Here is a 56232-nt window from a genome sequence, read left to right as displayed (position 1 = left end):
CCCGTTCGAGGCAACGTGGGCACGCGCGATCCCCACGGCCGGTACCGGATCCATCGATTGGCCCGTGCGGCTGGCACCTTGCCGAGAAGCGATAGCGTCCGTACGACGGAGGGCGGGAGGCAGGCACGTTGAGCCCAACGACGCGCCCCGGCGTAGTCAGCGCCCGCGGCGCGCCACTAGCGGCCGGGCCGTTCCGCCGATGTCATGAAGTCGCCTCGCTCCAGGGCGCGTTCGACGATGCGCGTGTCGCCGATCCAGCCGTAGAAGCCCTGCCCGAAGCGTTCGTCGAACTGCGTCGCCCCGATCGTGAACGGCTTGCCCAGCGTCGCGATGCCCGTCGACGCCTGCGTGGGGTTGCGGGCGATCTTCGAGCCCTCCACGTAAACGACCGTGCGGCGGCCGTCGTTGACCACCGCGATATGCGTCCAGCGGCCGACCTCGAGCGCGTGGCTCCACGACGTCGGGTCCGCGTCCTGCCGGTGCGGGTACACGACGAACTGGAGGAAGCGCTCGCCCGAGAGGTTCAGGCTGCACGTCGGCTCGTCAGGGGACCAGCCGGTCGTCTTGCCCGCCTCGCTGTTGCGGCCCTGCCAGCTGAGGATGCCCATCCACGCGTGCTCGCCCTCGAACGGCTCGGGCAGCTTGATGAACGTCTCGATGGTGTAGCCCCGCGTGAACTTCAGGCTGTTCAGCGGCGCCCGCGCCCCCGTGGTGAGGATCGCGCCCCGGTCGGGTGACTGCCCGCCGTCGAAACGCAGGCTCGCGTGGGCGGGTTGGCCGCCATGGTGCTCGTCGGAGACGACCAACGCGGCAGGGCCGCTGTCGTGGAGGCGGCTGACGGTCAGGTGGTTGCCGTTGCCCGAAAGGTCGCGCACCACCGTGCCGTTGGGCACGGGCGCGCCGGGCGCGGGAAGGGCCGAGCCGTCGAACCGCCAGTACGCGACCGTGCCACGCGGCATGACGGCCGCGGGCGGGCGCGGCGCGGGCGGCGGCGTGGGCGCGAAGCCGCCGAAACGCTCGGCGAAGTCGATCGCGAGGCTGAACCGGTCGGTGTCACCGGTCAGTTCGATATTCTCGGCCTCCAACGGGGCGCGCCGCTCGGGGTCTCGGGCCAGGAACCACGGCGCGAACGTCTCGACGTCGACGGCCCCGCGCGCCAGGTCGAACGCGTACAGCCGGATCATTCCGGCGCCACCGTAGTAACGGTCCTGGTAGTTGGTGATGTGGACGTGCACGTCGTGGCCCGCGTCGTTGGTCAGGACGCTACGCCCTGGCGGCCAGTAGTGGCCGCCGAGGGCGAGGAAGATCTGGTCGTTGCGGCGGATGAGCCCTTCCCACAACCGCGTGCCGTTGCTGGAGAGTTGGGCGCGGCCTTCGCCGTCGGCGTGGGCGAGGTCGTGGGTGGTGAGGATGGCGGGGAGGCTCGGGTGCTCGTCCAACACGCCCTGGGTCCAGGCGAGTCCAGCGTCCGAGACCCGCCAGTCGAGGGCCAGGACGAGCCAGTCGCGCCCGGCGGCGCGCAGCACGTGGTAGCTGTTGTAGCCGTCGGGCGACGCGCCGCCGAAGCTGTCCATGGACGCGTAACGCCGGGGGCCGAACGCGTCGAGGTAGGCCGAGTCGCCGCGCTGGTCGTCGGTGGAGCCGTCGATGTCGTGGTTGCCCGCGAGGACGCTGTAGGGAACGGAGCCGTGGATCGTGCCGAACGTGTCGGCGGCGAGCCGGAGTTCCTGCTCGGTGCCGTGTTCGGTGACATCGCCGAGGTGCGTCAGGAAGGCGATGTTCGCCTCCGCGCGCTCGGCGACGAGGTAGCGGAATGTCTCCCGCAACGGCGCCGGGTCGGAGCTGTCGGCGTCGAAGAGGTACTGGGTGTCCGGCAGCACGGCGAGGGCGAAACGAGGGCTGTCGCCGTCGAACCGCCCACCGCGGCCCGGCCGTTGGGCCGGGGTGGCCGCGGAAGCGGTGGAGGTGGCCGCCGCGGTGACCGCGGCACCGGCCGCGGGCACGGTGACGGCGGCCTGGAGCAGCCTGCGTCTGTGCACCCCGTCGCCGTCGTGGGTAAGCGCCATCGAAAGGCTCCTTGCACTGGTCGCGCATGTCAGCGGCAGTGTGCGGAGCCGCCATGTCCACCCGATGGCAACGGCCTGAACCCCCGGCCACGACCGATCGCCTGGCGGGGAACGGTGAGATCGTGGCCAGGGTGCGGGCCGTGGTGATCGGGTCGGGGGTGGTGGCCAGGCCGTAGAGGACGGTGGCGCCCTCGTCGAGCAGGACCAGCTCGTCGCCCAGGCGGCGGGCCGCGTCGGTGGGGAGGCCAGCGGCGCGGCACTGTTCGGTGAAGCGGGCGCGCGGCCACCGTTTCTGGTCGGCGATGACGGCGCGGCCCGACGGGACAACGGGGAACGGGGCGGCCGGGGACGGGACAACGGAGGACGGGACAACGGGAACGGGGCGTAGGGTGAAGAGGGGACCGGTCGCGGCCCGGATGGGGTAGTCGTTGGATCATGCGGTTGTTCAGGCGCGGAGCGAGCGCGAAGGCGCGGCGGGCGGTCCCGTACAAGTGCGACTTCTGCGAGAAGGCGGGCGATCCCGCGTCGTTCACCGAGCGGAACGACGCCCTCGGCCGCCCCGGTGGATACGCGTGCCCGGTGTGCGTGGAGCGTTATGACGCGTTCGCGGCGAACCTCCGCTGGGAGCGCGTCCCCGGGCAGCGCCCCTGGCTGCGCCCGGACGCGGGGACGGAGCACCTGCTGATGGCGGGGCGCGCGCCGTTCAACGCAGTGCACGCGGTGATCGACGGCCTCAGGTACCGCATCAAGGACGTGCCGCGGGCCACCGCGCGGGTCGCCGTGGTGGGCCTCGACCTGCACGGCGGCGGGCGGGTGGCGCGCTGCGAGTCGCGCGACGACACGGTGCGGACGCTGAGCCGCATGATCGCCATGGAGCTCGCGCGCCACCACGAGTCGGTGACGACGCTCGGCGGCGGGCACGAGTGGGTGCGCTACACCGTGGGGCTGTTCGGCGACGGGCACGGGGTGCTGCTGTCGCGCACCACGACCGAGGGCGAGTGGCTGGCGCAGTACTGCTTCCTGGTCGAGTTCGACGACTCGGTGCACCCCTGCGTCGCCTGGCACTCCTGAGGTTGTTCGAGGGGCCCCACGCGCCCGGCCGCCGCGCGCGGTGTCGCGCTCCGCGCGCGATGTCGCGCTCAGTGACGCAGCAGGCCGTCGACCGGGACGGGCGGAACGTGCCCCGCGGGGGGCCGTTCACGGTCGAGGCGGAGGCCGATGTCGACGAGCACGGCCCTCGGCAGGGCGGGCACGTCGGCGAGCGGGTGCCAGGCGGCCAGGTCGGACGAGCCGCCGACCTCGGGGCGCAGCGTGCCGCCGGTGACGCGGGCGCGGTAGAAGACGCCGATGCTGTGCAGGTCGTCGCGCGTGCGGGAGTCCACGCCGAGGAGCTGGTCGACCTCGGCGGTGTGCCCGGTCTCCTCGGCGATCTCGCGGACCACCGCGTCGAGCGGGTCCTCGCCGTGCTCGACGCCGCCGCCGGGCAGGGACCAGTGCCGCTGGCCGCGGTCCCGTGAGACACAGCGGGTGAGCAGGACCCGGTCCCGGTCACGGCACACGGCGTAGGCGGCAACGCGCAGGCGTAGAGCGGTCATTCGGGCATCCTCGCCCGGGCGCGGCGTTCGCCGCAACGGCGTTTGCCCCGGTGGGCGGCCCGCGGGCCGGTCGGTTCGGCCGGGCCAGCCGGTTCAGCCCGTGCGGTCGGTGCGCTGGGCCCGCCACTCGGGGGCGAGCACGGACCACATCTCCATGTCGTGGCGTGTGCCCCGGTAGGGGTAACTCTCGCGCAGCACGCCCTCCTTGGTCATTCCGAGCCGCCGAGCCACGGCGATGCTCGCGGTGTTGGCCGCGGAGACCACCCACTCGACGCGGTGGATGCCGCGTTCGTCGACGGCCCAGTCGATCAGGACGCGTGCCGCGCGGGTCACCAGGCCCCGGCCCACCGCGGACCGCTCGAGCCAGCAGCCCGCCTCTGCGGTGCCGCGCGGCACGTCCATCGTGCGCAGAAGAACGCCGCCGACCAGCGTGCCGCCGCTCCAGATGCCGTCGATCCGCCCGGTGTCGGTCGCGAGGCGCTGCGCGTACGCCTGGAGGAACGCCCGGCTCGACGCCAGGTCGGTGACCGCGTCGGGCAGCGAGACATGCCGCCCGACGAACTCACGCCCCCGGTCCATGTGCGCAAGGAACTCCTCGGCCCGCCACGGCTCCAGAGGCCGCAGCTCCGCGCCGTCGTCCCCCAGGGACGTCGCATACATCGTCACCCCCCGATTCTGCCGACCGGCCGATCCACGCACGCGGGCGGGGGGACGCACGCCGCGCGTGCGGCACGCGCGTGACCGGCCGCGGGGTGGTCAACGGGCCCGCGCGGCCCGCCGGTTACGGATCTCGGTCACCGCGCCGAGCGCGACGCCCGCCCCCATGAGCGGCAGCCCCCTGGCCCACACCTCGCCCTCGATCTGGGTGGCGAGCACCACGCAGGACGCCACGCCGAGCACCGGGACGACGCGCGCGACGCGGAAGTGGTCGGCCGCGTCGCCGGGTTCGCGGCGCAGCACCAGCACCGCCGCGTTGACGCCCGCGAAGACCACGAGCAGCAGCAGGACGAGCGTGGCCGCCAGGGTGGCGACGTCGCCGGTGAGCGCGAGCCCCGTCGACAGCACGGTGGTGACGGCGATCGCGGCCCACGGGGTGCGGCGCACGGGCAGCACGCGGGCCAGGAACGACGGCAGCAGCCCGTCGCGGGCCATGCCGTAGGCCAGGCGCGAGGACATGATGCCGGTCAGCAGCGCGCCGTTGGCGACGGCGACCAGCGCCATGGCGCTGAACACCTTCTGCGGCATCCCGCCCGCCACCTCGACCACCTCGAGCAGCGGGCCGCTCGACTGAACGAGCCGCTCGGTCGGCACGGCAGCGGTGGCGGCGAACCCCACCAGCAGATAGACGAGCCCGGCCGTGCCCAGCGCCGCGAACAGCGCGCGGGGGTAGGAACGGCGGGGATCGTGCGTCTCCTCGGCGAGGTTGACGGACGCCTCGAACCCGACGAACGCGTAGTACGCGAGCACCGCGCCGCTCAACACGGCCGCGGCGGCGCCCTTCTCCGCCGTGCCCACCTCGGTGAGCGCGCCGAGGTCGCCGTCGCCGCGCACGATGACCCAGGCGCCGAGGCCCACGATGATCAACAGGCCGCTGACCTCGATCAGCGTGGCCACGGCGTTGGCCCGCACCGACTCCCTGATGCCGCGCAGGTTGAGCAGGGCGAGCGCGCCGAGGAAGGCCACCGTCACCACGACGACGGGCAGCGTCACGAACTCCGTGAGGTATTCGCCGCCGAACGCCCTGGTCAGCCCGGCGACGGAGACGATGCCCGCGGCGAGCATGCAGAAGCCGATGACAAAGCCGGGGAACGAGCCGAACGCCCGCTTCGCGTAGTGCGCGGCGCCCCCGGCGCGCGGGTACTTGGTGGCGAGCTCGGCATAGGAGGCGGCGGTCAGCAGCGCGAGCACCAGGGCGACCAGCATCGGCACCCACACGGCGCCGCCCGCCGCCCCCGCGACCTGGCCGACCAGCACATAGACCCCCGCGCCAAGGACGTCGCCCAGGATGAACAGGTACAGCAGCGGCGTCGTCAACGCCTTCCGCAACGGCCCCGGCGCGCCGGTCGTGTCGCCCGCGCCCTTGGCCCTCTCCGCAGTGGTCATTGCCCGCTTCTCCCCATGGGGGGCGAGGGGTAGGCGTGCCCCATGCGACGGTTGGGGGCGCATGGTGCGCGACCGGCGCCCGGTGGCGCGGCAGGGCGCGCAGGAGCCCTGCGGACAACCACGACGGCGGCTAGCGAGGGTCCGGTGGTGCGTGCCGTCTGCCGCGGTGGCTTGTTTCGTGGTGGGTGCGGGTCACCACGAAAGCAGCACCCGGCAGACGGCGAGCGGGAGGACGTCAAGACCGTAGCCGCGCCGCCAAGCCGCCCGCAGGGCAGCCCGGCTCAGTCCCGCGAGCGGGACTTGAACGCGGCCTTGCGCGCCTGCTTGGCCAGCGCCTTGTCGGGGTGCAGGCGGCCCACCGCCTCGAGGACGTCCGCCGTCGCGGGGTGATCGGTGCGCCAGGCGCGTTCGAAGAACGACCCGTGCTGGCCCGCGAGATCGGACACCAGCTCGCGCAACTCCTCCGACTCGTCCGCGTCGCCGAGCGCCAGCTGCGCCGCCAGCGTGTCGATCGCCAGCCAGAAGACCATGTCCTCGCTCGGCGGCGGCACATCGCCCGCGCCGCGTTCGACCAGCCACACGCGGGCGAGGCCGCCCAGCTCGGAGTCGTCGAGCACCTCGCGCAGCGCTGGCTCCGCGCGGCCGTCGAGCAGGGAGAGCACCAGCTGGCAGCCAAGGCGGCGCCCCGGCGCCGCCGGATCCGTGCCCCGCGCGGCCGCAAGCAGCTCGCGCGCCGCGGCAAGTGGCTCGCGACCCGGGAGCCACAGCTCGGCCTCCTCGCGCGCCGCCGCCTCCGGGCGGAACGGCAGGGCGGCGAGCAGCGCCGCCGCGTCGCCCGTCGCCAACTCGCCGATGACCGGCGCCTCGATGCCCGCCTCCAGCATGCGCCGCCGCACCCCGTAGAGCCCGAGCGGGGTCAGCCTGGCGAGGCCGTACCGGGTGATGTCGTCGTCCTCGTCACCCTCCCCGAACACATCCCCCGCCCCGGAACCCGACCCGGCCCCGGGCACCGACCCGGAACCCGGCGCGCCCCCGTGTTCGCCCTCGTCGTCCGCGAGCAGCGACTCGTCCACCGGCTGATAGTCCAGCATCCCGGTCCCGGCCAGCGCCCTGAACTGCTCGTCGAGCGTGAGCACCGCGGCCGACAGCTCGTCGAGCGCTTCGGCCGACAGCTCGTCCATGTCCTCGGGAACGATCGACGCCGCGGCCACCATCGGCAGCGGCACCATGGAGGCGCCCTGCCCCGCCTCGTCCGTGACCGCGAACAGGTAGAGGCTGCCCAGGGCCGCGTCCAGGTGGCTCGACGCTTCCTCCTGGTCCCACGCCAGCGCGTCCATGTCGATCGCGTCGGGATCGATCTCGCCGTCCGGGCTCACCGCCCCCGCGAGGCCGCTCAGATCGCCGAGCAGTTCCTCGAACGTGGGCGTCGCCGCGTCCTCGAGCACCGCGTCCACGCCCGCGACCCAGATGTCCAGCACGTCGACCGGGTCCCCCGCGGCCAGCAGCCCCAGCTCGGGCCCCGGCTCGGCGGTGCCGAGCGCGGCCTCCGCCCCCTCCACGCCCTCCAAGTCCTCGGCGTCCTCGGCATCCTCGGCGTCCTCGGCATCCTCGCCCTCCGCGGTCTCGCGCAGCTCGCTCAGCTCGACGAGCCCGGTGTCCACGGCGAAGTTCCAGGCGTCGGCGGTGAGCGCGACGGCGTCCTCGGCGCCTTCGAGGCCCAGATGGGAGACGGCGGCCTTCACCTCGTTGGCCAGCAGCTCGCCGCCCGCGCCCACCGGGGTGCCGGGAGTGGTCCAGCGGGCCAGGGCGACGGCGCGCGAGAACAGCGGCCCCGCCAGCGCGTCACGCGCCAGCTCCGCCTCGGAGGGGAGCCGCACGGGCGGCATGGCGGGACGGTCGTCACCGGGGTTCACGAACGCTCCTCAACGCGGCGAGCTGGGCAGGTCACCACCCTAGATCAGCACGCTCCGCCGCGCGCGGTCAGGCGGGCCCGCCGTACCGCATCCGCACACGCGCCGAACATCCGGCGCACGCCGAGCCCCTGACGGGCCGCCGACACGGCGCCCGCGGCGCGGCGCCCGGGCGCGAAGGCGCACGCGGGAGCGCGTGAACGGGGCACGGCGGGGCGCGAGGGCGGGTCAACGCGGCGGGCGCGGGCCGTCGTTCACCGGAACGTTGCATGGCGGCCGGGCGGAAGGCGTTGACAATTCCCCCACGACTACGGAACTTTTACGCGCGTAGAGCCTCTTTCCCGCCCCCGGAGGGTCCCTTGAGCACAGCACACCACCGCTCCCGCCCGCATCGCGGCGCCGCAGCCCTGGGCGCCCTCGTGGTCGCCGGGCTCTGCGGCACCCTGCTCGGCCAGCCGTCCGCCGCCGCCGCGGACGGCGTGCGCATCCGCGACATCCAGGGGAACACCCGGATCTCGCCGCTCGCGGGCGAGCGCGTCACCGACGTGCCCGGCATCGTCACCGGCGTGCGGACCTATGGCTCGCGCGGCTTCTGGATCCAGGACCCGCGCCCCGACGGCTCGGCCGCCACGAGCGAGGGCGTCTTCGTCTACACGGGCGGCACGCCCACCGTCGCGGTGGGCGACGACGTGCGCGTCTCTGGCCTGGTGGGCGAGTACTACCCGGGCGGCGAGGAGGACGGCGGCCAGTCGGTCACGCAGATATCGAGCCCGGCCGTCACCGTGGTCTCGTCGGGGAACCCCCTGCCCTCCGCGATCACCCTCGACGCGTGGGAGCTGCCCCGCGCCTACGCTCCCGAGGGCGACCCCGAGGACGGCGGCTCGATCGAGAACCTTCGCCTGCGGCCCTCCCGTTACGCCCTCGACCGGTATGAATCGCTCGAAGGCATGCTCGTGGAGATCGCCGACGCGCCCGTGATCGGGCCGAGCACGCCGTACTACGAGCTGTGGGTGACGGTGCGCCCGCGCGAGGCGGACACCGACCGCGGGGGCGCGCGCTACGACTCCTACGACGCGCAGAACCCAGGGCGCCTGAAGATCGAGTCGCTGGTGCCCGTGGCGCAGGAGCCGTTCCCCGAGGCCAACGTCGGGGACACGCTGACGGGCACCACGAGCGGCCCGCTGGACTACGACGAGTTCGGCGGCTACACGCTGGTCGCGAACGAGCTCGGCGAGGTCGCCCCCGGGGGCCTGGCCCCCGAGTCCACCCGCCCGCAGCGCGCCGGCGAGCTCGCGGTGGCTTCGTACAACGTCGAGAACCTGTACGCGGGCGACGACCAGGAGAAGTTCGACCGGCTCGCCGCCGCCGTGGTGGAGCACCTGGCCTCGCCCGACATCCTGGCCCTTGAGGAGATCCAGGACGACAACGGCACCCAGGACGACGGCACGGTCGCGGCGGTCGAGACGCTGGGACGCTTCACCGACGCCATCGCGGCGGCGGGCGGCCCCCGTTACGAGTGGCGCGGCATCGACCCCGAGGACGGGCGGGACGGCGGGGCGCCGGGCGGAAACATCCGCAATGTCTTCCTGTTCAACCCCGACCGCGTCTCGTTCACCGACCGCCCAGGCGGCGACGCGACCACGGCGACGGAGGTGACCCGCGAGCGCGGGCGCGCGGCCCTGACGCTCTCGCCAGGGCGGGTCGACCCGGCGAACGAGGCGTGGGAGGACAGCCGCAAGCCGCTCGCGGGCGAGTTCACCTTCCGCGGCGAGACGGTGTTCGTGGTGGCCAACCACTTCGCGTCCAAGGGCGGCGACCAGCCGCTGTACAGCAGGTTCCAGCCGCCCGCGCGCTCGTCCGAGACGCAGCGCCTAGCGCAGGCGGAGGCGGTCAACGCCTTTGTGCGGGAGCTGCGTTCGGCGCAGCGGGACGCCCAGGTGGTGGTGCTCGGGGACATCAACGACTTCGAGTTCTCGGCGACCACGCGGGCGCTGACGGCCGGGGGCGCGCTGGAGAGCGCGGTCCGCTCGCTGCCGCGCGGCGACCGTTACACCTATGTCTTCCAGGGGAACTCGCAGGTCCTCGACCAGACGCTGGTCTCCCCCGCGATCCGGCGCTACGAGTACGACATCGTGCACATCAACGCCGAGTTCGCCGACCAGGCGAGCGACCACGACCCGCAGGTGATCCGCTTCCGCCCCTGACCCGGGGTGGGGTCAACGGCCGGGACGGCGGAACCGGGTGGACCGCCGTCCCGGCCTTCGCGCAGACTGCGGCCATGTCCGAGACACCCGCCACGCCCGCACCGCCCGCCCCCTGGGCCACGCCCGCGCCGTTCGGGCGCTGCGCCGCCGCCATGATCACGCCGTTCGCCGACGACGGCTCCCTCGACCTGCCGGGCGCCCGGCGCCTGGCCACGCACCTCGTGGACCGCGGCGGCTGCGACGCGCTGGTGCTCAGCGGCACCACGGGCGAGTCGCCCACCACGACCGACGAGGAGAAGGCGGCGCTGGTGCGCGCCGTGGTCGAGGCGGTCGGGGACCGGGCGTCGGTCGTCGCGGGGGTCGGCACGGCCGATACGCGGCACTCGGTCGCGCTGGCGCGCGCGGCGCGCGAGGCGGGCGCGCATGGGCTGCTCGTGGTGACGCCGTACTACTCGCGCCCCCCGCAGGAGGCGATCGTCCACCATCTGCGGACGGTCGCGGACGCCACCGAGCTGCCGGTGATGCTCTACGACATCCCCGCCCGCACGGGCGAGGGCACCGGGCTGACGCCCGACTCGCTGCGGCGGCTCGCGGAGCACGAGCGGATCGTGGCGGTCAAGGACTGCTCGGACGACCTGAAGAAGGCCGGTCTCGTGCTGGGCTCGACCGACCTGGCCTACTACGGAGGCAGCGACGAGGTGGCCCTGCCGCTGCTGGCCATCGGCGGCAGCGGCGTGGTGAGCACGGTGGCCAACGTCGCGGGGCCGCGGGTGCGGGGCGTGCTTGACGCGTTCGCCGCGGGCGACATGGCGCGGGCGGCGGCGCGGCACCTGGCGCTGCTGCCGCTGGTGACGGCGGTGATGGACGAGGTGCCTGGCACGGTGGCGGTCAAGGCGCTGTTCCGGGTGGCCGGGCTGCCGGGCGGCCCGGTGCGGCCGCCGCTGCTTGACGCGGGCGAGGAGCTGACCGGCCGCCTGGCGACCGCGCTCACCGCCGCGCTGCGGGCCGCGCAGTGACGGGCCGCGCCGTGACGGGCCATGACGGGACGCGCCGTGGCGGGTGCGGCGCGGGAGCCCGTTCGTGCCGGGTCCCGCGCCGCCGGTGTCCTGAGGGGTCAACGGCCGCCCGAGGCCGCGGAGTAGGAGTGCGCGCCGGTGCCCGCGAGGCCGCCCTGGTCGACGATCAGATACTCGTCGCGGATGGGGGTGCCATCAAGCCAGGACTCCATGGGCCCCCGGCGAGCACCCCTGGCTGCGCCACCGCGGCGACCACCAGGGCGGCGGTCAACACCCGCCGTCTGCCCGGGGCCGTCCAGACGGGCCGCACGGCAAACGGGGGGCGGGAAGGGGGAGTTCAGTCCTGGGGCCGCGGCAGGGGCTGGTGCGCCGAGAGGTCGCGGGCCAGCAGCGTCCCACCCGCGACCGCGCCCGGCATCAGGAAAACGGCGGCCAGCGGGATCAGGAACAGGAGCACCAGCGGAACGCCGAAGCCGAGCGCCAGCGCGAGGCGGCCGCGCAGCAGCCGCACCCGCTCCCTGACCGGCACGCCGCGCCGGTCCATGGCGACCGAGGTCAGCTCCACGGTCAGGAAGAAGCCCGACACGGCGAACCCGATCACCGGCACGACCGTCTGCCCCAGCCCCGGCACAAAGCCGCACAGGAAGAGGGGCACCGCGCAGCACACCGCGTACAGCAGCACCCTGACGCTGCCGCGCAGCGACGCCCAGAACGAAAGACCCTCGCCGTCCGGCACCCCGCCCTCGCTCGTCTCGACCTGCCCGGAAAGCGCCTCGTAGAACGGGTCGCCCACCGCGAGCGTCACCGCCGTGAACGTCAGCACCGCGAGCAGCAGCCCGAACGCGAACAGCAGCGCGGCGAACGTGACGCGCAGCACCGACTGCCAGGTGTCGGACCAGTCGTCCGCGAACGGCGTGGCCCAGGCGGCGAAGTCCCCCGCGTACAGGGCCAGCGCGACCAGCGCCGCCGCGTAGACGACCAGGGTGATCAGCGCGGGAACCAGCCCGAGCGCCAGCCACCGCCCATGCCCGAGGGCCCACCGCTGCCCGCGCGCCACATACCGTATCCCCACCGCGAATTCCGTCACGGCGGCCAGGCTATCCGGTCGCGTGGGGCCGGAGGACCGGGGCAGCGGCGGGGTCAATTGTGCCGGTGCAGCACCTCGTTGAGGCTGCCCCAGGCGCCGGTGCGGGGCAGCGCCTCGACCGCGCCGCTCGTGGAGTTGCGGCGGAAGAGCAGGTTGTGGGCGCCCGAGAGCGCGAGCGCCTTGACGATCTCGCCGTCCGGCAGCGTGACCCGCGTCCCCGCCGTGACATACAGGCCCGCCTCGACGACGCAGTCGTCGCCAAGCGAGATCCCGATGCCCGCCTGCGCGCCGAGCAGGCAGCGCTCGCCGATGGAGATGGTCTGCTTGCCGCCGCCCGACAGCGTGCCCATGATCGACGAGCCGCCGCCCACGTCCGAGCCGTCGCCGACCACGACGCCCGCGCTGATCCGGCCCTCGACCATCGAGACGCCCAGCGTCCCCGCGTTGAAGTTGACGAAGCCCTCGTGCATCACCGTCGTCCCCGACGCCAGGTGCGCGCCCAGGCGCACGCGGTCCGCGTCGCCGATGCGCACGCCCGAGGGCACCACGTAGTCGGTCATCCTCGGGAACTTGTCGACGCTCGTCACGCCGAGCTGCCCGCCCGAGGCGCGGACGGCGACCCTGGCCTGCTCGACCCGCTCGACGGGAACGGGCCCGATCGTCGTCCAGGCGACATTGGCGAGCAGCCCGAAGATCCCGTCGAGGCTGAGGCCGTGCGGCCGGACCAGGCGGTGGCTGAGCAGGTGGAGCCTGAGGTAGACGTCGTGCGCGTCGACGGGCTTCTCCTGGAGGTCGGAGATCACCGTGCGCACCGCGACGACCTCGACGCCGCGCCGCTCGTCGGGCCCCAGCGCGGCCGGGGCCGAGGGGCCGAGCAGCTCGGCGACGCGCGGCCCCGTCAGCCGCTCGGTGCCCGAAACGCCGGGCTCGCCGACCAGTTCGGGGGCGGGGTACCACGTGTCGAGCACGACGCCGTCCGCCGTGACGCAGGCGAGCCCCGCGGCGGCGGCACCGGACAGGGAGAGCTGGTGAGAGGGGGTCTCGGTCATGGCAACGACGCTAGCCGGTGCCCGCCACCTGACGCGAACCGGTCCCGGGCAGCCCGGCCGGTCGGGTGACCGCCCCGCGCGTCTGCGGCGCGCGTGGACGTCGCCGAGGCGCGTTCCCGCGATCCTTGCGGCGAATTTCCCGTCGTCCCATCACATGAGAGGGAGTGAGAGCCGGATGGCCGAGTGCGAGGTCTGCGGCAACGACTACCGGATGGCCTTCGAGGTGCGCGCCGCTGGGCAGGTGCACGTCTTCGACAGCTTCGAGTGCGCGGTGCAGCGGATGGCGCCGGTGTGCGAGAACTGCGGCTGCAAGATCATGGGCCATGGCCTGGAGACGGAGGAGGGCCACTTCTTCTGCTGCGGCCACTGCGCCCGCACCCAGGGCCACGCGAAGCTGGTCGACCACGCCTGAAAACCCCCGCGCGAGCCCGCGCCCGCGCCCCCGCGCGCGTCGATGCCCCGCCGGGGGCCGCTCTCGCCCCCCGGCGGGGCATCGGCGCGCGCGGGGCCCTTCGGGCCGTGGCGCGCTCAGACGTTGAACCCCAGGGCGCGCAGCTGGTCGCGCCCGTCGTCGGTGATCTTGTCGGGGCCCCATGGCGGCATCCAGACCCAATTGATCTTGAGCTCGCTCACCAGGCCCTCGGTGGCGGTCCTCGCCTGGTCCTCGATGACATCGGTCAGCGGACACGCGGCCGATGTCAGGGTCATGTCCACGGTGGCGACGTTGTCCTCGTCCACGTGAATGCCGTAGATCAGGCCGAGGTTGACGACGTCGATGCCCAGCTCGGGGTCGACGACATCCATCATCGCCTCGCGGATCTCCTCCTCGCCCGCGGGCGCGGTCTTCGTTACCTCACTCACAGCGCCTCACTCACAGCTTCTCCTCGAGAGCGGTCTCGCCCAGCGCCTGGGCGGTGGCGTCCTTCCAGGCCATCCAGCTCAGCAGGGCGCACTTCACCCGGGCCGGGTACTTCGACACCCCGGCGAACGCGACGGCGTCCTCCAGGGTCTCCTCCATGGCGTCGTCGGGGGTCAGCCTCCCCTTGGACTGCATCAGCGTGAGAAACGTCTCCTGCACGGCCAGCGCGTCCTTCAGCTCGCGGCCCACCAGCAGGTCGTTGAGCACCGAGGCGCTGGCCTGGCTGATCGAGCAGCCCTGCCCCTCGTAGGAGACATCGGCGATCCGCTCACCCTCGTACCGGACGCGCAGCGTGATCTCGTCGCCGCACGTGGGGTTCACATGGTGCACCTCGGCGTCCCCCTCGCGCAGGCCACGCCCATGGGGGTTCTTGTAGTGGTCCAGGATCACGTCCTGGTACATCGATTCCAGCTGCACGCGTTCACACCGCTCTCATCCGAAGAAGCCACGGACGTACTCGAGCCCGGCGACCAGGGCGTCCACCTCAGCCGGTGTCGAGTACAGATAGAACGACGCCCGCGTGGTCGCGGGAATTCCGTACCGCAGGCAGACGGGCCGCGCGCAGTGGTGGCCGACGCGGACGGCGATGCCCTGCTCGTCGAGCACCTGCCCCACGTCGTGCGGGTGGATGTCGCCCAGCGTGAACGAGATCGTCGCGCCGCGGTCCTCGCCCGTGACCGGGCCGATGATCCGAAGGTCGGGGACCTCGGCCAGCCGCCCGAGCGCATACGCGGTCAGCGCGTGCTCGTGCTCGGCGATCCGGTCCATGCCGATGCCCGAGAGGTAGTCCACGGCCGCGCCGAGCCCGACCGCCTGGGCGATCGGCGGCGTGCCCGCCTCGAACTTGTGGGGCGCGGGCGCGTAGGTCGACGAGTGCATCGTGACCGTCTCGATCATCTCCCCGCCGCCGAGGAACGGCGGCAGGTCCTCAAGCAACTCCTGCCTGCCCCACAGCACGCCGATGCCGGTGGGGCCGCACATCTTGTGCCCGGTGAAGACCACGAAGTCCGCGCCGAGCGACTGCACGTCGAGCGGCATGTGCGGCGCGGCCTGCGAGGCGTCGACCACGACGAGCGCGCCGACCTCCTGCGCCCTGCGGACGATCTCCTCCACGGGGTTGACCGTGCCGAGGACGTTGGAGACCAGCATGAACGAGACGACCTTGGTCCGCTCCGTGATGACCTCGTCGATGCGGGACAGGTCGAGCCTGCCGTCGTCGGTCAGCCCGAACCACTTCAGCGTCGCGCCCGTGCGCTGCGCGAGCAGCTGCCACGGCACGATGTTGGAGTGGTGCTCCATCTCCGTGATGACGACCTCGGTGCGGGAGTCCACCCGGTAGGGGTCGTCGGCCCAGCCCAGCATGTTCGCGACGAGGTTGAGCGACTCCGAGGCGTTCTTGGTGAAGACGACCTCGTCGCGGCTCGGGGCGTTGACAAACGCCGCGACCTTGTCCCTGGCGCCCTCGTACAGGGCCGTGGCCTCCTCGGCCAGGATGTGGACGCCGCGGTGCACATTGGCGTGGTGGCGCTCGTAGTACTCGTTCACCGCGTCGAGGACCTGGCGCGGCTTCTGCGAGCTGGCCGCGTTGTCCAGGTAGATCAACGGCTTACCGCCGTGGACCGTGCGGTGCAGGATCGGGAAGTCCTTGCGGATCGCCTCGGTGTCCAACAGGCCGGGCAGGCCGGGTGGCGTGCCGGGTGCCTGCGTGCCGTCCGTCATGAGCCGCCGCCCTTCGTGTACTGCTCGTAGCCCTCGGCCTCCAGCTTGTCCGCCAGCTCGGCGCCGCCGGACTCCACGATCCGGCCGCCCGCGAAGACGTGCACGTGGTCGGGGGTGATGTACCGCAGGATGCGGGTGTAGTGCGTGATCAGCAGGGTGCCCACCTCGCCGGTGGAACGGACCCTGTTGACGCCCTCGGAGACGATCCGCAGCGCGTCGATGTCGAGCCCCGAGTCGGTCTCGTCGAGCACCGCGATCTTCGGCTTGAGCAGCTCGAGCTGAAGGATCTCGTGGCGCTTCTTCTCGCCGCCCGAGAAGCCCTCGTTGACGTTGCGCTCGGCGAACGCCGGGTCCATCTCCAGGCGTTCCATCGTCTCCTTGACCTCCTTGACCCACGTCCGCAGCCGGGGGGCCTCGCCGCGCACCGCGGTGGCCGAGGTGCGCAGGAAGTTGGAGACCGAGACGCCGGGGATCTCGACGGGGTACTGCATGGCCAGGAAGACGCCGGCGCGGGCGCGCTCGTCGACGGACATCTCCAGGACGTCCTCGCCGTCGAGCGTGACGGTGCCGCCGGTGACGGTGTACTTGGGGTGCCCGGCCAGCGAGTAGGCCAGGGTGGACTTGCCGGAGCCGTTGGGGCCCATGATGGCGTGCGTCTCGCCCTGCTTCACGGTCAGGTCGACCCCGCGCAGGATCTCTTTGGAGCCGCCTTCGCCGTCGACGGAAACGTGCAGGTCGTGGATCTCAAGCGTTGCCATGGGTGCCTTCAGGACTCCTGGGTGACGGAGACGAGCACGGCGGCGCCGGGCCCCTCTCCTTCGATCTTTACGGGGTAAACGGGGATGGGCCGCGTGGCGGGCAGCCCGGACGGCTTTCCGGTGCGCAGATCGAAGCGGGAGCCGTGCAGCCAGCACTCGATCTGGCAGTCCTCCACCTCGCCCTCGGACAGCGACACGTTCGCGTGCGAGCAGATGTCGTTGACCGCGAACACCTCGCCATCGGCGCGCACCACGGCGACCGGGACGCCGCCGAGGTCGACGCGGCGGGCCACCTCGTCCTCCAGGTCGCCGAGCGAGCAGACCCGGACGAAGCCGCCGTCACCGGGGGCGCTCACGCGATCGCCTCCGCGAGCTCCGCCTCCAGCTTGGCGATCAGCCGCTCCTCAACGTCCGGCACGCCGATCTGCTGGACCAGCTCGGCGAAGAAGCCGCGCACCACGAGGCGCCGCGCCTCCTCGGCCGGGATGCCGCGTGCCATCAGGTAGAACAGCTGCTCGTCCTCGAAGCGCCCGGTGGCGGAGGCGTGCCCTGCGCCGACGATCTCGCCGGTCTCGATCTCGAGGTTGGGCACGGAGTCCACGCGGGCGCCGTCGGTCAGCACGAGGTTGCGGTTGAGCTCGTAGGTGTCGGTGCCGGTGGCCGCCGCCCTGATGAGCACGTCGCCGATCCACACCGCGTGCGCGTCCGCGCCCTGGAGCGCGCCCTTGTAGGCGACGTTGCTCCGGCAGTTCGCCGCGGTGTGGTCCACGAGCAGCCGGTGCTCCTGGTGCTGCCCGTTGTCCGTGAAGTACAGGCCGTACAGCTCGGCCTCCCCGCCGGGGGCCGCGTAGCTCACGCGGGGGTGCAGCCGCACGAGGTCGCCGCCGAAGGTGATGACCACGGACTTGAACGTGGCGTCCCGCCCGATGAGCGCGCTGTGCTGCGAGCAGTGCACGGCGGTGTCGTCCCAGTCCTGCACGGACACGAACGTGACCTTGGCGCCGTCGCCCACCAGGAACTCGACATTGGTCGCGCGGACCGCGTCGCCGGTGTGGTCGGCCACGATGACGACCTCGGCGAACGCCCCGATCTCGAAGACCGTGTGCCCGTACGTCACCCCGCCCTCGCCCTGCACGCTCAGCCGCACCGGGTCCGCGAGGGCGGCCTCGGCGGGCACCGAGACGACCGTGGCCTTCTCGAAGGCGCTGAACGCCTGCGCGGCCACCCGGTCCACCGGCGTGCCCGCCCTGCCGACGCGCGGGTCGTCCCGCCCGACGGTGGTGACGGTCACGCCGTCGGGCGCGCTCACCTCGACCTTGACGGAGCCGGTCGCGACGGCGGTGCCGTCGTGCAGCCCCTTGAGCCGCTCCAGGGGAGTGAAGCGCCACTCCTCCTCGCGGCCGTGCGGCACAGGGAAGTCGGCCACGTCGTAGGACGGCGGCGCGCTCATCCTGGTGGCCACGGTGGATTCGGCTGCCACCGCGATGCTCTGGGCCTCAGCCATGGGTGTCGTCGTGCTCACTCTCTTGATGGACCTTGATGGACGCTCTTGACGGCGCTCTTGACGGACGGACGGGGGCGGCGTGGCGGGTCAGCCGACGGCGCCCTCCATCTGGAGCTCGATCAGCCTGTTCAGCTCGAGGGCGTACTCCATGGGCAGCTCCTTGGCGATCGGCTCGACGAAGCCGCGCACGATCATCGCCATCGCCTCGTCCTCGGACAGGCCCCGGCTCATCAGGTAGAACAGCTGGTCGTCGCTCACCTTGGAGACGGTCGCCTCGTGGCCCATCGTCACGTCGTCCTCGCGGACGTCCACATACGGATAGGTGTCCGAGCGGGAGATGGTGTCGACCAGGAGCGCGTCGCACAGGACGTTGGACTTGGAGCCCGCGGCGCCCTCGCCGATCTCGATCAGCCCGCGGTACGACGTGCGACCGCCGCCCCTGGCCACCGACTTGGACACGATGTTCGACGACGTGCGGGGGGCCATGTGCACCATCTTGGCGCCCGCGTCCTGGTGCTGGCCCTCGCCCGCGAACGCGACCGACAGGGTCTCGCCCTTGGCGTGCTCGCCCATCAGGTAGACGGCGGGGTACTTCATGGTGACCTTGGAGCCGATGTTCCCGTCGACCCACTCCATGGTGGCGCCCTCGTAGGCCACGGCGCGCTTGGTCACGAGGTTGTACACGTTGTTCGACCAGTTCTGGATGGTCGTGTAGCGGCAGCGGCCGCCCTTCTTGACGATGATCTCGACGACCGCCGAGTGCAGCGAGTCCGAGTCGTAGATCGGCGCGGTGCAGCCCTCGACGTAGTGGACGTAGGCGTCCTCGTCGACGATGATCAGCGTCCGCTCGAACTGGCCCATGTTCTCGGTGTTGATCCGGAAGTACGCCTGGAGCGGGATGTCGACGTGCACGCCTGGCGGGACGTAGATGAACGAACCACCGGACCAGACCGCGGTGTTGAGCGCGGCGAACTTGTTGTCGCCCGCGGGGATCACCGTGCCGAAGTGCTCCTGGAACAGCTCGGGGTGCTCGCGCAGCGCCGTGTCGGTGTCGAGGAAGATGACGCCCTGCTTCTCCAGGTCCTCGCGGATCTGGTGGTAGACGACCTCCGACTCGTACTGCGCGGCGACGCCCGCGACCAGCCGCTGCTTCTCCGCCTCGGGGATGCCCAGCTTGTCGTAGGTGCTCTTGATGTCCTCGGGCAGGTCGTCCCAGCTCTGGGCCTGCTTCTCCGTGGACCGCACGAAGTACTTGATGTTGTCGAAGTCGATGCCGCTGAGGTCGGAGCCCCAGGACGGCATGGGCTTCTTGCCGAACAGCTTGAGCCCCTTCAGGCGGAGCTTGAGCATCCACTCCGGCTCGGACTTCTTGCCCGAGATGTCGCGGACGACGTCCTCGGACAGGCCGCGCTTGGCGGTAGCACCGGCCGTGTCGGAGTCGGCCCAGCCGTATTCGTACTTGCCCAGCCCCTCGAGCTCGGGGTGGGCCGTCTCCGTGGGGAGCGTCATGCGGGGTTCCTCCCGGCAGTGCGTGGTGGTGCGGTGGTCTTGGGCGGTGCCTTCTCTGGCGGTGCCTTCTCTGGCGGTGTCTCGAGCGGGACTTCGGGGACGAACGTGGTGCACACGCCGTCGCCGTGGGCGATGGTCGCGAGCCGCTGCACATGGCTGCCGAGCAGGCGGGAGAAGACCTCGGTCTCCGCCTCGCACAGCTGCGGGAAGCGCGCGGCGGCGTGCGCCACGGGGCAGTGGTGCTGGCACACCTGCTCCCCCGCCGACGCGTCGACCCGGCGCACGGTCGCGGCATAGCCGTGGTGGGACAGCGCCTCGGCCAGCGCCCGCGCCCGGTCCTCGGGCGGGACCCCGTCGAGGAACGGACGGTACGCCTCGGCCTGTGCGGCGGCCTTGTCCCTGGCGAAGTCCATCACGGCCGCGGCCCCGCGGTCGCCTCCCCCGGCCAGGCGCTCGATCCAGCGCAGCGCCTCGACGGCCAGCTCGTCGTACGCCTGGTCGAACGCGTCGCGCCCCGAGTCGGTGATCGCGAAGACCTTGGCGGGACGGCCACGCCCCCGCGAGCCGTAGACTCGCTTCTCGCGCGGCTCCACGAGGCCCCCGCCGACGAGCGCGTCCAGGTGGCGACGCACCGCCGCCTGGGTGAGCCCGAGCCGGTCGGCCAGCTCGGCCGCGGTCGATGGGCCGTGGTCCAGGATCGAACGGGCGACGCGGCGGCGCGTGCCGGACTGCTCGTCGGCGGCCTGGGGCACGCCTGAGCCACCGACGGCGGGGGCCGCCGGGGTGTCGTCGCGCTCGGGCCCGTTTTTCACAACGCCATTGTTGCTTAATTCTTTTTCTCTCGGCAAGCCGCGTCCTGACCTGGCCGGATGCAGTACATCACGTAAGGCAAGCCTTACCTCGCGGCCCCCGGGGACCTCGCGCGCGGGGCGCGCCCGCCGGGTTCCTACACTCCACCCCATGGATGCGCCCCCCACCGCCCCGGCCGTCGAGGCCGTCGGACTGGTCAAGCGATACGGCGCCACGACCGCGGTGAACGGCCTCGACCTGACCGTGCGCCCCGGCACCGTGACCGCCGTGCTCGGGCCCAACGGCGCGGGCAAGACCACCACCATCGAGCTGTGCGAGGGCTACCGCACCCCCGACGCCGGGCGGCTGCGCGTGCTCGGCCTCGACCCGGTGGCCGACGCCGCGGAGCTGCGCCCCAGGATCGGCGTGATGCTCCAGAGCGGCGGCGTCTACCCCGGCGTTCGCGCGACCGAGATGCTCACCCACGTCGCCAGGCTGCACGCGCACCCCCTGGACGTGGCCGAGCTGGCCGAACGCCTCGGGCTCGCCTCGTGCGGGCGCACCCCCTACCGCCGCCTCTCCGGCGGCCAGCGCCAGCGGCTGGCCCTCGCGCTGGCCGTGGTGGGCCGCCCCGAGCTGGTCTTCCTCGACGAGCCAACCGCGGGCCTCGACCCCCAGGCCAGGCGCGCCACGTGGGAGCTGATCGGCGAGCTGCGCGCCGACGGGGTCACCACCGTGCTGAGCACCCACGCCATGGAGGAGGCCGAGGAGCTGGCCGACGACGTGGCGATCGTGGACGAGGGCCGGGTCATCGCGCGGGGCGCCACGGCCGAGCTGTGCGGCGGTGGCGGCGACGTGCTGCGCTTCGCGGGCCGCCCCGGGCTCGACCTGGTGTCGCTGCGCCAGGCGCTCCCCGTGGGCGGCGACGCGGCGGAGCCGAGCCCGGGCAGCTATGTGATCACCGGCGACGTCGACCCCAGGCTGCTGGCCACGGTCACCGCGTGGTGCGCCCAGCACGGGGTCATGGCCGACCGGATCACCACCAGGCGCCACACGCTCGAGGACGTCTTCCTCGAGCTGACCGGCAAGGAGCTGCGGCCATGACGGAGACCACGCCCCGCACCGGGCGCCACACCCCGAGCCCCGGCGCGGCGCCGCTGCCCAGGATGATCGCCGCGCAGGCCGCGTTGGAGACCCGGATGCTGCTGCGCCACGGCGAGCAGCTGCTGCTCACGGTCGTCATCCCGACGCTGCTGCTCGTGCTGTTCAGCGCGGTGGACATCGTGTCGGCGGCCGGGGACACCCGCGCCGAGCGCGTCGACTTCCTCGCCCCCGGCGTCCTCGCGCTCGCGGTGCTCTCGACCGCGTTCACCGGACAGGCCATCGCCACGGGGTACGAGCGGCGCTACGGCGTGCTCAAGCGGCTCGCCGCCTCGCCGCTGCCGCGCTGGGGGCTGATGTGCGGCAAGACGGGCGCGGTGCTGGTGACGCTGCTCCTCCAGACCGCCCTGCTCACCGGCGTCGCGTTCGCCCTCGGCTGGTCCCCGCGCGGCAACGCCCTCGGCGTGGCGCTCCTGATGCTGCTCGGCACCGCGGCCTGCTCGGGCCTCGGGCTGCTGATGGCCGGGACCCTGCCCGCCGAGGCGACGCTGGCCGCGGCCAACCTGGTCTTCGTCCTGCTGCTGTTCTTCGGCGGCGTGATCATCCCGCTCGACGACTTCCCAGGGCCGGTGCGGGCGGTGCTCGACGCGCTGCCGGTGAGCGCGCTCTCGGGCGGGCTGCGCGACATCCTGCGCGACGGCGCGGGCCTCCCGTGGACGGACGCGGCCACGCTTGCCGCCTGGTCGGCGGCAAGCCTGACGGCGGCGGCCCGCTTCTTCCACTGGGACTGACCCCGAGGCCCGCGCTGGTCGCCACCGGGGCCTACGATGTGCGCGTGCCGAAAGCAGTGCGAAACCCCCTCGCCCTCGTCGCCGAGCGCTGGACTCCCCGACCCGGGACCGTGCGCAGGGCCGCGCTGGCCGCGCTCGTCATGAGCGTGGTGATTGTCGTCACGGGCGGCGCTGTCCGCCTCACCGGCTCGGGCCTCGGCTGCGACACATGGCCCAAGTGCAGCGACGAAAGCCTGGTCGCCACCTCGGAGATGGGCATCCACGGCGCGATCGAGTTCGGCAACCGCCTGATGTCCTACGTGGTCTCCGCGGCGGTCGGCTGGTTCATCGTCGCCGCCCGGTGCGCGAAGCCGCGCCGCGGGGAGCTGACGCGGCTCGGCTGGCTCCAGTTCTGGATCGTGATGACCAACGCCGTGATCGGCGGCATCACCGTGCGGACCGAGCTCAACCCCTGGATCGTCGCGTCCCACTTCCTGGCCGCGATGGCGCTGCTGACCGCCACCACCGTCTCGTGGCAGCGCGCCCGCGAGGGCGACACGGCGCCCAGGCCGCTGGTCGGCATCCCGCTGCGGCGCGCGATCGGCGGGCTCACGCTGCTGACGGCCGCCCTCGTGGTCGTCGGCACCGCGGTGACCGGCAGCGGCAAGCACTCGGGCGACACCAGCGGGCACATCGAGCGGATGCCGTTCGACTGGGACACCATCACGCGCGTCCACTCCGCGCTGGCCTGGCTCGTGGTGCTCGGCACCGTGGCCGTGCTCGCCGGGCTGCACCTGATGGACGCCCCGCCCGCGGCGCGGGCCCGCGCCCGCGACCTGCTGCTCGTCCTGCTGGCCCAGGGCGTCATCGGCTATGTCCAGTACGCCCTCGACGAGCCCGCGTGGCTGGTCGGCGGCCATCTGCTCGGGGCCACCCTGGTGTGGATCGCGGCGCTGCGCCTGTGTCTCGCCACCCGCGACCGCGAAGAGGCGGCCACCGCCCCGGTCCCCCGGGACGGTGCCGCCCCCGCCGAGCCCCCGGCCCGCGAGCCCGCGGCCTCGGCCTGACGCCCCTCGGCTACGCGGCGCTCTTCTTCGGCGACGCCTGCTGAAGCACCTCGAACGACCACAGCGTGGCACCCGCTGCGACGGCGGGGCGCCGCTCCTCGCCCTGGTGCGCCTCACGCATGGACCCCTTCGTCCAGTTCGCGAAGTCCTCCTCGCTGCGCCAGCGCGTATAGACCAGATAGGTGTCGGTGCCCTCCACCGGCCTCAACAGCTCGAACCACTCGAATCCGTCCTGCCCCTCCACCAGCCCCGCACGGGCCGCGAAGCGGGCCTCGAACTCCTCCCGGCGCTCCTCGGGGACGGTCACGGCGTTGATCTTCACAACGGACATGGGAACTCCTCATGCGTCTGGGGCCGGAACAGCTCTCCTCGTTCCGGCATATGTGCGAGCAGTGTCCTACATCCTCCCGGGCGGGCGCCGGGGTGAGGAGGGGCGGGGGGCGTCCTCCGTCCAGCACGCCCCGCTTTCGCGCCCCCCGCACCGGCCGCACGATGGGCCCATGCGCACAGAAGACCTCCCCGCGCCCGACACCGGGATCCTGCTCACCCACTTCCTGACCGTCCGCGACGTGCCGCGCTCCCGGCGCTTCTACAGCGATGTGCTCGGCGGCACCGTGGTGCTCGACGAGAACCCCTGCGTCGTCAGGCTGGCCAACGGCTGGATCATCATGAACCCCGGCGGCGGCCCCACGCCCGACAAGCCCGATGTGACCCTGGCCCCGCCGAAGGACCCGGGCGCCGCGTCCGCGTTCCTCAACATCCGGGTCGCGGACATCGCCGCGTGCCACCGGGAGTGGAGCGCCAGGGGCGCGGAGTTCCTGACGCCGCCGCTCGACCGCAAGGCCGAGCTGCGCTGCTATCTGCGCGACCCCGACGGCTACCTGATCGAGGTCGGCCAGGCGACGGGCATGCTGAGCGGCGTCTTCGCCGACCCGACGCCTGACCCGACGCCCGGCCCGTCGGGAAGCTCGACGCCCGGCTCGCCTGGCGGCCGGAAAAGCGGATGACCCCGCCGCCTGGGCCGTGACAGGCTCGGCCGCATGACGGACGGTGGCGCACGTGGTGTCCAGGCCCTCTTCGCCCGTGGGCGGCTGATCGCGATCCCCCGCAGGGCCGAGCGCCGCGAGCAGCTGCTCGCGCACCTGAGCGAGACGCTGTTCGAGCCGGGTCACGCCTACAGCGAGCGCGAGGTCAACGACCGGCTGCGCACCGTTCACGAGGACTGCGCGGCGCTGCGCCGCTACCTCGTGGACGACGGCTGGCTGGCCAGGTCCCCCGACGGGGGCGGCTACCGGCGCGCCCGGTAGACCGCGCCGCCGCCCCCGTCGTCGCCGCCGATCTGGAGCCCGGCCATGCGCGACCACTCGTAGGGCCCGCTGCGCATGCGCGCGGCCAGCTCGCCGTCGAGCGCTTCGTGGAGGGTGACCCCGGCCCGCTCGGCCGCCTCGGTCAGGGCCGCGCGGTCGCGGGCGACCAGGTCGCCCCACGCGCCGTCGGCGCCGACCAGCACAAGGCGGTGCCCTCGGGCGCCGAGGTGGGAGACCTGCCCCTCGGCCGAGCCTCCGTGGTCGGCGGCGAACGAACGGATGCGCCGCGCGAGTCGGCCCACCGCGCGCCCGGCGCGGCGCTCCCCGGCGGGCTCGGCGGTCTCAGCGCTCTTCGCGGTCTCAGTGCTCGTCGCGGTCTCAGCCATGTCAGCCATGGCCGCATTCTGCCCCGCGGGCGGGCTCAGCGCAGGAACGGGTCGATCGCGACGGCGAGGAAGACCAGCGACACATAGGTGATCGACCAGTGGAAGAGGCGCATCTCCTTGAGCTTCGCGCCCCGCACCCCGGCCCGCGCCCTCTGGTAAAGCCCGTGCGCCTCCCAGAGCCACCACGCCCCGGCAAGCGCCGCCACCAGCGGATAGAACCAGCCGGTGTACCCCAGCGGCCACAGCAGCAGCGAGACGGCGACCATCACCCAGCTGTAGAGGACGATCTGCCGCGCCACCACGGTATTGGCCGCGACGACCGGCAGCATCGGGACGCCGACGCGCGCGTAGTCGTCCTTGACCTTCATGGACAGCGGCCAGTAGTGCGGCGGCGTCCAGAAGAACATCACCAGGAAGAGGATGACCGCGGCCCACGACACCGTGCCGGTCACCGAGGACCAGCCGATCAGCACGGGCATGCAGCCCGCGATGCCGCCCCACACGATGTTCTGCGCGGTGCGGCGCTTGAGCCACATCGTGTAGACGACCACGTAGAACAGCAGCGCGCCGAGCGCCAGGGCGGCGGAGGCCCAGTTGACCGTGAGGCCGAACCACAGCGTCGAGACCACCGCGAGCGCGAGGCCGAACGTCAGGCACTCGCCGGGCCGCACGACGCCCGTGACCAGCGGGCGGTTCCGTGTCCTCTCCATGAGCGCGTCGATGTCGCGGTCGATGTACATGTTCAGGGCGTTGGCCCCGCCCGCGGAGAGGTAGCCGCCCAGGCACGTGGCGAACACCAGCCACAGGTCCGGCACGCCCTGCTCGGCGAGGAACATCACCGGCACGGTCGTGGTCAGCAGCAGCTCGATGATGCGCGGCTTGGTGAGGGCGAGGAACGCCTTGGCCCTGGCTCCCCGACTCCAGTGGCCTGAATGCGGGCGGACGCCCTCCACGGGACGGGAATCGACGGCCGTCACGGACACCCCTGATAGTGCGACATCAGCGATCACGCGCTGCGGGCAGAGAAGCGGGCCCCGACCGGCGAAACCGGCTGGTGAGAGCTCGCGCGTACCACGTCACTCTAGACGCCCGGCTTGCACGACTTGTCGCCGGGGCCCCTCGACGACCTGGAGTGCCGGAACGCCCGGGCTGGGGCACCCTGGAGACGTGGGCGTCCCGTGCCGAGGGTCACCCGGGTGCCGCGCGTCCCGGCGGTAGGCTCGACACGCCGGTGAGGGCACTGTGCCGCCAGGCGGAGAGGTTCGTTCACCGGCCTGACTCATGTGGAGAGGAGCCCTGACGCAGGGTGAGCAACAAGCCGACCACCTCAGATCTCGAATGGTCAGACCTTGACCAGCGGGCCGTCGACACCGCCCGGGTCCTGGCGATGGACGCCGTGCAGAAGGTCGGGAACGGCCACCCCGGCACGGCCATGAGCCTGGCCCCCGCGGCGTACGTCCTGTTCCAGAAGCTGATGCGGCACGACCCCTCCGAGCCCGACTGGGCAGGCAGGGACCGCTTCGTCCTCTCGGTGGGGCACTCGAGCCTCACGCTCTACGTCCAGCTCTTCCTCGCCGGGTACGGCCTGGAGCTCGACGACCTCAAGTCCTTCCGCACATGGGGCTCCCGCACCCCGGGCCACCCCGAGTACGGGCACACCGTCGGCGTCGAGACCACCACGGGCCCGCTCGGCCAGGGCATCGGGAACGCCGTCGGCATGGCCATGGCGGCGCGTTACGAGCGCGGCCTGTTCGACCCTGACGCGGCCCCCGGCACGTCCCCGTTCGACCACACCATCTGGGTGTTCGCGGGCGACGGCTGCCTCCAGGAGGGCGTGGCCGCCGAGGCCGCTTCCCTGGCCGGGCACCAGAAGCTGGGGAATCTGGTGCTGCTCTACGACGACAACCACATCTCCATCGAGGGCGACACCCAGACCTCGTTCTCCGAGGACGTGCTGGCCCGCTTCGAGGCGTACGGCTGGCACGTCCAGCGCGTGGCGCCCCAGGAGAACGGCGACCTCGACCCGGCCGCCCTGCACGGCGCGTTCGCCGCGGCGCGGGACGAGACCTCGCGGCCCTCGATCATCGCGGCCCGCTCGATCATCGCCTGGCCCGCGCCGCACGCGCAGAACACCGAGGGCGCGCACGGCTCGGCGCTCGGCGCCGACGAGGTCGCCGCGACCAAGCGCGTGCTCGGCTTTGACCCCGAGGTCGACTTCCCCGTCGAGGAGGCCGTGATCGCGCACACCCTCGGCGCCGTCGAGCGCGGCCAGACGGCCCGCGCCGCCTGGGAGAAGCGCCTCGCGGAGTGGCGCGCGGCGAACCCCGAGCGCGCCGCCGAGTTCGACCGCGTCAGCGCGGGGCGGCTGCCCGAGGGCTGGGAGAAGGCCCTTCCGGCCTTCGACGCGGGCACGGATGTGGCCACGCGCAAGGCGTCGGGGTCCGTGCTCAAGGCCCTCGGCGGCGTCGTCCCCGAGCTGTGGGGCGGCTCAGCCGACCTCGCCGGGTCCAACAACACGACGATCGACCCGTCCTCGTCGTTCCTGCCCGAGGGCAACCCCCTGGCCGAGGCCCAGCCGTACGGCAGGACCGTGCACTTCGGCGTCCGCGAGCACGCCATGGGCGCGGCGATGAACGGCATCGCCCTGCACGGCAACACCCGCGTCTACGGCGGCACGTTCCTGGTCTTCTCCGACTACATGCGCCCGGCCGTGCGGCTCGCCGCACTCATGAAGCTGCCGGTCACCTACGTGTGGACGCACGACTCCATCGGCCTGGGCGAGGACGGCCCCACCCACCAGCCGGTCGAGCACCTGTCGGCGCTGCGCGCCATCCCCGGGCTCAACGTCGTCCGCCCCGCCGACGCCAACGAGACGGTCATCGCCTGGCGCGAGATCCTGCGCCGCCACGGCAGCCACCCGGCGCCGCACGGCCTCGCGCTGACGCGGCAGAACGTTCCGGTGTACGCCGCCAACGAGGAGGCGGCCAGGGGCGGTTACGTCCACACCGAGGCCGAGGGCGGCACCCCGAAGGCCATCCTGCTCGCCACCGGGTCCGAGGTGCATATCGCGCTCGCCGCCCGCGAGCGGCTCCAGGCCGAGGGCGTGCCCACCCGCGTGGTGTCGCTGCCGTGCGTGGAGTGGTTCGACGAGCAGGACCAGGCGTACCGCGACCGCGTCCTGCTGCCCGGCGTCCACGCGCGGGTCGCCGTCGAGGCGGGCGTCGGCCTGACGTGGCACCGTTATGTCGGAACGTCGGGGCGCATCGTCTCGCTCGAGCACTTCGGTGCGTCGGCCGACCACAAGACGCTCTACCGCGAGTTCGGCATCACCCCGGAAGCCGTGGCGCAGGCCGCCAGGGAATCACTGGCGGCCTCGGCGCGCTGACACCGATACACGAGACAGCAGGAGATGCGATTTCCATGACCGACGCACTCAAGCGCCTCTCCCAAGAGGGTGTCGCGATCTGGCTTGACGACCTGTCGCGCACGATGATCACATCGGGCCACCTGGGCGAACTGCTCGACCAGCAGCACGTGGTGGGCATCACCACCAACCCCACGATCTTCCAGAAGGCCATCTCCGGGGGCGACGGATACGAGGAGCAGGTCGCCGACCTCGCCGCACGGCGCGTCACGGTCGAGGAGGCGCTGCGCATGATCACCACCGCCGACGTGCGCGACGCCGCCGATGTGCTCCGCCCGGTCTACGAGGCGACCGGCGGGCTCGACGGCCGGGTCTCCATCGAGGTGGACCCCAGGCTCGCCCACGACACCAGGGCCACCATCGCCGAGGCCAAGCAGCTGGCCTGGCTGGTCGACCGGCCCAACACGTTCATCAAGATCCCGGCCACCCGCGCAGGGCTGCCCGCCATCACCGAGACCATCGGCCGCGGCATCAGCGTCAACGTCACGCTGATCTTCTCGCTCGAGCGCTACCGCGAGGTGATGGACGCCTACCAGGCCGGGCTCGAGCAGGCCAGGGCGCGCGGCCTCGACCTGTCCACGATCTACTCGGTGGCGTCGTTCTTCGTCTCCCGCGTGGACACCGAGATCGACAAGCGCCTGGACGCGCTGGGCACCGACGAGGCCAAGGCGCTGCGCGGCAAGGCCGCCGTCGCCAACGCCCGCCTGGCGTACCAGGCGTTCGAGGAGGTCACCGCGGCCGACCGCTGGCAGGCCCTCGCGCGCGACGGCGCCAACGCCCAGCGCCCGCTGTGGGCGTCCACCGGCGTGAAGGACCCCGACTACCCCGACACGCTCTATGTCACCGAGCTGGTCGCCCCCGGCACCGTCAACACCATGCCGGGCGCCACGCTGCGGGCCACCGAGGACCACGGCGAGATCACGGGCGACACGATCGCGGGCACCTACGGGCAGGCGCGCGCGGACCTGGACGCGCTGGAGAAGGTCGGCGTCTCCTACGACGATGTCGTCCAGGTGCTCGAGGACGAGGGCGTCGAGAAGTTCGAGGCGTCCTGGCTCGGCCTGCTCGACTCGACCAAGGCGGAGCTGGAGCGCCTGGCGGACGGGGAGGACTGAGCGAGCCGTGAGCGGCAGCGCGAACCATCCCAATCCCCTTCGCAGCTCGCAGGACCGGAGGCTTCCGCGCATCGCGGGCCCCTCGGGGCTCGTCATCTTCGGCGTCACCGGCGACCTCTCCCGCAAGAAGCTCATGCCCGCCGTCTACGACCTCGCCAACCGGGGGCTGCTGCCCCCGGGGTTCTCGCTGGTGGGCTTCGCCCGCAGGGACTGGGCCACCCAGGACTTCTGCGACGTCGTCCACGACTCGGTCAAGCAGTACGCGCGCACCCCGTTCCGCGAGGAGGTGTGGCGGCAGCTGGCCGAGGGGATGCGTTTCGTCCCCGGCGTCTTCGACGACGACGAGGCGTTCGTGTCGCTGCGCTCGACGATCGAGGACCTTGACAAGGAGCGCGGGACCGGCGGGAACTTCGCGTTCTACCTGTCCGTGCCGCCGAAGTTCTTCCCCACGGTGACCCGCCAGCTCAAGAAGCACGGGCTGGCCGACGCCCCCGCGGACTCGTGGCGCCGGGCGGTCATCGAGAAGCCGTTCGGGCACGACCTGATCTCCGCCCAGGAGCTCAACCAGGTCGTGCACGACGTCTTCCCGCCGCACGAGGTCTTCAGGATCGACCACTACCTCGGCAAGGAGACGGTGCAGAACATCCTGGCGCTCAGGTTCGCCAACACGATGTTCGAGCCCATCTGGAACCGAAGCTTCGTCGACCATGTGCAGATCACGATGGCCGAGGACATCGGCATCGGCGGCAGGGCCGGGTACTACGACGGCATCGGCGCGGCCCGCGACGTCATCCAGAACCACCTCCTCCAGCTGCTCGCGCTGACCGCGATGGAGGAGCCCGCCTCGTTCGACGCCGACGCGCTGGTCACCGAGAAGCTCAAGGTGCTCCACGCCGTCAAGCTCCCGGCCGACCTGGGCCGCCACACCGTGCGCGGGCAGTACACCGCGGGCTGGCAGGGCGGCCAGAAGGTCGGGGGCTATCTGGAGGAGGAGGGCATCGACCCCGCGTCGACGACCGACACCTATGCAGCGATGCGCCTGGAGGTCGACAACCGCCGCTGGGCGGGCGTCCCGTTCTACCTGCGCACCGGCAAGCGCCTTGGGCGGCGGGTCACGGAGATCGCGGTGGTCTTCCAGCGCGCACCGTACTCCCCGTTCGACGCCACCGACACCCAGGAGCTCGGCCACAACGCCCTGGTGATCCGCGTCCAGCCGGACGAGGGCATCACGGTGAGGTTCGGCTCGAAGGTGCCGGGGACCCAGATGGAGATCAGGGACGTCACGATGGACTTCGCGTATGGCGAGTCCTTCACGGAGTCGAGCCCTGAGGCGTACGAGCGGCTGCTGCTCGACGTGCTCCTCGGGGACGCCAACCTCTTCCCCCGCCACCAGGAGGTCGAGCGCTCCTGGGAGATCCTGGACCCGGTCGAGAAGTACTGGGCGAGCCACGGCAAGCCCGAGCCGTACACCTCGGGCAGCTGGGGGCCCGCGGCGGCCGACGACATGCTCGCACGCGACGGACGGAGCTGGCGCCGGCCATGAACATCGACCTGACGGACACCACGTCGAGCCAGCTGAACGCCGCGCTCATCCAGGCCCGCAGGGCGGTCGGCTCGGCCGTGGGCATGGTGCTGACCCTCGTCATCGTCACCGACGAGGGGAATCACTACGACGCCCTGCGCGCCGCGAGCGAGGCGTCCAAGGAGCACCCCTCGCGGATCCTGGTGGTCATCAAGCGCCCGGGCCGCTCGCCCCGCGAGCGGGCCATGGCGCGCCTGGACGCCGAGGTCCGCGTCGGCGCGGACGTCGGCAACGGCGAAACGGTCCTGCTGAGGCTGCACGGCGAGCTGGCGAACCACGCCTACAGCGTCGTGATGCCCCTGCTGCTGCCCGACGCCCCCGTGGTGGTGTGGTGGCCCGAGGACGCCCCTGAAAACCCCGCGAAGGACCTGCTCGGCACCCTCGCCCAGCGCCGCGTCACCGACGCCGCGTCCACCGAGGACCCGGTGGACGCGCTCGCATCGAGGGCCGAGGTGTACGCGCCGGGGGACACCGACCTGGCCTGGACCCGGATCACCCCGTGGCGCAGCGTGCTCGCGGCGGCGCTCGACCAGAGGCACAGCAAGATCGCGGCGGCCGAGGTGGAGGGCGAGGAGTACAACCCCAGCACCGAGTTGCTCGCCATGTGGCTGGCCGAGCGCCTCGCGGTGCCGGTCGAGCGCGTCGTGTCGCAGGGCCCCGGCATCACGGCGGTGCGGCTGACGACCGAGGACGGCGACATCTGCCTCGACCGCTCGGACGGCTCGCTCGCGCTGCTCGCGGTGCCGGGACAGCCCGACCGGCACGTCGCGCTGAACCGCCGCACCACGGCCGAGCTGATCGCCGAGGAGCTGCGGCGCCTCGACCCGGACGAGGCGTACGAGCAGGCGGTGCGCCACGGCGTCGGCAACCTCCAGCGGCCCAGGCCCAGAAGGGCCAAGCCGGCGGGCGGGAACGGCACCGCGGCGGCCGCGGCCCAGGGCACACCGGGCGCACCGGGCAAGGGCGGAAAGGCCGCCGCGAACAAGACGGCCGAGAAGTCCGGCGACAGGACGGCCGAGAAGGCCGAGGCGTCGCGGGAGGGGCGTTCATGACGCCCCCGCCCGACGTGGCCGTCCTCGTCCACCGGGACAAGGAGCTGATGGCGCACGCCGCGGCGGCCCGGCTGATCACCGCGATCACCGACGCCCAGGCCGCCACAGGATCCGCCTCGGTGGTGCTGACCGGGGGCCGGAACGGGAACGGCCTGCTGGCCGCGCTCTCCGGCTCCCCGGCCAGGGAGGCGGTCGACTGGCGCCGCGTGGAGCTGTGGTGGGGCGACGAGCGGTTCCTGCCCGAAGGCCACCCCGACCGCAACCACACCCAGGCGCGCGAGGCCCTGCTCGACGCGCTGCCCCTAGACGCGCGCCGGGTCCACCCCATGCCCGCGTCCGACGGCCCGCACGGCGGCGACCCCGAGGCGGCGGCAGCGGCGTACGCGGCCGAGCTGGCCGCCGTGCCGGGCCCGTTCGACGTGCTGCTGCTCGGCGTCGGGCCCGACACGCACGTCGCGTCGCTGTTCCCCGGGCACCCGGCGGTGCGGGTGACCGACCGGACGGTGACCGCGGTCACCGAGGCGCCCAAGCCCCCGCCCACCCGCATCTCGCTGACCCTGCCCGCGATCCGCTCGGCGCGCGAGGTGTGGCTGCTCGCGGCGGGCGAGGACAAGGCGGAGGCGGCCGCCACCGCGCTCGCCACCGACGACGCCACGCGCGCCCCCGCGTCGGGCGCGCGGGGCGCCCGCACGCTGTGGCTGCTCGACGAGGCCGCCGCCGCGGGAATCCCCCAGGCGGCGGCCCCTGGGGCCCGATAAGGCCCTAACGCCCCCGCAACTCCCGGTAGGCGGCGACCAGTCCGGCCGTCGACGGGTCGAGCCCCGGCACATCGGCGCCCTCGGTGAGCGCGGGCTCGACCCGCTTGGCCAGCACCTTGCCCAGCTCGACGCCCCACTGGTCGAACGAGTCGATGTCCCACACGGCGCCCTGGACGAACACCTTGTGCTCGTACAGGGCGACCAGCTGCCCCAGCACCGAAGGGCTCAGCTCGGGCGCCAGGATCGTGGTCGTCGGGCGGCTCCCAGGGAACGTGCGGTGCGGCACCAGCTCCTCGGCGACCCCCTCGGCCCGCACCTCGTCGGGCGTCTTGCCGAAGGCCAGCGCCTGCCCCTGCGCGAAGAGATTGGCCATCAACAGGTCGTGCTGCGCGGCCAGATCGTCCGCGAGCTCGGCCACGGGCCGAGCGAAGCCGATGAGGTCGGCCGGGATCAGCTTGGTGCCCTGGTGCAGCAACTGGTAGTACGCGTGCTGCCCGTTGGTGCCGGGCGTGCCCCAGACCACGGGCCCCGTCCCCCAACTCACCTGGCGCCCCCGCCGGTCCACGCGCTTGCCGTTGGACTCCATGTCCAGCTGCTGGAGATACGCGGTGAAACGCGCCAGGTAGTGGCTGTAGGGCAGCACGGCGTGCGACTGGGCGTCGAAGAACCCGCCGTACCAGACGCCGAGCAGGCCGAGCAGCAGCGGAACGTTCTCCTCGGGCGGGGCGGTCCTGAAGTGCTCGTCCACCAGCCGGAATCCGTCGAGCATCGCGCGGAAGCGCAGCGGCCCGATCGCGATCATCAGCGAGAGCCCGATGGCGGAGTCGTAGGAGTACCGGCCGCCGACCCAGTCCCAGAACTCGAACATGTTGGCCGTGTCGATCCCGAACGCCGCGACCTTCTCGGCGTTGGTCGAGACGGCCACGAAGTGCCGCGCCACGGCGGCCTCGTCGCCGCCGAGACCCTCGAGCAGCCAGCGGCGGGCCGACGTGGCGTTGGTGATGGTCTCGATAGTCGTGAACGTCTTGGACGCCACGATGAACAGCGTCTCGGCGGGATCGAGGCCCCGCAGCGCCTCGTGCAGGTCGGCGCCGTCCACGTTGGAGACGAAGCGGAAGTCCAACTCCCGTGCGGAGAACGGCCGCAGCACCTCGTAGGCCATGGCGGGGCCCAGGTCGGAGCCACCGATGCCGAGGTTCACCACGGCCCTGATGCGCCGCCCCGTGTGCCCGGTCCACTCCCCCGAGCGCACCCGGTCGGCGAAGTCGGCCATCCGGTCGAGGACCGCGTGCACGGCGGGCACGACGTTCTCGCCATCGACCTCGACCACGGCGTCGGCGGGGGCGCGCAGCGCGGTGTGCAGCACGGCGCGGCCCTCGGTGATGTTGATCTTCTCGCCGCGGAACATCGCGTCGCGCAGCCCGGCCACGTCCGTCGCGGCCGCCAGGTCGCGCAGCAGGCGCAGCGTCTCGTCGGTCACCAGCTGCTTGGCGAAGTCGACGCGCAGATCGCCGACGCGCAGCACATACCGCTCGGCGCGGCCCGGGTCGCTCGCGAACAGCTCGCGCAGGCTCACCTCCCCGAGCTCCTGGCGGTGCTTGCCCAGCGCGTCCCACTCCGCCATCCGATCGAGCCTGGCCCGGCCAGTCGCGTTCATCTCGCCCTCAGCCCATCCGTCCACATGAGTCGTCTCCCCCGACGATCACCACGCTAGTCGATCCACACGCCGAACGCCCGAACGCCGACTGCCCGAACGCCGTCGGGCGTCCGGGCAGTCGGAAGGCTGAGCGCCGGGTCAGATCTCGCCGCGGAGCTTGGCCAGCGCCTCGGCCAGGATGGCCTCGCCGTCGGCGTCGCTGCGGCGCTCGCGCACATACGCGAGATGGGTCTTGTACGGCTCGGTGCGGGGCGGGTCCGGCGGCGCGTCGCGCTGGGTGCCCGCCGGGAAGCCGCACCGCGGGCAGTCCCAGGTCTCCGGGATCTGCGCGTCGCTGGCGAAGCTGGGCTGTGTCTCGTGCCCGTTCGCACACCAGAAGGAGACCCTCAGCCGCGGGGCGGACTCGCCGCGTTCGGCCTCACCCATGGGCCCCGCTCCGACCCGGCTGCCCCGGATCGCGTTGCCACCTGCCACGGTCCAACTCCCTGCCTGACTTACCTGGAAGTCCTCAGTCTATGCAAGGCTCAACGCACGTCCAGTGCCAGGAGTTACTGACTTAGGACACCGCTCACGACTTCATCAGCAGCCCGAGCGCCACGACGATGGCGGCCCAGACGATACCCACGACAACGGTGATCCGGTCCAGGTTCCGCTCGGCGACCGACGAGCCGCCGACGGAGGACTGCATGCCGCCGCCGAACATGTCGGAGAGGCCGCCGCCCTTGCCCTTGTGCATCAGCACAAGCAGCGCCAGCAGAAAGCTGAAGACGATCAAAGCGATCTGGAACGCCGTTTCCACGACTGGACCAACTCTCTCGGTGATGGATGGACGGACGGATGGTACGCGGCCCCACGGGGGCCGGGCGGAAAGCGGCTGGCTGCGCGCCCCTCCGGCCCCCGACAGGGTACCGCCACCACCCCGTACGGGCCTACTGGTCGCGGAACCGCACGATCTTGACGAACTCCTCCGCGTTCAGCGACGCGCCACCCACCAGGGCGCCGTCCACATCCGGCTGGGCCATGATCGCGGCGACGTTCCCGGCCTTGACCGAGCCGCCGTACTGGACGCGGACGCCATCGGCAAGCGGCCCGTCGTAGAGCTCGGCCAGCCGCCCGCGGATCGCGGCGCAGACCTCCTGCGCGTTCTCAGGGGTGGCGACCTCGCCCGTGCCGATGGCCCACACCGGCTCGTACGCGACGACGATGCTCGCGGCGTGCTCGGCGGGCACATCCTTCAGGGCGCCGTCGAGCTGGGCCAGGGTGTGCTCGATGTGGCCGCCCGCCTTGCGGACGTCCAGCGGCTCGCCGACGCACAGGATCGGGGTGAGCCCGTGCCGGTAGGCGGCCTTCACCTTGGCGTTGCAGGACTCCTCGGCCTCGCCGTGGTACTGGCGGCGCTCGGAGTGGCCGACGACGGCATAGGTGCAGTTCAGCTTGGCGAGCATCGGCCCGGAGACCTCGCCCGTGTAGGCGCCGTCGTCGTGCGCCGAGATGTCCTGCGCGCCGTACCTGATCTTGAGCTTGTCCCCGTCCACCAGGGTCTGCACCGAGCGCAGATCGGTGAACGGCGGCAGCACCGCGACCTCGACCGCGTCGAAGTCCTTGTCGGAGAGGCCGAAGGCGAGCTTCTGGACGTGGGCGATGGCCTCGAGGTGGTTGAGGTTCATCTTCCAGTTGCCCGCCATCAGCGGGGTGCGTGCTTCCGGTGACGCCATGGTCGTTCAGTCCTCCAATGCGGCGAGACCGGGGAGCCGCTTGCCCTCGAGGTATTCGAGGCTGGCTCCGCCACCGGTCGAGATATGGCCGAAACCCGACTCGTCGAAGCCGAGCGTGCGCACCGCCGCGGCGGAGTCCCCGCCGCCCACCACGGTGAAGCCCTCGCTCTCGACGAGCGCCTGTGCCACGGCCCTGGTGCCCTCGGCGAACTCGGGGTGCTCGAAGACGCCCATGGGGCCGTTCCAGAAGACGGTGGCGGCGTCGGCGAGCTTCGCGGCGTACAGGCTGGCCGTCTCGGGGCCGATGTCCAGGCCCTGGAGCCCGGCGGGGATCGCGTCGGCGGCCAGCACGACGGGGTCGGCGGGCGCCTTGGTCTTCAGATCGGGGAAGTCCTTGGCCGCCACGACGTCCACGGGCAGCACAAACTCCACGCCGCGCTCCTTGGCGGCGCGCAGATAGCCCTGGACCGCCGGGACCTGGTCCTGCTGGAGGAGGGAGTCGCCGACCTCGTGGCCCTGCGCCTTGAGGAACGTGTACGCCATGCCGCCGCCGATCAGGATGCGGTCGGCCTTTCTGAGCAGGGACTCGATCACGGCGAGCTTGTCCGAGACCTTGGCGCCGCCGAGCACCACGGCGTAGGGGCGGACGACGTTCTCGGTGAGCTGGCGCAGCACGCCGACCTCGGTGGCGATCAGGCCGCCCGCGGCGTGCGGGAGCCGGGCCGGGAGGTCGAAGACGGAGGCGTGCTTGCGGTGCACGGCGCCGAAGCCGTCGCCGACGTAGAGGTCGGCGAGCGAGGCGAGCTCATCGGCGAACGCCCCGCGCTCGGCGTCGTCCTTGCTGGTCTCCCCGGCGTTGAAGCGAAGGTTCTCCAGCAGCGCCACCCGCCCTTCGGCGAGCCCCGCCACGGCCGCACGCGCGCTCTCGCCGACCGTGTCGGCGGCGAACGCCACGTCGGCGCCGAGCAGTTCGCCCAGGCGGCGGGCGACGGGCGCGAGCGAGAACGCCGGGTCGGGGGCGCCCTTGGGCCGCCCGAGGTGCGAGGCGAGCACCACGCGGGCGCCCGCGTCGGTGAGGCGGCGGATGGTCGGCACGGCGGCCCTGATGCGGCCGTCGTCGGTGATGGTCTCGCCGGAGAGCGGGACATTCAGGTCGGCGCGGACGAAGACCCGCCGTCCGGCGACCTGGAGGTCATCGATCGTCTGCATGTGAATTGGCTCCTAGAGCTGCTCTGCTGCCTGCCCGATCGCACGAGGGCCCGCCGGGCGCGGCGCGAGCCGCGGCCCTGCGAGCCCTGGTGGGGGAAGCGGTCAGAGCCGCTCGCCGACGTAGACGGTGAGGTCGACCAGGCGGCTCGAGTAGCCCCACTCGTTGTCGTACCAGCCCACGATCTTGACCTGCGTGCCCTGCGCCATGGTGAGCGAGGAGTCGAACGTGCAGGAGGCGGGCGCGCTCACGATGTCGGACGAGACGATCTGGTCCCCGGTGTACTCGAGGATGCCCTTGAGGCCGGTGTCGGCGGCGGTGCGGAACGCGGCGTTGACCTCGTCCTTGGTGACCTCGCGGCCGACCTCGACGACCAGGTCGGTGACCGACCCGGTGGGCACGGGCACGCGCATCGCGATGCCGTCGAGCTTGCCCTTGAGCTGCGGCAGGACCAGCGCGGTGGCCTTGGCGGCACCGGTGGTGGTCGGGATGATGTTGATCGCGGCGGCGCGGGCGCGGCGGAGGTCCTTGTGCGGGAAGTCCAGGATCCGCTGGTCGTTGGTGTACGCGTGAATGGTCGTCATCAGGCCCTTGACGATGCCGAAGCTCTCGTCGAGGACCTTGGCCATGGGCGCCACGCAGTTCGTGGTACACGAGGCGTTGGAGATGACGTGGTGGGTGGCCGGGTCGTACTGCTCCTGGTTCACCCCCATGACGACGGTGAGGTCCTCGTTCTTCGCGGGGGCGGAGATGAGGACCTTCTTGGCGCCCGCGGCGAGGTGCTTGGCGGCGTCGTCGCGCTTGGTGAAGATGCCGGTGGACTCGATGACGATGTCGGCGCCGAGCTCGCCCCACGGAAGGGCGGCCGGGTCGCGCTCGGCGAGCGTCTTGAACGTCTGTCCGCCGACGGTGATGCTGTTGTCGGTGGAGGTGACCTCTTCCTTGAGGCGACCGAGGATGCTGTCGTACTTCAGCAGATGGACCAGGGTCTCGTTGTCGGTCAGGTCGTTGACACCGACGATCTGGACATCCGCTCCCTGATCAAGGAGCGCACGGAAGTAGTTGCGACCGATGCGGCCGAAGCCGTTGATTCCTACGCGGATCGTCACGAACCGATCTCCTCGTTGGTACGTCGGTGAAACGAACACCGGCGATGCTGTATTGGGATGTCCCCGACCACGACCGACCCTACCGCGCCCGGGCTTTCCGGGTGACACCGACCGGGCGTGCGGCGGCCGGGGACACCGGCGTGCGCGCCCCTCGCGCCGGGGGCCGGCTCAGCCGACCATCTCCTCCGTGAGGCTCGCCTCGGTGCCAGGGATGCCGAGGTCCTGCGCGCGCTTGTCGGCCATCGCGAGCAGGCGGCGGATGCGCCCCGCGACGGCGTCCTTGGTCAGCGGCGGGTCGGCCAGGGCGCCCAGCTCCTCGAGCGACGCCTGCTTGTGCTCCATGCGCAGCCGCCCCGCGGCGGCGAGGTGGTCGGGAACCTCCTCGCCCAGGATCTCCAGGGCGCGCTGCACGCGGGCGCCCGCGGCCACGGCGGCGCGGGCGGAGCGCCGGAGGTTCGCGTCGTCGAAGTTGGCCAGGCGGTTGGCGGTGGCCCGCACCTCGCGGCGCATGCGGCGCTCCTCCCAGGCGAGCACGGACTCGTGCGCGCCGAGGCGGGTCAGCAGGGCGCCGATCGCGTCGCCGTCCCTGACCTGCACGCGGTCCACGCTGCGGACCTCGCGGGCCTTGGCGCTGATCTGGAGGCGGCGGGCCGCGCCGACGAGGGCGAGGGCGGCCTCGGGCCCGGGGCAGGTGACCTCGAGGGAGGAGGAGCGCCCGGGCTCGGTGAGCGAGCCATGCGCGAGGAACGCCCCGCGCCAGGCGGCCTCGGCGTCGCACGTCGCCCCCGAGACCACCTGGGGCGGCAGGCCCCTGATCGGGCGCCCCCTGCCGTCGACGAGGCCGGTCTGCCGGGCCAGCTGGTCGCCTCCCGCGACCACCCGCACGACGTAACGGCTGCCGCGGCGCAGCCCGCCGGGGGCCATCACCAGCAGGTCGGAGGCGTGCCCGAAGATCTCGAGGATGTCCCGGCGCAGCCGTCTGGCGGCGATCCCGGTGTCCAGCTCGGCCTCGATCACGATCCGCCCGCTGACCAGGTGCAGGCCGCCCGCGAAGCGCAGGATCGACGACACCTCCGACTTGCGGCAGCAGGTGCGGGTGACGGGAAGCCGGGAGATCTCGTCCTTCACCGCAGCCGTCATCGCCATGGGCCGATCCTTCCATGCATCCGAAAAACACGGTCATACGCGGCGGCAAGCAGCTCCGGGTCATGTCGCGGGGAGCCGTCAGGGGCGGCCACGGGGGCCAGCACGACTTCGGCCCCCAGCCGCTCGGCCGCCCGGCGCAGACTCTCCTGGTCCGGCACCGCGGCCCGGTCCGCCAGCACCACGTCAAAGGCGAGTTTAGGGGCGTGTTGTACCAAAACCTCCACATGACGCTGCGGGGAGAACCCATCAGTTTCGCCGGGCTGGGGGGCGAGGTTGAGGGACAGCACGCGGCGCGCCCTGGTGCCGGTGAGGGCGTCGAGGAGGTCGGGGACGAGCAGGTGGGGGATCACGGAGGAGAACCACGAGCCGGGGCCAAGGACCACCCAGTCGGCGTCCAGCACGGCCTCGACGGCCTCGGGCACGGCGGGCGGGTCGTGCGGGACGAGCATGACCTGGGTGACCTCGCCGGGGGTGAGGGCCACGGCGGCCTGGCCGCGGACGCGGCTCAGCTCTTCGGGGCGATCGGGCTCATGGCCGCGGACCTCGGCCTCGAGCTGGAGGGGGACGGCCGACATGGGGAGCACGCGGCCATGGGCGCCAAGCAGCTTGCCGACCAGGTCGAGGGCGCGCACATGGTCGCCGAGCTGCTCCCACAGGGCGACGATCAGGAGGTTGCCCACGGCGTGGTCGTGGAGGGCGCCCTCGCTGGTGAAGCGGTGCTGGACCACCTCGGACCACGTGCGGCCCCACTCGTCGTCCCCGCACAGCGCCGCGAGGGCCTTGCGCAGGTCGCCGGGGGGCAGCACGCCAAGCTCGTCGCGGAGCCGACCGCTCGAGCCGCCGTCGTCGGCCACGGTGACGACGGCGGTGAGGTCACCGGTGATGCGGCGCAGCGCGGTCAGCGAGGCGGAGAGCCCCATGCCGCCGCCGAGGGCGACGACCTTGGGCTGGGCGCTCCGCCGCCCGCCGCGCAGGGTGCGCAGCGGGCGGCGGACGCCGCCGTCCCTGCTGTCTGCGTTCCGGCGCTGCCGGACGCCCTTTCGCGGCATCTACTCGCGCCCCATGTCCCGGTGCACGACGACCGTTTCGACGCCTTCCGCGGCCAGCCGTCTGGCCAGCCGCTCGGACATCGCCACGCTGCGGTGCTTGCCGCCGGTGCAGCCGACGGCGATGGTGACATACCTCTTGCCCTCGCGGCGGTACCCGGTGGCGATCAGCTGAAGCAGCTCGGCGTAGCGGTCGAGGAACTCCTTGGCGCCCGGCTGGTTGAACACGTACCCGGCGACCTCCTCGCTCGTGCCCGTGTAGGGGCGCAGCTCGGGGACCCAGTGGGGGTTGGGCAGGAAGCGGCAGTCGACCACGTGGTCGGCGTCCACCGGGAGGCCGTACTTGTACCCGAAGGACATGACCGTGGCCCGCAGCTCGGGCTCGTCGCCGCTGGTGAACTGGGCGTCCATCTTGGCGCGCAGCTCGTGCACGTTCAGGTTGGAGGTGTCGATCACCAGGTCGGCGTCGCCGCGCAGCTCGCGCAGCAGGTCGCGCTCGGCGGCGATGCCGTCGACGATGCGGCCTTCGCCCTGGAGCGGGTGCGGCCTGCGCACGGACTCGAAGCGCTGGACGAGGGCGTTGTCCGAGGCTTCGAGGAACACGATGCGGCGGGTGACGCCCTTGGTGTCGAGGTCCGTGAGGGATTCCCGCAGGCTGTCGAAGAAGCCGCGCCCCCTGACGTCGACGACGACGGCGATCCGCGCGACGTTCCCCTGCGAGCGGGCGCCGAGGTCCACCATCGTGGGGATGAGGGCCGGCGGCAGGTTGTCGACCACGAACCAGCCGAGGTCCTCGAGGCACTTGGCCGCGGTGGACCGGCCGGCGCCCGACATCCCCGAGATGATCACCAGCTCCGGGGTGGTGAGGGTCTCCTCGGTGCCGACGGCAGTGGCCGGCTCGTCCTCGCCTCTGGTCTGTTCGCTCATGTTGTGTCCCCCGCCTGTCTCATTCCTTGTAGCGACTGTGTGGGCTGCGCTGTCCCCGCTCAGTCCTCGATGATCTCGCCGGTGGCGGTGTTGACCGCCGGGGCGGGGTGGCCGTCCCGGGCGAGCGCCGCGGCGACCGTCTCGGCGGTCCTGCGGCCCACCCCCGGCACCTCGCAGATCTCCTCGACCGTGGCGGCGCGCAGCCGCTTGACCGAGCCGAAGTGCTTGAGCAGGGCTTTCTTCCGGGTCTCCCCGAGGCCGGGCACGGCGTCGAGGGGACCCTTCCTTATCGATTGTGACCTCTTGCCCCGCTGGTAGCGGATCGCGAAGCGGTGCGCCTCGTCACGCACCCGCTGGAGGAGGTAGAGGCCCTCGCTCGTGCGGGGCAGGATCACCGGGTCGTCCTCGCCGGGGAGCCAGACCTCTTCGAGGCGCTTGGCCAGCCCGCAGACGGCGACGTCGTCCACCCCCAGCTCGTCCATGGCCCGCCTGGCGGCGGCCACCTGGGGTGCCCCGCCGTCCACCACCACGAGCTGGGGCGGGTAGGCGAAGCGCCTGGGGCGGCCGTCGTCCGTACGGGGGGACGCCGGAGCCTCGTCGTCCGGTTCCTCCACGGCCCACTCGCCGGTCCGCTCGCGCTCGCGCAGGTAGCGGCGAAAGCGGCGGGAGACGACCTCGTGCATGGAACGCACGTCGTCCTGCCCGGCGAAGCCCTTGATCTGGAACCTCCGGTACTCGCTCTTGCGGGCCAGGCCGTCCTCAAAGACGACCATGGACGCCACGACGTCGTCGCCCTGGAGGTGGGAGATGTCGAAGCACTCGATGCGCAGCGGTGCGGAGTCGAGCGCCAGGGCCTCGGCGATCTCCTCGATGGCGCGGGAGCGGGTGGTCAGGTCGGAGGCGCGCTTGGTCTTGTGCAGGGCGAGGGACTGCTTGGCGTTGCGCGCGACGGTCTCGAGCAGGTCGCGCTTGTCGCCGCGCCGGGGCACGCGCAGGCTGACCCGGGAGCCGCGGCGCTGGGTGAGCCATTCGCTGAGCGGCCCCGGCGGGTCGGGGACGGCGGGGACCAGGACCTCGCGGGGGACGCTCTCGCCGCTCTCCTCGCCGTAGAGCTGCTGGACGGCCGACTCCACGAGGTCGGCGGTGGTGACCTGCTCGACCTTGTCGGTGACCCAGCCGCGCTGGCCCCGCACCCGGCCGCCGCGCACGTGGAAGATCTGGACGGCGGCCTCGAGCTCGTCGTCGGCGACGGCGATCAGGTCCGCGTCGGTGGCGTCGGCGAGCACCACGGCGTTCTTCTCCATGGCGCGGCGCAGCGCCTCGATGTCGTCGCGCAGGCGGCCCGCCCTCTCGTACTCCAGGGCCTCGGCGGCCTCGTGCATCCGCTCCTCGAGACGGCGCAGATAGGCGCCCGTGCGCCCGGCCATGAAGTCGCAGAACTCCTCGGCCAACTCGCGGTGCTCCTCGGCGCTGACGCGGCCTGTGCAGGGCGCGGAGCACTTGTCGATGTACCCGAGGAGGCAGGGGCGGTCGACGGCCCTGGCTCGCTTGAACACCCCGGCGGAGCACGTGCGGACGGGGAAGACGCGCAGCAGCAGGTCGACGGTCTCGCGGATGGCCCAGGCGTGGGCGTACGGGCCGAAGTACCGCACGCCCTTGCGCTTGGGGCCGCGCATGACCTGGGCGCGGGGGTATTCCTCGCCCATCGTGACGGCGAGCGAAGGATAGCTCTTGTCGTCGCGGTACTTGACGTTGAACCTGGGGTCGTACTCCTTGATCCAGGAGTACTCGAGCTGGAGCGCCTCAACCTCCGTGGAGACCACGGTCCACTCGACGGAGGCCGCGGTGGTGACCATCGTGGCGGTCCTGGGGTGGAGGCCCGCGAGGTCCTGGAAGTAGGAGGGGAGGCGCTGGCGCAGGCTCTTGGCCTTCCCGACGTAGATCACCCGGCGGTGCTGGTCCCGGAAGCGGTACACCCCGGGCGAGTCGGGGATGTCACCCGGGCTCGGGCGGTAGCTGGAGGGATCGGCCATGGACGCAACCCTACTGCCGGCAACTGACAGTGAGTGACCGTGGCATGGGCCGCGGGGCCGGCCGGGGCGTCGGCCGCGGGCCGGTCCAGGGGTCGGCCGGAGGGGTCACCAGCCGCGTTCGCGCCAGGCGGGGATGTGGGGGCGCTCGGCGCCCAGCGTGGTGTCGTCGCCGTGCCCGGGGTAGACCCATGTCTCGTCGGGGAGCGGCCCGAACAGCTTGGCCTCCACGTCGTCGAGCAGGCGCGTGAACGCCGCGTGGTCGCCTCGGGTGTTGCCCACGCCGCCGGGGAAGAGGCAGTCGCCGGTGAAGACGTGCGGGTGGCCCTCGGGGTCGTTGTAGACCAGCGCGATGGAGCCCGGGGTGTGGCCGACCAGGTGGCGGGCCGTCAGGCGGCACGCGCCCACGGGGATTTCGTCGCCGTCGTCGACGGGCACGTCGGTGGGCACGGGGATGCCGTCGGCGTCGTGCCGCCCGGCGTAGGTGCGCGCCCCCGTGGCGCGCACCACCGCGTCGAGTGCCTGCCAGTGGTCGCCGTGGCGGTGGGTGGTGACCACGCCCGCGACGCCGTCGTCGCCGATGAGGGCGAGCAGGGTCTCGGGCTCGGCCGCGGCGTCGATCAGGAGCTGTTCCCCGGTCTCGCGGCAGCGCAGCAGGTAGGCGTTGTTCTCCATGGGGCCGACGGCGGCCTTGGAGATGATCAGCTTCGCCAGCTCGTGCGCGTCGGCGGGGCCGCCGACCGTGACCCTTCCGGTGTAGGACATGGCCGTCAGTGTGTCACAGCGGCGGCAGGGCGGGGAGCGATCCGCCTGTGGTCAGGCCGCTGCCCGAGGTGCGGCCGCTGAGCCAGCCGACGAGGGCGGGCGGGGTGCCGACGACGATGTCGCGGGCGCCCTCGCGGCCCGTGTGCCACACGCGGCCGTCCTCGGCGCGCAGCTCGAGCGGGGGGACGTCGGGGTGTCCGGCGAAGCGGGCGGTGAGGTAGTCGGCGGCGCGGTCGGTGAAGGCGCCGGAGAGGTCGGCCACGGTGCGGCCGATGTCCAGGTCGAGGTGGTGCAGCTCGACCTCGACCCAGCGGCGCAGGGGCAGGGTGTGCGCGTGGTCGGTGACGCCGTTGCGCAGGGCGACCTTCGCCTTCCAGCGCGCGTCGTCGAGGGCGTCGAAGGCGTCGGCGAGGCGGTCGCCGCTGTCGCGGACGTCGGCGCGGTGCTCGTCGGCGGGCCGGGCGGCGCCCCGCTCGATGTCGGCGTCGCGGGCCTCCTCGCTGCTGTACATGGGGTGGCCTTCGAGGACGTTGACCAGCGCGTCGGCGTTGCGCGCGAGGTGGGAGACGACGTGGCCGCGGGTCCATCCGGGGAGCAGGGAAGGGCCGGTGAGGGCGTCGTCGTCCACGGCCGAGAGGGCGAGGACGAGGTCGTCGGTGGCGCCGCGGAGGCCCGCGAGGTCCGCTTGTGGTCGGCTCATGGCCACACGCTAACGGCACCACTCCATCGAGTGAAGTTGGCCGAGGAATACGGGGAATCGAACGCGCGTACTATAGAGTGCGGACCGCGGGATTCCACCGCTTTCAGGGCCGGGTGTCAGAGGCCGCCCCTAGTCTTGGACTAGGGTGCCCGTCCGGCGCCGCCCCGGAGCTCTCCGCCCCAGGACCACAGCAGAATTCACGAAAGGTGCCATCCGGCGTGGCCGACCGACTCATCGTTCGTGGCGCTCGCGAGCACAATCTCCGGAATGTCTCGCTCGACCTGCCGCGCGACTCGCTCATCGTGTTCACCGGGCTGTCGGGCTCTGGCAAGTCCTCGCTCGCCTTCGACACGATCTTCGCCGAGGGCCAGCGCCGTTACGTCGAGTCGCTCTCGGCGTACGCACGGCAGTTCCTGGGGCAGATGGACAAGCCCGACGTCGACTTCATCGAGGGGCTCTCCCCCGCCGTCTCGATCGACCAGAAGTCCACGTCGCGCAACCCCCGCTCGACCGTCGGCACGATCACCGAGGTCTACGACTACCTGCGGCTGCTGTTCGCCCGCATCGGCAAGCCGCACTGCCCCGAGTGCGCCAGGCCGATCGCGCGGCAGTCGCCGCAGGCCATCGTGGACAAGGTGCTCTCGCTGGACGAGGGCAGCCGCTTCCAGGTGCTCTCGCCGCTGGTGCGCGAGCGCAAGGGCGAGTTCGCCGACCTCTTCGCCGACCTCCAGACCAAGGGGTACAGCCGGGCGCGGGTGGACGGGGCGACGGTCCAGCTCACCGACCCGCCCAAGCTGAAAAAGCAGGAGAAGCACACGATCGAGGTGGTCGTGGACCGCCTCACCGTCAAGGAGAGCGCCAAGCGGCGGCTGACCGACTCGGTCGAGACCGCGCTCGGGCTGTCCGGCGGCATGGTCGTGCTCGACTTCGTCGACCTGCCCGAGGACGACCCGCAGCGCGAGCGGATGTTCTCCGAGCACCTGTACTGCCCGTATGACGACCTGTCGTTCGAGGAGCTGGAGCCGCGCTCGTTCTCGTTCAACTCCCCGTTCGGCGCCTGCCCCGAGTGCACCGGCATCGGGACGCGGATGGAGGTGGACCCCGAGCTGATCATCCCCGACCCGGAGAAGACGCTCGACGAGGGCGCCATCCACCCGTGGTCGCACGGGCACACCAAGGGATACTTCAACCTCCTGATCGGCGCCCTCGGCGACGCCCTCAACTTCCGCACCGACATCCCCTGGGAGGGGCTGCCGCAGCGGGCGCGCAAGGCCCTGCTCAACGGGCACAAGACCAAGATCGAGGTCCGCTACGAGAACCGCCATGGCCAGGAGCGGGCCTACACCACGGCGTTCGAGGGCGTGCTGCCATTCATCAGGCGCCGCCACGCGGAGGCGGAGACGGACTCGAGCAGGGAGCGCTTCGAGGGGTACATGCGCGAGGCGCCCTGCCCCGCCTGCCACGGCACGCGGCTGAAGCCGCTGGTGCTCGCGGTCACGGTGCAGGGGAGGTCGATCGCCGAGGTCTCCTCGATGTCGATCAGCGAGTGCGCCGACTTCCTGCGCGGGATGACGCTGTCCGCGCGGGAGAAGGCGATCGCCGAGCGCGTGCTCAAGGAGGTCAACGAGCGGCTGCGCTTCCTGGTGGACGTCGGCCTCGACTACCTGTCGCTCAGCCGCGCCGCAGGCAGCCTCTCCGGCGGCGAGGCGCAGCGGATCAGGCTGGCCACGCAGATCGGCTCGGGCCTGGTCGGGGTGCTCTACGTCCTGGACGAGCCGTCGATCGGCCTGCACCAGCGGGACAACCACCGGCTGATCGAGACCCTGGTCCGCCTGCGCGACCTGGGGAACACCCTGATCGTCGTCGAGCACGACGAGGACACCATCAAGACATCCGACTGGGTCGTGGACATCGGCCCAGGGGCGGGCGAGCACGGCGGCGAGGTGGTGCACAGCGGGCCGCTGGCCGAGCTGCTGACCAACGAGGCGTCGCTGACCGGCCAGTACCTCTCCGGCGCGCGCAGCATCCCGACGCCGAAGCGGCGCCGCCCGGTGGACGAGGACCGGCTGCTGACGGTGCACGGCGCGCGCGAGCACAACCTCAGGGACATCGACGTGTCGTTCCCCGTCGGCGTGCTGACAGCGGTCACCGGCGTCTCGGGCTCGGGCAAGTCCACCCTGGTGAACGACATCCTCTACACCCACCTCGCCCGCGAGCTGAACGGCGCGAAGGGCGTTCCTGGGCGGCACACCCGGATCACCGGGGACGACCTGGTGGACAAGGTCGTGCACGTCGACCAGTCGCCGATCGGCCGCACCCCCCGGTCGAACCCCGCGACCTACACCGGCGTCTTCGACCACGTCAGGCGCCTGTTCGCGGAGACGGCCGAGGCGAAGGTCCGCGGGTACCAGCCGGGGCGGTTCTCGTTCAACGTCAAGGGCGGCCGCTGCGAGAACTGCTCGGGCGACGGCACCATCAAGATCGAGATGAACTTCCTGCCCGACGTCTACGTCCCGTGCGAGGTCTGCCACGGCGCCCGGTACAACCGCGAGACGCTCGAGGTGCACTACAAGGGGAAGTCCATCGCCGAGGTGCTGGACATGCCGATCGAGGAGGCGATGGACTTCTTCGAGGCGGTGCCCGCGATCTCCCGGCACCTGCGCACGCTCAACGACGTGGGGCTCGGCTATGTCAGGCTCGGCCAGCCCGCCACCACGCTCTCCGGCGGCGAGGCGCAGCGGGTCAAGCTCGCGTCCGAGCTCCAGCGGCGCTCCACCGGCTCGACGGTCTACGTCCTGGACGAGCCGACGACGGGTCTGCACTTCGAGGACATCCGCCGCCTGATCGCGGTCCTGTCCGACCTGGTCGACAAGGGGAACACCGTGATCGTCATCGAGCACAACCTCGATGTGATCAAGACCGCGGACTGGGTGGTCGACATGGGGCCCGAAGGCGGGTTCGCCGGGGGCACCGTGATCGCCGAGGGCACGCCCGAGCAGGTCGCGTCGGTGCCCGCGAGCCACACGGGGAAGTTCCTGCGGGACCTGCTCGGCGACGCGGTGAGCGATGCCGCGGGCGGCGCGGCGGGCGGGGCCGCGGGCGGCGGCGCCCCCCGGCGCGCGGCGCAGAAGCGCGCGCGTGCCGGTGCGTCACGGAGCCGCTGAGCCGGGTGAGTTGTTTCCCGAAAGTTCCCGGCCTCCCTCTGGTGCGCTGATGGCTCCCTTGGGACGCTGTGCCGCTGGATGCGCTCAACGCGCAGACAGGGCAAGCGTTTCTAGGGAGTACCCGTGCCAGGAATCGCTGTGCGCAGGGGGCTGCGCGCACGTTCACTCATCGCGGCGGGGGCCGCGACCGCTCTGACGCTCGGGCTCGCGCCACCGGGCGCCGCCCACGCGCCCGCAGGTCCCGCGCCGACGGTCGCCTGGGCCACCCCCGCGGGGGTGGCCGACCGCGACGGCATGGAGCTGTCGCGCACCGAGCAACCGATCGCGCCGGGCGCCGAGCTGACGACGTTCCAGCGGCTCGAATCCGACAAGTGGCTCAGCGCCCAGGCGCTCAGCATCGACCTGACGAGCGACCTGCGCGTCGACTACCTCTCCCCAGGCCGGGTCGCCGACGCGGCTCCGGTGAGCGAGCTGGTGGCCGGGCACGACGCGGGCGATGGCCGGACCACCGTCGCGGCCGTCAACGCCGACTTCTTCGACATCAACGCCACGAGCGCCCCGCTGGGCGCCGGGATCTCGGGCGGCGAGCTGACGCAGTCGCCCACCGACGGCGCCCACGAGGCGGTGGGCATCGGCCCGGGGAGCGCGGGCCGCATCCTGGAGCTGTACTTCGACGGCACGCTCACGCTGCCCTCGGGCGAGGCCGCGCTCGACGCGTTCAACGCCCCGCTCGTCCCGGCCGACGGCATCGGCGTCTACACCCCGCAGTGGGGCGAGGCCGACCGTTCGCTCCCGGTGAGCGGGGCCACCGGCGTCACCGAGGTCCTGGTGGAGGACGGCGCGGTCGTCTCGGTCGGCGACGCGCCGGGCAACGGCCCGATACCCGAGGGGGCCACCGTTCTCCTGGGCCGCGACGCCGGGTCGGCCACCCTCTCCGGGCTGGCCCCGGGCGACCCGGTCGACCTGGAGTACGCGCCGCGCACCGGCGACGGCTCGCCGCTGCCGGTCACCGCGGTCGGCGGCCGCGGCGTGCTCGTCGAGGACGGCGAGCCACGGAACTGGGAGGGCCTGCCCAACAACCCCACAGCCCCCCGCACCGCCGTGGGCTTCTCCCGCGACGGCCAGGAGATGCATGTGCTGACCGTGGACGGGCGGCAGGCGCACTCCGGCGGCGTCACCCTGACCGAGCTGGCCGTGATGATGGACGACCTGGGCGCCTGGTCCGCGCTCAACCTGGACGGCGGCGGCTCGAGCACCCTGCTGGCCAGGGACCCCGGCGCCGCCGCGCCGACCGTGCGCAACAGCCCGTCCGACGGCACCGAGCGCCTGGTGCCCAACGGCCTGGCCCTGACCGCCCCTGTGGGCAGCGGCGATGTCACCGGCTTCCGCGTCGCAACGGCCGCCGACCCCGCCGAGGCGCCGACCGCGGGCGCCGTGCCCGGCGGCCACCCCGACCGGGTCTTCCCCGGGCTCACCCGGCAGTTGACGGCCACCGCGCACGACGAGACCTATGGCCCCGCCGATGGCGCCCCCGCCCGCTGGCTCAGCGACCGGCGGCGGGTCGGCACCGTCGGCGACGACGGCGTCTTCCGCGCCGAGCGGCCCGGCACCGCCCGGGTCACCGCGGTGCGCCGGGGCGCCGAGGGCTCGCTCGACCTGACGGTGCTCGGCCCGCTGGAACGCCTTTCGCCCACCACGCAGCGCGTCGGGCTCGCCGACGCGCGGGCCACCGGCGCCTTCGGGCTCCTGGGCCACGACGCCGCGGGGAACTCCGCGCCCATCGAGCCCGCCGACGCCCGACTCGACTACGACGCCTCGCTGTTCACCGTCGAGCCCGCCCCCGAGGCGGGCGGCTTCACGGTGCGCGCCGCGTCGGGCGCGCCCTCCGCCTCGGGCCGGATCGGCGTCGAGGTGAACGGCGTGACCACCGCGGTAGCCGTCACCGTAGGGCTCGACGACACCACGGTCGCCGACTTCGAGGACGCCGGCGCCTGGGAGTTCAGCCACGCCCGCGCCGACGGCGAGCTGCTGCCCGAGCCCGCGGGCCAGGAGGGCGCGGCGCTGCGCATGACATACGACTTCGGCCTGTCCACCGCGACCAGGGCCGCCTATGCCACCCCCGAGGCCGACATCCCGGTGCCGGGCCAGCCGCAGAGCTTCACGCTGTGGCTGGACGGCGACGGGCGCGGGGCGTGGCCCTCGCTGCACCTGGTGGACGCGCGCGGCACGGCGCAGGTGCTGCGCGGCGACCACATCGACTGGGAGGGCTGGCGGCAGCTCACGTTCACCGTGCCCGACGGCATCGCCTATCCGCTGTCGGTGCGCCGCTTCTACGTGGCCGAGACGCGGCCCGAGCAGAGCTACACCGGCGACATCGTGATCGACGAGCTGCGCGCGCAGACCCCGCCCGAGGTGGAGCTGCCGCCCGCGGACGCGTACGCCGACCCGCTGATCGCCCCGGGCACCGAGGCTGCCGAACGCGACTGGCGGTTCGCGGTGGTCTCGGACGCCCAGTTCGTGGCGCGCGACCCGGACAGCGAGACGGTGGCCGCGGCCCGGCGTTCGCTGCGTGAGGTGCGGGCCGCCGATCCGGACTTCGTCGTGATCAACGGCGACTGGGTGGACGAGGGCTCGCCCGCCGACCTGGACTTCGCCCGCGCGGTGATCGAGGAGGAGCTGGGCGACGGGCTGCCCTGGTACTACGTGCCGGGCAACCACGAGGTGATGGGCGGCTCCATCGAGGAGTTCGAGGCGGAGTTCGGCGAGAGCCGCGTCACGTTCGACCACCGGCGCACCCGGTTCGTGACGCTGGACACGTCGTCGCTGACGATCAGGGGCGGCGGCTACGAGCAGTTCCGGGAGCTGCGCGCGCAGCTGGACGCCGCGGCGGACGACCGGTCGGTGGACTCCGTGGTGGTGCTGGCCCATGTGCCGCCGCGCGACACCACGGCGCAGCCCGCGAGCCAGCTGACCGACCGCCACGAGGCCGCGCTGGTCGAGGACTGGCTGGCCGACTTCCGGCGCGAGACCGGCAAGGGCGCCGCCTGGTTCGGCGCCCATGTGGGGATCTTCGACTCCTACCACCTGGACGGGGTGCCCTACTTCATCGGCGGGAACGCGGGCAAGGCCCCGGCCGCCCCGCCGGACGAGGGCGGCTTCTCCGGCTGGGCGCTCGTGGGCGTGGACCGGATCGGGGCGGCCGAGCAGGCCGGGGCCCGGCGCAACCCCCACGAGGCGCGGCCCGACTGGCTGTCGGTGCAGACCAGGCCGCATGTCGACGGGCTGACGCTGGACGCGCCGCGCACGCTGAGGGTCGGCGAGGCGGCGGCGGCCGGGGCGACGGTGGCGCAGGAGGTGCCGGGCGGAACGCGCGAGGTGCCGGTGGCGTTCCCGGTGAGCGCCGACTGGGGCGGCTCCAGGTCGCTGCACGTGGGCGACCCCGAGGAGGCGCGGCCCCGCGACGTGGCGGCGTTCGATCCGGCGACGGGCCAGCTCACCGGGCTGCGGCCCGGCACGGTGACCCTGGAGGTCACGGTGGCGGGCGAGCGGCGGAGCGTGGAGGTGCGGATCACGCGCTGAGCGCCCCCGGGGGCCTGGTCAGAGGTGGGGCCTGATCGCCGGGAGCAGATCCTGGAACGTGCGGCCCGAGGCGGGGGCGCCCAGGGCGGTCATCCGCCACCCGGCGCCCTCGCGCCGCACCTTGGCCATGATCTGCGCGGTCGACGCCCCGCCGCCGGCCAGGGTGAAACGCGCCAGCTCCGTGCCGGTGGCCGCGTCGACCACCCGGCAAAACGCGTCGCGCACGCGCGTGAAGCGCTGGCCCGTGAACGAGCTGACGGTGAAGACGATCTGGTCGATCTCCGGCGGAACCCTGCCCAGGTCGACCTCGATCGACTCGTCGTCCTCCTGGCCCGCGCCCCCGATCGTGCTGTCGCCCGTGTGGCTCACCGAGCCGTCGTCGCTCGTCAGCTTCTTGAAGTAGACGACGTCCTGGGCCCGTTCCCCGGCGAACAGCACGGCCGAGGCGTCGAGGTCGATGTCGGGACGGCTGTCGAACATCCTGCCGAGGAAGCCCCGGGGGCGGCGCAGCGCCCGCCAGCCCAGGCCCATGCGGATGACGCTCGGCCCGCCGTCATCCACCGCGCCCAGGCCGATCTCCTCGCCCCGGGACAGCTCGACGCTCATGTGCGCTCCCCTCGGCCGCGCCCGCCGCGCGGACCCTCGACCCGCCCACGGTAAGCCCGGGTACCCGCCCTACCGCAGCCCGACCTCGCGCATCTGGCGCAGCTCCTTCTTCAGGTCGGACACCTCGTCGCGCAGCCGAGCCGCGATCTCGAACTGGAGCTCAGCCGCCGCGGCCCGCATCCGCTCGGTGAGCTGCTCGATCGTCTCGGCCAGCTCGGCCGCTGGCCGGTCCGTCAGCTCCTTGCGCCCGCCGCCCGGGGCGACGCTCGGCACCGGCGCCTTGCCCTTCTTCGCCTCGACGGGCTTGCGGTACCCGGTGTCGAGCAGCTCCCGGGTGTCGATGTCCTCGCGGGCGATCGTGGCCACGATGTCGTTGATCTTCTTGCGGAGCGGCTGCGGGTCGATGCCGCGCTCCTCGTTGTACGCGATCTGCTTGACCCGGCGGCGGTTGGTCTCCTCGATGGCCCGCTCCATCGCCGGGGTGATGCGGTCGGCGTACATGTGGACCTGGCCCGAGACGTTCCGCGCGGCGCGGCCGATCGTCTGGATCAGCGACGTGCCGGAGCGCAGGAAGCCCTCCTTGTCGGCGTCCAGGATGGCAACGAGCGACACCTCGGGCAGGTCAAGGCCCTCCCGCAGGAGGTTGATCCCCACGAGCACGTCGAACTCCCCCGAGCGCAGCTCGCGCAGCAGCTCCACCCGGCGCAGGGTGTCCACGTCGCTGTGCAGATAGCGGACCCGGATGCCCAGCTCGAGGAAGTAGTCGGTGAGGTCTTCGGCCATCTTCTTGGTGAGCGTGGTGACCAGCACACGCTCGTCCTTCTCGGCGCGCCCGCGGATCTCGTGCACCAGGTCGTCGATCTGGCCCTCGGTCGGCTTGACGACGACCTCGGGGTCGACCAGGCCCGTGGGGCGGATGATCTGCTCGACGACGCCGTCGCCGCGGGACAGCTCGTACGAGCCCGGGGTGGCCGAGAGATAGACGGTCTGGCCGACGCGCTCCAGGAACTCCTCCCACTTCAGCGGGCGGTTGTCCATGGCGGAGGGCAGCCGGAAGCCGTGCTCGACCAGGGTGCGCTTGCGGGAGGCGTCGCCCTCGTACATCGCGCCGATCTGAGGCACGGTGTTGTGCGACTCGTCGATGACCAGCAGGAAGTCGTCGGGGAAGTAGTCGAGCAGGGTGTGCGGCGCGGTGCCCCTGCCACGGCCGTCGATGTGCAGCGAGTAGTTCTCGATGCCGGAGCACGTGCCGATCTGCCGCATCATCTCGATGTCGTACGTCGTGCGCATCCGCAGCCGCTGCGCCTCGAGCAGCTTCCCCTGCTGCTCCAGCGTGGCCAGCCGCTCGGCCAGCTCCGACTCGATCCCCGAGATGGCCCGCTCCATGCGCTCGGGGCCCGCCACATAGTGCGAGGCGGGGAACACATACAGGTGGTCGTCGTCCGAGATCACCTCGCCCGTGAGCGGGTGCAGCGTCGAGAGCGCCTCGATCTCGTCGCCGAACATCTCGATGCGGACGGCCAGCTCCTCGTAGACGGGGAAGATCTCGATCGTGTCGCCCCTGACCCGGAAGGTGCCCCGGGTGAACGCCATGTCGTTGCGCGTGTACTGGATGTCGACGAAGCGCCGCAGCAGGGCGTCCCTGTCGATCTCCTGCCCGATCCGCAGCGGCACCATCCGGTCCACGTACTCCTGGGGCGTGCCCAGGCCGTAGATGCACGAGACGGAGGCGACCACGACGACGTCGCGCCGGGTGAGCAGCGAATTCGTCGCGGAGTGGCGCAGCCGCTCGACCTCTTCGTTGATCGAGGAGTCCTTCTCGATGTAGGTGTCCGTCTGCGGGACGTACGCCTCGGGCTGGTAGTAGTCGTAGTACGAGACGAAGTACTCCACCGCGTTGTTCGGCAGGAGCTCCCTGAACTCGTTCGCCAGCTGGGCGGCCAGCGTCTTGTTGGGCGCGATGACGAGGGTGGGGCGTTGCAGCCGCTCGATCATCCAGGCCGTCGTCGCGGACTTGCCCGTGCCCGTCGCACCGAGCAGGACGACGTCCTTCTCCCCCGCCGTGACGCGCTTCTCCAGCTCCGCGATCGCGGAGGGCTGGTCACCGCTCGGCTGGTACTGGCTGACGACCTCGAAGGGCGCCGTGGTGCGTTCGATGTCTGAAACGGGCCGCATGCCATCCACCGTACGGCCCCCCACTGACAACGCCGTCGCGCCGACGGACGGTAGCCATGTGTTCAACTGGCGGTCACCGTTCTCCTCCCGGTGCGTTCCCGGCCGCGGGCAGCCTGCCCGCGGCCGGTCACCGGAGAACAAGGAGTCCCCCCATGCCGTCCCCTCCCCCTGCCAGCCTGGCCGGGTGGCTGCTCGCGGTCACCCTCGCCGCCTTCGGCCTCGCCCCCACCGCGCAGGCGACGACGGCTGACGTGCTGCCCGTCGCCCTCGTCTCCGACGGCCCTGTCGTGGTCGCGCACCGCGGGGCGTCCGGCTACGCCCCCGAGAACACCCTGGCCGCCGTCGACACCGCGGCGGAGACGGGCACGGAGTGGGTCGAGACGGATGTGCAGCGCACGGCCGACGGTGTGCTCGTCCTCATGCACGACACCACGCTGGAGCGGACGACCGACGCGGAGGAGGTCTTCCCCGACCGCGCCCCGTGGAACGTCGGCGACTTCACCGCGGCGGAGATCGCGCGCCTGGACGCGGGCAGCTGGTTCGGCGAGGAGTTCGCCGGGGAGCCGGTGCCCACCCTCGCCGACTTCGCCGACCGCCTGGAAACGCACGACCAGCGGCTGCTCCTCGAGCTGAAGGCGCCCGAGCTCTACCCCGGCATCGAGGCGGACATCCTGGCGGAGCTCGAGTCGCTGGGCTGGCTGGATCCGCGCAGTCCCGGGGAGCGGCTGGTGATGCAGAGCTTCGGCGCCGCGTCGGTGCGCACGGTGCACGAGCTCGCGCCCGAGGTGAAGACCGGCTTCCTCGGCACGCCCGAGGTCGGGGACATCGCCGAGTACGCGGCCTTCAGCGACCAGATCAACCCCAGGTACACCGACCTGAGCGCCGACTACGTGGCCGCGATCCAGGCCGTGGAAGGGCCCAGGGGCGAGCCGTTGGAGGTGCACGCCTGGACGGTGAACGACGGGCCCACCGCCGTGGCCGTGGCCGATCTCGGGGTGGACGGCATCATCAGCAACTACCCGGACGTGATCGCCGGGGCCCTAAAAGGGTGAGCACTGGAAGGGTGAGCACTGGAAGGGTGAGCACTGGAAGGGTGAGCGCTGGAAGGTGAGGGCTGGGGCGCGGGCTGAGAGCCGGACCGAGGGCCGAGGCCGCCCGCGCCTCGCTGTCAGTGGGCGGCTTTAGGCCAAGGCCGTGAAGTTAAGGGCTGATGGGTGGGTGGCGAGGGTCTCGGCTGGTGATCGTGACCGAATGAGGAAGCGGAGCTCCGGTAGAACGACATCTGCCAAGACAAGCCGTTCACCGTGGGAGCTCCGCTGTCGGGTCAGTGTGTCATCACCCGCGAGATCGCGGTAGCTGAAGGCGTCTTCGCTCCGGGCCATCTGGGCGAGCTGACGCGAATCGTGCCGTTCGAGATGGTCGATGCGGTGCTTGACGAGTGCGGTGCCGCGCAGCGGCGGTTGCGGAAGCTGCCTGCCCGGGTGGTGGTCTACCTGCTGCTGGCGGGAGTCCTGTTCGCCGAGTGCGGCTACCTGGCGGTGTGGCGAAAGCTCACCGCTTCCTTAGGGTCACTGCCGCTGCCCGAGGTCACGGCGACAGCACTGTGGCACGCCCGC

General features: G+C 72.4%; 51 protein-coding genes. 19 read left to right on the top strand and 32 right to left on the bottom strand.

The genetic code is table 11. The features are described from left to right. Positions 1-176: 176 nt before the first annotated feature. Positions 177-2066, bottom strand: coding sequence for a LamG-like jellyroll fold domain-containing protein (locus DEH69_RS24025; protein WP_113689075.1), 1890 nt, complete (start codon positions 2064-2066; stop codon positions 177-179). Positions 2067-2119: 53 nt separating this feature from the next. On the opposite strand from DEH69_RS24025, the gene DEH69_RS33070 reads away from it, so the two are divergent. Further along, the gene (locus DEH69_RS33070) at positions 2120-2242 is read left to right on the top strand and encodes a hypothetical protein (protein WP_258534912.1); all 123 of its coding nucleotides are present in this window, start codon (positions 2120-2122) and stop codon (positions 2240-2242) included. A gap of 259 nt (positions 2243-2501) precedes the next feature. Then, on the top strand, positions 2502-3137 hold the full coding sequence (locus tag DEH69_RS24020) for a hypothetical protein (protein WP_113689074.1): 636 nt from the start codon (positions 2502-2504) through the stop codon (positions 3135-3137). Positions 3138-3205: 68 nt separating this feature from the next. Here the strand turns inward: DEH69_RS24020 and DEH69_RS24015 are convergent, their stop codons facing one another. The 4 genes from DEH69_RS24015 to DEH69_RS24000 form a co-directional block, all read right to left on the bottom strand. Continuing rightward, entirely contained in the window at positions 3206-3661 is a 456-nt protein-coding gene (locus DEH69_RS24015; protein WP_113689073.1) for an NUDIX hydrolase, read from the bottom strand. 93 nt (positions 3662-3754) lie between these two features. Then, positions 3755-4321 (bottom strand): GNAT family N-acetyltransferase, encoded by a 567-nt coding sequence (locus DEH69_RS24010; protein ID WP_113689094.1) that lies wholly within the window; start codon positions 4319-4321, stop codon positions 3755-3757. Between the two features lie 96 nt (positions 4322-4417). Continuing rightward, on the bottom strand, positions 4418-5764 hold the full coding sequence (locus DEH69_RS24005; protein ID WP_113689072.1) for an APC family permease: 1347 nt from the start codon (positions 5762-5764) through the stop codon (positions 4418-4420). A gap of 281 nt (positions 5765-6045) precedes the next feature. Continuing rightward, positions 6046-7650 carry a hypothetical protein gene (locus DEH69_RS24000; protein WP_113689093.1) on the bottom strand — a complete coding sequence of 535 codons (1605 nt, stop codon included), beginning with the start codon at positions 7648-7650 and terminating at the stop codon, positions 6046-6048. Between the two features lie 443 nt (positions 7651-8093). On the opposite strand from DEH69_RS24000, the gene DEH69_RS23995 reads away from it, so the two are divergent. Together DEH69_RS23995 and dapA are read left to right on the top strand one after the other, a co-directional pair. Further along, the gene (locus tag DEH69_RS23995) at positions 8094-9878 is read left to right on the top strand and encodes an endonuclease/exonuclease/phosphatase family protein (RefSeq protein ID WP_258534917.1); all 1785 of its coding nucleotides are present in this window, start codon (positions 8094-8096) and stop codon (positions 9876-9878) included. Positions 9879-9952: 74 nt separating this feature from the next. Then, on the top strand, positions 9953-10894 hold the full coding sequence (gene dapA / locus DEH69_RS23990; RefSeq protein WP_113689070.1) for a 4-hydroxy-tetrahydrodipicolinate synthase: 942 nt from the start codon (positions 9953-9955) through the stop codon (positions 10892-10894). A 337-nt stretch (positions 10895-11231) separates the two neighbouring features. Here dapA and DEH69_RS23985 read toward each other — a convergent pair whose 3' ends face one another. Then, positions 11232-11981, bottom strand: a complete 750-nt coding sequence (locus DEH69_RS23985) for an EI24 domain-containing protein (protein WP_258534911.1) — start codon at positions 11979-11981, stop codon at positions 11232-11234. A 53-nt stretch (positions 11982-12034) separates the two neighbouring features. Continuing rightward, a complete protein-coding gene (dapD, locus tag DEH69_RS23980; RefSeq protein WP_113689069.1) occupies positions 12035-13030 on the bottom strand; it encodes a 2,3,4,5-tetrahydropyridine-2,6-dicarboxylate N-succinyltransferase in 996 nt (331 codons plus the stop codon). Between the two features lie 175 nt (positions 13031-13205). Here dapD and DEH69_RS23975 point away from each other — a divergent pair, with 175 nt between their 5' ends. Beyond that, positions 13206-13442 carry a hypothetical protein gene (locus DEH69_RS23975; RefSeq protein ID WP_113689068.1) on the top strand — a complete coding sequence of 79 codons (237 nt, stop codon included), beginning with the start codon at positions 13206-13208 and terminating at the stop codon, positions 13440-13442. 116 nt (positions 13443-13558) lie between these two features. Here the strand turns inward: DEH69_RS23975 and DEH69_RS23970 are convergent, their stop codons facing one another. The 8 genes from DEH69_RS23970 to DEH69_RS23935 form a co-directional block, all read right to left on the bottom strand. Then, a complete protein-coding gene (locus DEH69_RS23970) occupies positions 13559-13891 on the bottom strand; it encodes a metal-sulfur cluster assembly factor (protein WP_113689067.1) in 333 nt (110 codons plus the stop codon). Positions 13892-13901: 10 nt separating this feature from the next. After that, positions 13902-14366, bottom strand: a complete 465-nt coding sequence (gene sufU, locus DEH69_RS23965; protein ID WP_113689066.1) for a Fe-S cluster assembly sulfur transfer protein SufU — start codon at positions 14364-14366, stop codon at positions 13902-13904. 15 nt (positions 14367-14381) lie between these two features. After that, positions 14382-15668: a cysteine desulfurase gene (locus DEH69_RS23960; RefSeq protein WP_113689065.1), complete on the bottom strand. Its 1287-nt coding sequence runs from the start codon at positions 15666-15668 to the stop codon at positions 14382-14384. After that, entirely contained in the window at positions 15665-16426 is a 762-nt protein-coding gene (sufC, locus tag DEH69_RS23955) for a Fe-S cluster assembly ATPase SufC (RefSeq protein WP_113689064.1), read from the bottom strand. Before sufC ends, DEH69_RS23960 begins: the two co-directional genes overlap by 4 nt. An 8-nt stretch (positions 16427-16434) precedes the next feature. Continuing rightward, positions 16435-16782, bottom strand: a complete 348-nt coding sequence (locus tag DEH69_RS23950; protein ID WP_113689063.1) for a non-heme iron oxygenase ferredoxin subunit — start codon at positions 16780-16782, stop codon at positions 16435-16437. Next, positions 16779-17930, bottom strand: a complete 1152-nt coding sequence (gene sufD / locus DEH69_RS23945) for a Fe-S cluster assembly protein SufD (RefSeq protein ID WP_113689062.1) — start codon at positions 17928-17930, stop codon at positions 16779-16781. Before sufD ends, DEH69_RS23950 begins: the two co-directional genes overlap by 4 nt. A gap of 87 nt (positions 17931-18017) precedes the next feature. Further along, complete coding sequence (gene sufB / locus DEH69_RS23940) at positions 18018-19439, bottom strand: Fe-S cluster assembly protein SufB (protein ID WP_113689061.1); 1422 nt, start codon at positions 19437-19439, stop codon at positions 18018-18020. Then, the gene (locus tag DEH69_RS23935) at positions 19436-20191 is read right to left on the bottom strand and encodes a metalloregulator ArsR/SmtB family transcription factor (protein WP_258534916.1); all 756 of its coding nucleotides are present in this window, start codon (positions 20189-20191) and stop codon (positions 19436-19438) included. The genes sufB and DEH69_RS23935 overlap by 4 nt, the downstream gene beginning before the upstream one ends. A 208-nt stretch (positions 20192-20399) precedes the next feature. Here DEH69_RS23935 and DEH69_RS23930 point away from each other — a divergent pair, with 208 nt between their 5' ends. From DEH69_RS23930 to DEH69_RS23920, 3 genes are read left to right on the top strand one after another with little or no spacing between them, the layout of a single operon-like run. Beyond that, the gene (locus tag DEH69_RS23930; protein ID WP_113689059.1) at positions 20400-21332 is read left to right on the top strand and encodes an ABC transporter ATP-binding protein; all 933 of its coding nucleotides are present in this window, start codon (positions 20400-20402) and stop codon (positions 21330-21332) included. After that, on the top strand, positions 21329-22120 hold the full coding sequence (locus DEH69_RS23925) for an ABC transporter permease (RefSeq protein ID WP_113689058.1): 792 nt from the start codon (positions 21329-21331) through the stop codon (positions 22118-22120). The genes DEH69_RS23930 and DEH69_RS23925 overlap by 4 nt, the downstream gene beginning before the upstream one ends. Positions 22121-22164: 44 nt before the next feature. Next, a complete protein-coding gene (locus tag DEH69_RS23920) occupies positions 22165-23166 on the top strand; it encodes a heme A synthase (protein WP_258534910.1) in 1002 nt (333 codons plus the stop codon). A 10-nt stretch (positions 23167-23176) separates the two neighbouring features. Here DEH69_RS23920 and DEH69_RS23915 read toward each other — a convergent pair whose 3' ends face one another. Beyond that, the gene (locus DEH69_RS23915; protein WP_113689056.1) at positions 23177-23497 is read right to left on the bottom strand and encodes an antibiotic biosynthesis monooxygenase; all 321 of its coding nucleotides are present in this window, start codon (positions 23495-23497) and stop codon (positions 23177-23179) included. Between the two features lie 169 nt (positions 23498-23666). Between DEH69_RS23915 and DEH69_RS23910 the strand changes: the two genes are divergently transcribed. Next, on the top strand, positions 23667-24173 hold the full coding sequence (locus DEH69_RS23910) for a VOC family protein (protein ID WP_113689055.1): 507 nt from the start codon (positions 23667-23669) through the stop codon (positions 24171-24173). A 33-nt stretch (positions 24174-24206) separates the two neighbouring features. Next, on the top strand, positions 24207-24473 hold the full coding sequence (locus DEH69_RS23905; protein ID WP_113689054.1) for a DUF2087 domain-containing protein: 267 nt from the start codon (positions 24207-24209) through the stop codon (positions 24471-24473). On the opposite strand, the gene DEH69_RS23900 is transcribed toward DEH69_RS23905, so the two are convergent. Both DEH69_RS23900 and DEH69_RS23895 read right to left on the bottom strand, forming a co-directional pair. Continuing rightward, entirely contained in the window at positions 24455-24868 is a 414-nt protein-coding gene (locus tag DEH69_RS23900) for a hypothetical protein (RefSeq protein ID WP_258534909.1), read from the bottom strand. The genes DEH69_RS23905 and DEH69_RS23900 overlap by 19 nt on opposite strands. A gap of 26 nt (positions 24869-24894) precedes the next feature. Next, positions 24895-25812 carry a heme o synthase gene (locus tag DEH69_RS23895; RefSeq protein WP_258534915.1) on the bottom strand — a complete coding sequence of 306 codons (918 nt, stop codon included), beginning with the start codon at positions 25810-25812 and terminating at the stop codon, positions 24895-24897. Positions 25813-26165: 353 nt separating this feature from the next. On the opposite strand from DEH69_RS23895, the gene tkt reads away from it, so the two are divergent. Genes tkt through pgl form a run of 5 tightly spaced genes read left to right on the top strand, consistent with a single transcriptional unit; the run spans position 26166 to position 32790 of the window. Then, positions 26166-28244: a transketolase gene (gene tkt / locus DEH69_RS23890; protein WP_113689052.1), complete on the top strand. Its 2079-nt coding sequence runs from the start codon at positions 26166-26168 to the stop codon at positions 28242-28244. A gap of 35 nt (positions 28245-28279) precedes the next feature. Continuing rightward, the gene (gene tal, locus DEH69_RS23885; protein WP_113689051.1) at positions 28280-29398 is read left to right on the top strand and encodes a transaldolase; all 1119 of its coding nucleotides are present in this window, start codon (positions 28280-28282) and stop codon (positions 29396-29398) included. Positions 29399-29405: 7 nt separating this feature from the next. Then, positions 29406-30941, top strand: coding sequence for a glucose-6-phosphate dehydrogenase (gene zwf / locus DEH69_RS23880; protein WP_258534908.1), 1536 nt, complete (start codon positions 29406-29408; stop codon positions 30939-30941). Beyond that, positions 30938-32032, top strand: a complete 1095-nt coding sequence (opcA, locus tag DEH69_RS23875; protein WP_113689049.1) for a glucose-6-phosphate dehydrogenase assembly protein OpcA — start codon at positions 30938-30940, stop codon at positions 32030-32032. The genes zwf and opcA overlap by 4 nt, the downstream gene beginning before the upstream one ends. Continuing rightward, the gene (gene pgl / locus DEH69_RS23870) at positions 32029-32790 is read left to right on the top strand and encodes a 6-phosphogluconolactonase (protein ID WP_113689048.1); all 762 of its coding nucleotides are present in this window, start codon (positions 32029-32031) and stop codon (positions 32788-32790) included. The genes opcA and pgl overlap by 4 nt, the downstream gene beginning before the upstream one ends. 4 nt (positions 32791-32794) lie before the next feature. Here the strand turns inward: pgl and pgi are convergent, their stop codons facing one another. The 12 genes from pgi to DEH69_RS23810 all read right to left on the bottom strand — a co-directional run bounded on the left by pgi (position 32795) and on the right by DEH69_RS23810 (position 45092). Further along, positions 32795-34447 (bottom strand): glucose-6-phosphate isomerase, encoded by a 1653-nt coding sequence (gene pgi, locus DEH69_RS23865; RefSeq protein WP_113689090.1) that lies wholly within the window; start codon positions 34445-34447, stop codon positions 32795-32797. Between the two features lie 138 nt (positions 34448-34585). Then, entirely contained in the window at positions 34586-34921 is a 336-nt protein-coding gene (locus DEH69_RS23860) for an RNA polymerase-binding protein RbpA (RefSeq protein ID WP_077062098.1), read from the bottom strand. A 94-nt stretch (positions 34922-35015) separates the two neighbouring features. Continuing rightward, positions 35016-35246, bottom strand: a complete 231-nt coding sequence (gene secG, locus DEH69_RS23855; protein WP_113689047.1) for a preprotein translocase subunit SecG — start codon at positions 35244-35246, stop codon at positions 35016-35018. Positions 35247-35376: 130 nt separating this feature from the next. After that, complete coding sequence (tpiA, locus tag DEH69_RS23850; RefSeq protein ID WP_113689046.1) at positions 35377-36162, bottom strand: triose-phosphate isomerase; 786 nt, start codon at positions 36160-36162, stop codon at positions 35377-35379. A 6-nt stretch (positions 36163-36168) separates the two neighbouring features. Then, the gene (gene pgk / locus DEH69_RS23845) at positions 36169-37371 is read right to left on the bottom strand and encodes a phosphoglycerate kinase (protein WP_113689045.1); all 1203 of its coding nucleotides are present in this window, start codon (positions 37369-37371) and stop codon (positions 36169-36171) included. Positions 37372-37473: 102 nt separating this feature from the next. Further along, complete coding sequence (gene gap, locus DEH69_RS23840; RefSeq protein WP_113689044.1) at positions 37474-38478, bottom strand: type I glyceraldehyde-3-phosphate dehydrogenase; 1005 nt, start codon at positions 38476-38478, stop codon at positions 37474-37476. A gap of 168 nt (positions 38479-38646) precedes the next feature. Continuing rightward, complete coding sequence (gene whiA, locus DEH69_RS23835) at positions 38647-39624, bottom strand: DNA-binding protein WhiA (RefSeq protein ID WP_113689043.1); 978 nt, start codon at positions 39622-39624, stop codon at positions 38647-38649. Next, a complete protein-coding gene (gene yvcK, locus DEH69_RS23830) occupies positions 39615-40673 on the bottom strand; it encodes a uridine diphosphate-N-acetylglucosamine-binding protein YvcK (RefSeq protein WP_113689042.1) in 1059 nt (352 codons plus the stop codon). Before yvcK ends, whiA begins: the two co-directional genes overlap by 10 nt. Further along, the gene (gene rapZ / locus DEH69_RS23825; protein ID WP_258534907.1) at positions 40674-41597 is read right to left on the bottom strand and encodes an RNase adapter RapZ; all 924 of its coding nucleotides are present in this window, start codon (positions 41595-41597) and stop codon (positions 40674-40676) included. It abuts the gene before it with no gap. Between the two features lie 59 nt (positions 41598-41656). Further along, entirely contained in the window at positions 41657-43630 is a 1974-nt protein-coding gene (gene uvrC, locus DEH69_RS23820) for an excinuclease ABC subunit UvrC (RefSeq protein WP_113689041.1), read from the bottom strand. 105 nt (positions 43631-43735) lie between these two features. Then, positions 43736-44392, bottom strand: a complete 657-nt coding sequence (locus tag DEH69_RS23815; protein WP_113689040.1) for an MBL fold metallo-hydrolase — start codon at positions 44390-44392, stop codon at positions 43736-43738. A gap of 13 nt (positions 44393-44405) precedes the next feature. Beyond that, on the bottom strand, positions 44406-45092 hold the full coding sequence (locus tag DEH69_RS23810; protein WP_113689039.1) for a maleylpyruvate isomerase family mycothiol-dependent enzyme: 687 nt from the start codon (positions 45090-45092) through the stop codon (positions 44406-44408). A 218-nt stretch (positions 45093-45310) separates the two neighbouring features. On the opposite strand from DEH69_RS23810, the gene uvrA reads away from it, so the two are divergent. Further along, complete coding sequence (uvrA, locus tag DEH69_RS23805) at positions 45311-48256, top strand: excinuclease ABC subunit UvrA (protein WP_113689038.1); 2946 nt, start codon at positions 45311-45313, stop codon at positions 48254-48256. A gap of 294 nt (positions 48257-48550) precedes the next feature. After that, complete coding sequence (locus DEH69_RS23800; protein ID WP_113689088.1) at positions 48551-51835, top strand: phosphodiester glycosidase family protein; 3285 nt, start codon at positions 48551-48553, stop codon at positions 51833-51835. 18 nt (positions 51836-51853) lie between these two features. On the opposite strand, the gene DEH69_RS23795 is transcribed toward DEH69_RS23800, so the two are convergent. After that, a complete protein-coding gene (locus DEH69_RS23795) occupies positions 51854-52441 on the bottom strand; it encodes a TerD family protein (protein WP_113689037.1) in 588 nt (195 codons plus the stop codon). A gap of 69 nt (positions 52442-52510) precedes the next feature. Beyond that, on the bottom strand, positions 52511-54616 hold the full coding sequence (gene uvrB, locus DEH69_RS23790) for an excinuclease ABC subunit UvrB (RefSeq protein WP_113689036.1): 2106 nt from the start codon (positions 54614-54616) through the stop codon (positions 52511-52513). Positions 54617-54768: 152 nt separating this feature from the next. On the opposite strand from uvrB, the gene DEH69_RS23785 reads away from it, so the two are divergent. Beyond that, positions 54769-55668: a glycerophosphodiester phosphodiesterase family protein gene (locus DEH69_RS23785; RefSeq protein WP_113689035.1), complete on the top strand. Its 900-nt coding sequence runs from the start codon at positions 54769-54771 to the stop codon at positions 55666-55668. A 252-nt stretch (positions 55669-55920) separates the two neighbouring features. Continuing rightward, a partial coding sequence (locus DEH69_RS31115; RefSeq protein WP_181727576.1) for a transposase domain-containing protein occupies positions 55921-56232 on the top strand: 312 nt, incomplete at its 3' end.

This window comes from Streptomyces sp. PT12, assembly GCF_003311645.1.
GTDB lineage: Bacteria > Actinomycetota > Actinomycetes > Streptomycetales > Streptomycetaceae > Streptomyces.
Note: the sequence above shows the minus strand (reverse complement) of the source record. Positions and strands in the feature narration are given on the sequence as shown.

Excerpts from the sequence above, each read along its gene's own strand:
- sufB (WP_113689061.1), bottom strand. The coding sequence starts at position 19,439 with ATGACGCTCCCCACGGAGACGGCCCACCCCGAGCTCGAGGGGCTGGGC.
- DEH69_RS23960 (WP_113689065.1), bottom strand. The coding sequence starts at position 15,668 with ATGACGGACGGCACGCAGGCACCCGGCACGCCACCCGGCCTGCCCGGC.
- whiA (WP_113689043.1), bottom strand. The coding sequence starts at position 39,624 with ATGGCGATGACGGCTGCGGTGAAGGACGAGATCTCCCGGCTTCCCGTC.
- tpiA (WP_113689046.1), bottom strand. The coding sequence starts at position 36,162 with ATGGCGTCACCGGAAGCACGCACCCCGCTGATGGCGGGCAACTGGAAG.
- dapA (WP_113689070.1), top strand. The coding sequence starts at position 9,953 with ATGTCCGAGACACCCGCCACGCCCGCACCGCCCGCCCCCTGGGCCACG.
- DEH69_RS23800 (WP_113689088.1), top strand. The coding sequence starts at position 48,551 with ATGGAGCTGTCGCGCACCGAGCAACCGATCGCGCCGGGCGCCGAGCTG.
- DEH69_RS23910 (WP_113689055.1), top strand. The coding sequence starts at position 23,667 with ATGCGCACAGAAGACCTCCCCGCGCCCGACACCGGGATCCTGCTCACC.
- pgi (WP_113689090.1), bottom strand. The coding sequence starts at position 34,447 with ATGAACGCGACTGGCCGGGCCAGGCTCGATCGGATGGCGGAGTGGGAC.
- DEH69_RS23815 (WP_113689040.1), bottom strand. The coding sequence starts at position 44,392 with ATGTCCTACACCGGAAGGGTCACGGTCGGCGGCCCCGCCGACGCGCAC.
- tal (WP_113689051.1), top strand. The coding sequence starts at position 28,280 with ATGACCGACGCACTCAAGCGCCTCTCCCAAGAGGGTGTCGCGATCTGG.
- DEH69_RS23905 (WP_113689054.1), top strand. The coding sequence starts at position 24,207 with ATGACGGACGGTGGCGCACGTGGTGTCCAGGCCCTCTTCGCCCGTGGG.
- rapZ (WP_258534907.1), bottom strand. The coding sequence starts at position 41,597 with ATGAGCGAACAGACCAGAGGCGAGGACGAGCCGGCCACTGCCGTCGGC.
- opcA (WP_113689049.1), top strand. The coding sequence starts at position 30,938 with ATGAACATCGACCTGACGGACACCACGTCGAGCCAGCTGAACGCCGCG.
- DEH69_RS23975 (WP_113689068.1), top strand. The coding sequence starts at position 13,206 with ATGGCCGAGTGCGAGGTCTGCGGCAACGACTACCGGATGGCCTTCGAG.
- DEH69_RS23900 (WP_258534909.1), bottom strand. The coding sequence starts at position 24,868 with ATGGCTGACATGGCTGAGACCGCGACGAGCACTGAGACCGCGAAGAGC.
- pgl (WP_113689048.1), top strand. The coding sequence starts at position 32,029 with ATGACGCCCCCGCCCGACGTGGCCGTCCTCGTCCACCGGGACAAGGAG.
- DEH69_RS24025 (WP_113689075.1), bottom strand. The coding sequence starts at position 2,066 with ATGGCGCTTACCCACGACGGCGACGGGGTGCACAGACGCAGGCTGCTC.
- DEH69_RS24010 (WP_113689094.1), bottom strand. The coding sequence starts at position 4,321 with ATGTATGCGACGTCCCTGGGGGACGACGGCGCGGAGCTGCGGCCTCTG.
- dapD (WP_113689069.1), bottom strand. The coding sequence starts at position 13,030 with ATGACCGAGACCCCCTCTCACCAGCTCTCCCTGTCCGGTGCCGCCGCC.
- DEH69_RS24015 (WP_113689073.1), bottom strand. The coding sequence starts at position 3,661 with ATGACCGCTCTACGCCTGCGCGTTGCCGCCTACGCCGTGTGCCGTGAC.
- DEH69_RS24000 (WP_113689093.1), bottom strand. The coding sequence starts at position 7,650 with ATGCCGCCCGTGCGGCTCCCCTCCGAGGCGGAGCTGGCGCGTGACGCG.
- uvrB (WP_113689036.1), bottom strand. The coding sequence starts at position 54,616 with ATGCGGCCCGTTTCAGACATCGAACGCACCACGGCGCCCTTCGAGGTC.
- DEH69_RS24005 (WP_113689072.1), bottom strand. The coding sequence starts at position 5,764 with ATGACCACTGCGGAGAGGGCCAAGGGCGCGGGCGACACGACCGGCGCG.
- sufC (WP_113689064.1), bottom strand. The coding sequence starts at position 16,426 with ATGGCAACGCTTGAGATCCACGACCTGCACGTTTCCGTCGACGGCGAA.
- pgk (WP_113689045.1), bottom strand. The coding sequence starts at position 37,371 with ATGCAGACGATCGATGACCTCCAGGTCGCCGGACGGCGGGTCTTCGTC.
- DEH69_RS23925 (WP_113689058.1), top strand. The coding sequence starts at position 21,329 with ATGACGGAGACCACGCCCCGCACCGGGCGCCACACCCCGAGCCCCGGC.
- sufD (WP_113689062.1), bottom strand. The coding sequence starts at position 17,930 with ATGGCTGAGGCCCAGAGCATCGCGGTGGCAGCCGAATCCACCGTGGCC.
- DEH69_RS33070 (WP_258534912.1), top strand. The coding sequence starts at position 2,120 with ATGTCCACCCGATGGCAACGGCCTGAACCCCCGGCCACGACCGATCGC.
- DEH69_RS23915 (WP_113689056.1), bottom strand. The coding sequence starts at position 23,497 with ATGTCCGTTGTGAAGATCAACGCCGTGACCGTCCCCGAGGAGCGCCGG.
- DEH69_RS23810 (WP_113689039.1), bottom strand. The coding sequence starts at position 45,092 with ATGAGCCGACCACAAGCGGACCTCGCGGGCCTCCGCGGCGCCACCGAC.
- DEH69_RS23930 (WP_113689059.1), top strand. The coding sequence starts at position 20,400 with ATGGATGCGCCCCCCACCGCCCCGGCCGTCGAGGCCGTCGGACTGGTC.
- DEH69_RS23785 (WP_113689035.1), top strand. The coding sequence starts at position 54,769 with ATGCCGTCCCCTCCCCCTGCCAGCCTGGCCGGGTGGCTGCTCGCGGTC.
- DEH69_RS24020 (WP_113689074.1), top strand. The coding sequence starts at position 2,502 with ATGCGGTTGTTCAGGCGCGGAGCGAGCGCGAAGGCGCGGCGGGCGGTC.
- uvrC (WP_113689041.1), bottom strand. The coding sequence starts at position 43,630 with ATGGCCGATCCCTCCAGCTACCGCCCGAGCCCGGGTGACATCCCCGAC.
- DEH69_RS23795 (WP_113689037.1), bottom strand. The coding sequence starts at position 52,441 with ATGAGCGTCGAGCTGTCCCGGGGCGAGGAGATCGGCCTGGGCGCGGTG.
- yvcK (WP_113689042.1), bottom strand. The coding sequence starts at position 40,673 with ATGCCGCGAAAGGGCGTCCGGCAGCGCCGGAACGCAGACAGCAGGGAC.